The sequence below is a fragment of the Cycloclasticus sp. genome, from assembly GCF_019090545.1.
GTDB classification, from domain to species: Bacteria; Pseudomonadota; Gammaproteobacteria; order Methylococcales; family Cycloclasticaceae; genus Cycloclasticus; species Cycloclasticus pugetii.
This window is the reverse complement of record NZ_JAHRVT010000024.1, coordinates 1-57,671: the sequence shown is the minus strand read 5'-3', so window position 1 is coordinate 57,671 and position 57,671 is coordinate 1. Positions and strand designations below refer to the sequence as shown.

General features: G+C 42.9%; 59 protein-coding genes, 1 other RNA gene and 2 riboswitches (1 of these 62 running past the window's edge). Of the genes, 37 read left to right on the top strand and 23 right to left on the bottom strand.

Annotated elements, in window-relative coordinates:
- On the top strand, window positions 1-82 hold the 3' portion of the coding sequence (locus KUG63_RS04545; protein WP_277642226.1) for a DUF4124 domain-containing protein. It extends 869 nt beyond the left edge of the window; 82 of the gene's 951 nt are visible here — the last part of the coding sequence; the start codon falls outside the window, past its left edge; its stop codon occupies window positions 80-82.
- Here the strand turns inward: KUG63_RS04545 and argB are convergent.
- From argB to coaBC, 4 genes are read right to left on the bottom strand one after another with little or no spacing between them, the layout of a single operon-like run.
- Window positions 79-972: an acetylglutamate kinase gene (argB, locus tag KUG63_RS04540; RefSeq protein WP_015006713.1), complete on the bottom strand. Its 894-nt coding sequence runs from the start codon at window positions 970-972 to the stop codon at window positions 79-81. The two genes, KUG63_RS04545 and argB, sit on opposite strands and share 4 nt — an antisense overlap.
- Window positions 973-1,010: 38 nt before the next feature.
- On the bottom strand, window positions 1,011-3,392 hold the full coding sequence (locus KUG63_RS04535; RefSeq protein ID WP_020932062.1) for a phosphomannomutase/phosphoglucomutase: 2,382 nt from the start codon (window positions 3,390-3,392) through the stop codon (window positions 1,011-1,013).
- Between the two features lie 4 nt (window positions 3,393-3,396).
- Window positions 3,397-3,852, bottom strand: a complete 456-nt coding sequence (gene dut, locus KUG63_RS04530; protein WP_020932061.1) for a dUTP diphosphatase — start codon at window positions 3,850-3,852, stop codon at window positions 3,397-3,399.
- Entirely contained in the window at window positions 3,833-5,077 is a 1,245-nt protein-coding gene (gene coaBC / locus KUG63_RS04525; RefSeq protein ID WP_287554227.1) for a bifunctional phosphopantothenoylcysteine decarboxylase/phosphopantothenate--cysteine ligase CoaBC, read from the bottom strand. The genes dut and coaBC overlap by 20 nt, the downstream gene beginning before the upstream one ends.
- A gap of 60 nt (window positions 5,078-5,137) precedes the next feature.
- Here coaBC and radC point away from each other — a divergent pair, with 60 nt between their 5' ends.
- From radC to rpmG, 3 genes are all read left to right on the top strand, one after another.
- A complete protein-coding gene (gene radC / locus KUG63_RS04520; RefSeq protein ID WP_020932059.1) occupies window positions 5,138-5,812 on the top strand; it encodes a RadC family protein in 675 nt (224 codons plus the stop codon).
- Window positions 5,813-5,916: 104 nt separating this feature from the next.
- Window positions 5,917-6,153: a 50S ribosomal protein L28 gene (gene rpmB, locus KUG63_RS04515; protein WP_015006718.1), complete on the top strand. Its 237-nt coding sequence runs from the start codon at window positions 5,917-5,919 to the stop codon at window positions 6,151-6,153.
- 10 nt (window positions 6,154-6,163) lie between these two features.
- Complete coding sequence (rpmG, locus tag KUG63_RS04510) at window positions 6,164-6,319, top strand: 50S ribosomal protein L33 (protein ID WP_015006719.1); 156 nt, start codon at window positions 6,164-6,166, stop codon at window positions 6,317-6,319.
- Between the two features lie 69 nt (window positions 6,320-6,388).
- Here rpmG and KUG63_RS04505 read toward each other — a convergent pair whose 3' ends face one another.
- Both KUG63_RS04505 and KUG63_RS04500 read right to left on the bottom strand, forming a co-directional pair.
- A complete protein-coding gene (locus KUG63_RS04505; protein ID WP_015006720.1) occupies window positions 6,389-6,781 on the bottom strand; it encodes a Rieske (2Fe-2S) protein in 393 nt (130 codons plus the stop codon).
- Entirely contained in the window at window positions 6,772-11,286 is a 4,515-nt protein-coding gene (locus KUG63_RS04500; protein WP_287554216.1) for a cyclic nucleotide-binding domain-containing protein, read from the bottom strand. Before KUG63_RS04500 ends, KUG63_RS04505 begins: the two co-directional genes overlap by 10 nt.
- A 211-nt stretch (window positions 11,287-11,497) precedes the next feature.
- Between KUG63_RS04500 and KUG63_RS04495 the strand changes: the two genes are divergently transcribed.
- The 7 genes from KUG63_RS04495 to KUG63_RS04465 all read left to right on the top strand — a co-directional run bounded on the left by KUG63_RS04495 (window position 11,498) and on the right by KUG63_RS04465 (window position 18,010).
- Window positions 11,498-11,917, top strand: coding sequence for a DUF6524 family protein (locus KUG63_RS04495; RefSeq protein WP_020932057.1), 420 nt, complete (start codon window positions 11,498-11,500; stop codon window positions 11,915-11,917).
- 11 nt (window positions 11,918-11,928) lie between these two features.
- Window positions 11,929-13,302 carry a DegQ family serine endoprotease gene (locus KUG63_RS04490; RefSeq protein ID WP_041932870.1) on the top strand — a complete coding sequence of 458 codons (1,374 nt, stop codon included), beginning with the start codon at window positions 11,929-11,931 and terminating at the stop codon, window positions 13,300-13,302.
- Window positions 13,303-13,307: 5 nt separating this feature from the next.
- Window positions 13,308-13,832 carry a molybdenum cofactor biosynthesis protein B gene (gene moaB, locus KUG63_RS04485; RefSeq protein ID WP_015006724.1) on the top strand — a complete coding sequence of 175 codons (525 nt, stop codon included), beginning with the start codon at window positions 13,308-13,310 and terminating at the stop codon, window positions 13,830-13,832.
- 6 nt (window positions 13,833-13,838) lie between these two features.
- Window positions 13,839-14,213, top strand: a complete 375-nt coding sequence (locus KUG63_RS04480) for a DUF423 domain-containing protein (RefSeq protein WP_016390511.1) — start codon at window positions 13,839-13,841, stop codon at window positions 14,211-14,213.
- Window positions 14,214-14,217: 4 nt separating this feature from the next.
- On the top strand, window positions 14,218-16,854 hold the full coding sequence (pepN, locus tag KUG63_RS04475) for an aminopeptidase N (protein ID WP_287554213.1): 2,637 nt from the start codon (window positions 14,218-14,220) through the stop codon (window positions 16,852-16,854).
- 39 nt (window positions 16,855-16,893) lie between these two features.
- On the top strand, window positions 16,894-17,409 hold the full coding sequence (locus KUG63_RS04470; protein ID WP_015006727.1) for a methylated-DNA--[protein]-cysteine S-methyltransferase: 516 nt from the start codon (window positions 16,894-16,896) through the stop codon (window positions 17,407-17,409).
- Window positions 17,410-17,536: 127 nt separating this feature from the next.
- The gene (locus tag KUG63_RS04465) at window positions 17,537-18,010 is read left to right on the top strand and encodes a DUF1456 family protein (RefSeq protein ID WP_015006728.1); all 474 of its coding nucleotides are present in this window, start codon (window positions 17,537-17,539) and stop codon (window positions 18,008-18,010) included.
- 4 nt (window positions 18,011-18,014) lie between these two features.
- On the opposite strand, the gene KUG63_RS04460 is transcribed toward KUG63_RS04465, so the two are convergent.
- The 3 genes from KUG63_RS04460 to KUG63_RS04450 are packed head-to-tail and all read right to left on the bottom strand — an operon-like array spanning window position 18,015 to window position 19,614.
- Entirely contained in the window at window positions 18,015-18,596 is a 582-nt protein-coding gene (locus KUG63_RS04460) for a CoA pyrophosphatase (RefSeq protein WP_287554211.1), read from the bottom strand.
- A gap of 21 nt (window positions 18,597-18,617) precedes the next feature.
- The gene (locus tag KUG63_RS04455) at window positions 18,618-19,175 is read right to left on the bottom strand and encodes an NUDIX hydrolase (protein ID WP_015006730.1); all 558 of its coding nucleotides are present in this window, start codon (window positions 19,173-19,175) and stop codon (window positions 18,618-18,620) included.
- Entirely contained in the window at window positions 19,168-19,614 is a 447-nt protein-coding gene (locus KUG63_RS04450; protein WP_015006731.1) for a sigma D regulator, read from the bottom strand. The genes KUG63_RS04455 and KUG63_RS04450 overlap by 8 nt, the downstream gene beginning before the upstream one ends.
- A 244-nt stretch (window positions 19,615-19,858) precedes the next feature.
- Between KUG63_RS04450 and KUG63_RS04445 the strand changes: the two genes are divergently transcribed.
- The gene (locus tag KUG63_RS04445) at window positions 19,859-21,013 is read left to right on the top strand and encodes a GNAT family N-acetyltransferase (RefSeq protein WP_287554208.1); all 1,155 of its coding nucleotides are present in this window, start codon (window positions 19,859-19,861) and stop codon (window positions 21,011-21,013) included.
- A gap of 198 nt (window positions 21,014-21,211) precedes the next feature.
- On the opposite strand, the gene KUG63_RS04440 is transcribed toward KUG63_RS04445, so the two are convergent.
- Entirely contained in the window at window positions 21,212-21,622 is a 411-nt protein-coding gene (locus KUG63_RS04440; RefSeq protein WP_020162620.1) for a hypothetical protein, read from the bottom strand.
- A gap of 196 nt (window positions 21,623-21,818) precedes the next feature.
- Between KUG63_RS04440 and KUG63_RS04435 the strand changes: the two genes are divergently transcribed.
- Both KUG63_RS04435 and KUG63_RS04430 read left to right on the top strand, forming a co-directional pair.
- Window positions 21,819-22,889 (top strand): efflux RND transporter periplasmic adaptor subunit, encoded by a 1,071-nt coding sequence (locus KUG63_RS04435; RefSeq protein WP_016390509.1) that lies wholly within the window; start codon window positions 21,819-21,821, stop codon window positions 22,887-22,889.
- Between the two features lie 8 nt (window positions 22,890-22,897).
- Entirely contained in the window at window positions 22,898-25,942 is a 3,045-nt protein-coding gene (locus KUG63_RS04430) for an efflux RND transporter permease subunit (RefSeq protein WP_287554204.1), read from the top strand.
- Here the strand turns inward: KUG63_RS04430 and KUG63_RS04425 are convergent.
- On the bottom strand, window positions 25,939-26,637 hold the full coding sequence (locus tag KUG63_RS04425) for a DUF3379 family protein (RefSeq protein ID WP_277642218.1): 699 nt from the start codon (window positions 26,635-26,637) through the stop codon (window positions 25,939-25,941). The genes KUG63_RS04430 and KUG63_RS04425 overlap by 4 nt on opposite strands.
- Window positions 26,634-27,143: a sigma-70 family RNA polymerase sigma factor gene (locus tag KUG63_RS04420; RefSeq protein WP_015006737.1), complete on the bottom strand. Its 510-nt coding sequence runs from the start codon at window positions 27,141-27,143 to the stop codon at window positions 26,634-26,636. Before KUG63_RS04420 ends, KUG63_RS04425 begins: the two co-directional genes overlap by 4 nt.
- Window positions 27,144-27,770: 627 nt before the next feature.
- On the opposite strand from KUG63_RS04420, the gene KUG63_RS04415 reads away from it, so the two are divergent.
- From KUG63_RS04415 to KUG63_RS04335, 17 genes are all read left to right on the top strand, one after another.
- A complete protein-coding gene (locus KUG63_RS04415; protein ID WP_287554201.1) occupies window positions 27,771-29,972 on the top strand; it encodes a primosomal protein N' in 2,202 nt (733 codons plus the stop codon).
- Window positions 29,973-30,079: 107 nt separating this feature from the next.
- Window positions 30,080-31,837, top strand: coding sequence for an arginine--tRNA ligase (argS, locus tag KUG63_RS04410; protein ID WP_287554200.1), 1,758 nt, complete (start codon window positions 30,080-30,082; stop codon window positions 31,835-31,837).
- The gene (locus tag KUG63_RS04405) at window positions 31,837-32,415 is read left to right on the top strand and encodes an SPOR domain-containing protein (protein WP_016390505.1); all 579 of its coding nucleotides are present in this window, start codon (window positions 31,837-31,839) and stop codon (window positions 32,413-32,415) included. Before argS ends, KUG63_RS04405 begins: the two co-directional genes overlap by 1 nt.
- 39 nt (window positions 32,416-32,454) lie before the next feature.
- Window positions 32,455-33,537 carry an endonuclease/exonuclease/phosphatase family protein gene (locus KUG63_RS04400; protein WP_041230538.1) on the top strand — a complete coding sequence of 361 codons (1,083 nt, stop codon included), beginning with the start codon at window positions 32,455-32,457 and terminating at the stop codon, window positions 33,535-33,537.
- Between the two features lie 109 nt (window positions 33,538-33,646).
- Window positions 33,647-35,851, top strand: coding sequence for a bifunctional 23S rRNA (guanine(2069)-N(7))-methyltransferase RlmK/23S rRNA (guanine(2445)-N(2))-methyltransferase RlmL (rlmKL, locus tag KUG63_RS04395; RefSeq protein WP_020932047.1), 2,205 nt, complete (start codon window positions 33,647-33,649; stop codon window positions 35,849-35,851).
- 270 nt (window positions 35,852-36,121) lie between these two features.
- Window positions 36,122-36,415, top strand: coding sequence for a putative quinol monooxygenase (locus tag KUG63_RS04390; RefSeq protein ID WP_073023150.1), 294 nt, complete (start codon window positions 36,122-36,124; stop codon window positions 36,413-36,415).
- Window positions 36,416-36,546: 131 nt separating this feature from the next.
- Window positions 36,547-36,972: a potassium channel family protein gene (locus KUG63_RS04385; RefSeq protein WP_015006744.1), complete on the top strand. Its 426-nt coding sequence runs from the start codon at window positions 36,547-36,549 to the stop codon at window positions 36,970-36,972.
- Window positions 36,973-37,119: 147 nt separating this feature from the next.
- Complete coding sequence (locus tag KUG63_RS04380) at window positions 37,120-37,962, top strand: S1 RNA-binding domain-containing protein (protein WP_015006745.1); 843 nt, start codon at window positions 37,120-37,122, stop codon at window positions 37,960-37,962.
- A gap of 21 nt (window positions 37,963-37,983) precedes the next feature.
- Window positions 37,984-38,205, top strand: coding sequence for a DUF3622 domain-containing protein (locus KUG63_RS04375; RefSeq protein ID WP_015006746.1), 222 nt, complete (start codon window positions 37,984-37,986; stop codon window positions 38,203-38,205).
- A gap of 23 nt (window positions 38,206-38,228) precedes the next feature.
- A complete protein-coding gene (locus tag KUG63_RS04370; protein ID WP_015006747.1) occupies window positions 38,229-38,957 on the top strand; it encodes an ABC transporter permease in 729 nt (242 codons plus the stop codon).
- A gap of 5 nt (window positions 38,958-38,962) precedes the next feature.
- A complete protein-coding gene (arfB, locus tag KUG63_RS04365) occupies window positions 38,963-39,376 on the top strand; it encodes an alternative ribosome rescue aminoacyl-tRNA hydrolase ArfB (protein ID WP_015006748.1) in 414 nt (137 codons plus the stop codon).
- A 110-nt stretch (window positions 39,377-39,486) separates the two neighbouring features.
- Complete coding sequence (locus tag KUG63_RS04360) at window positions 39,487-39,825, top strand: zinc ribbon domain-containing protein YjdM (RefSeq protein WP_015006749.1); 339 nt, start codon at window positions 39,487-39,489, stop codon at window positions 39,823-39,825.
- Between the two features lie 83 nt (window positions 39,826-39,908).
- Window positions 39,909-40,196, top strand: coding sequence for a DUF2607 family protein (locus tag KUG63_RS04355; RefSeq protein ID WP_020932042.1), 288 nt, complete (start codon window positions 39,909-39,911; stop codon window positions 40,194-40,196).
- A gap of 68 nt (window positions 40,197-40,264) precedes the next feature.
- Window positions 40,265-41,647 (top strand): hypothetical protein, encoded by a 1,383-nt coding sequence (locus KUG63_RS04350; protein ID WP_287554192.1) that lies wholly within the window; start codon window positions 40,265-40,267, stop codon window positions 41,645-41,647.
- 57 nt (window positions 41,648-41,704) lie between these two features.
- Entirely contained in the window at window positions 41,705-42,604 is a 900-nt protein-coding gene (locus tag KUG63_RS04345) for a metal ABC transporter substrate-binding protein (protein WP_015006751.1), read from the top strand.
- Complete coding sequence (locus tag KUG63_RS04340) at window positions 42,601-43,353, top strand: metal ABC transporter permease (protein ID WP_015006752.1); 753 nt, start codon at window positions 42,601-42,603, stop codon at window positions 43,351-43,353. Before KUG63_RS04345 ends, KUG63_RS04340 begins: the two co-directional genes overlap by 4 nt.
- Window positions 43,354-43,650: 297 nt before the next feature.
- Window positions 43,651-43,887, top strand: a complete 237-nt coding sequence (locus KUG63_RS04335) for a hypothetical protein (protein WP_015006753.1) — start codon at window positions 43,651-43,653, stop codon at window positions 43,885-43,887.
- A gap of 166 nt (window positions 43,888-44,053) precedes the next feature.
- Here the strand turns inward: KUG63_RS04335 and KUG63_RS04330 are convergent, their stop codons facing one another.
- The 6 genes from KUG63_RS04330 to gcvT form a co-directional block, all read right to left on the bottom strand.
- Window positions 44,054-45,049 (bottom strand): carbohydrate kinase family protein, encoded by a 996-nt coding sequence (locus KUG63_RS04330; RefSeq protein ID WP_015006754.1) that lies wholly within the window; start codon window positions 45,047-45,049, stop codon window positions 44,054-44,056.
- Window positions 45,046-46,500 carry an aminomethyl-transferring glycine dehydrogenase subunit GcvPB gene (gcvPB, locus tag KUG63_RS04325; RefSeq protein ID WP_020932037.1) on the bottom strand — a complete coding sequence of 485 codons (1,455 nt, stop codon included), beginning with the start codon at window positions 46,498-46,500 and terminating at the stop codon, window positions 45,046-45,048. Before gcvPB ends, KUG63_RS04330 begins: the two co-directional genes overlap by 4 nt.
- Window positions 46,501-46,516: 16 nt before the next feature.
- A complete protein-coding gene (gene tpx, locus KUG63_RS04320) occupies window positions 46,517-47,014 on the bottom strand; it encodes a thiol peroxidase (RefSeq protein WP_015006756.1) in 498 nt (165 codons plus the stop codon).
- Window positions 47,015-47,025: 11 nt separating this feature from the next.
- Window positions 47,026-48,390: an aminomethyl-transferring glycine dehydrogenase subunit GcvPA gene (gene gcvPA, locus KUG63_RS04315; protein ID WP_287554188.1), complete on the bottom strand. Its 1,365-nt coding sequence runs from the start codon at window positions 48,388-48,390 to the stop codon at window positions 47,026-47,028.
- Window positions 48,391-48,394: 4 nt separating this feature from the next.
- Window positions 48,395-48,784, bottom strand: a complete 390-nt coding sequence (gene gcvH, locus KUG63_RS04310) for a glycine cleavage system protein GcvH (protein WP_016390493.1) — start codon at window positions 48,782-48,784, stop codon at window positions 48,395-48,397.
- A 65-nt stretch (window positions 48,785-48,849) separates the two neighbouring features.
- A complete protein-coding gene (gene gcvT, locus KUG63_RS04305; RefSeq protein ID WP_015006759.1) occupies window positions 48,850-49,941 on the bottom strand; it encodes a glycine cleavage system aminomethyltransferase GcvT in 1,092 nt (363 codons plus the stop codon).
- A gap of 43 nt (window positions 49,942-49,984) precedes the next feature.
- A riboswitch (glycine riboswitch) is annotated at window positions 49,985-50,086 on the bottom strand.
- A 17-nt stretch (window positions 50,087-50,103) separates the two neighbouring features.
- Window positions 50,104-50,192: riboswitch (glycine riboswitch) on the bottom strand.
- 150 nt (window positions 50,193-50,342) lie between these two features.
- Between gcvT and KUG63_RS04300 the strand changes: the two genes are divergently transcribed.
- Window positions 50,343-50,579 carry a TIGR02647 family protein gene (locus tag KUG63_RS04300; protein WP_016390492.1) on the top strand — a complete coding sequence of 79 codons (237 nt, stop codon included), beginning with the start codon at window positions 50,343-50,345 and terminating at the stop codon, window positions 50,577-50,579.
- A 2-nt stretch (window positions 50,580-50,581) separates the two neighbouring features.
- Here KUG63_RS04300 and KUG63_RS04295 read toward each other — a convergent pair whose 3' ends face one another.
- Genes KUG63_RS04295 through KUG63_RS04280 form a run of 4 tightly spaced genes read right to left on the bottom strand, consistent with a single transcriptional unit; the run spans window position 50,582 to window position 54,861 of the window.
- Entirely contained in the window at window positions 50,582-51,763 is a 1,182-nt protein-coding gene (locus KUG63_RS04295) for a UbiH/UbiF/VisC/COQ6 family ubiquinone biosynthesis hydroxylase (RefSeq protein WP_287554185.1), read from the bottom strand.
- On the bottom strand, window positions 51,763-52,962 hold the full coding sequence (ubiH, locus tag KUG63_RS04290) for a 2-octaprenyl-6-methoxyphenyl hydroxylase (protein ID WP_287554184.1): 1,200 nt from the start codon (window positions 52,960-52,962) through the stop codon (window positions 51,763-51,765). The genes KUG63_RS04295 and ubiH overlap by 1 nt, the downstream gene beginning before the upstream one ends.
- Window positions 52,952-54,277 (bottom strand): Xaa-Pro aminopeptidase, encoded by a 1,326-nt coding sequence (pepP, locus tag KUG63_RS04285; protein ID WP_277642205.1) that lies wholly within the window; start codon window positions 54,275-54,277, stop codon window positions 52,952-52,954. The genes ubiH and pepP overlap by 11 nt, the downstream gene beginning before the upstream one ends.
- Before the next feature lie 20 nt (window positions 54,278-54,297).
- Window positions 54,298-54,861 (bottom strand): UPF0149 family protein, encoded by a 564-nt coding sequence (locus KUG63_RS04280; protein ID WP_015006764.1) that lies wholly within the window; start codon window positions 54,859-54,861, stop codon window positions 54,298-54,300.
- A 123-nt stretch (window positions 54,862-54,984) separates the two neighbouring features.
- Between KUG63_RS04280 and KUG63_RS04275 the strand changes: the two genes are divergently transcribed.
- From KUG63_RS04275 to rpiA, 5 genes are all read left to right on the top strand, one after another.
- A complete protein-coding gene (locus KUG63_RS04275) occupies window positions 54,985-55,203 on the top strand; it encodes a TIGR02449 family protein (protein WP_015006765.1) in 219 nt (72 codons plus the stop codon).
- A 2-nt stretch (window positions 55,204-55,205) separates the two neighbouring features.
- Window positions 55,206-55,508: a cell division protein ZapA gene (locus KUG63_RS04270; RefSeq protein ID WP_015006766.1), complete on the top strand. Its 303-nt coding sequence runs from the start codon at window positions 55,206-55,208 to the stop codon at window positions 55,506-55,508.
- Window positions 55,509-55,725: 217 nt separating this feature from the next.
- A non-coding RNA gene (ssrS, locus tag KUG63_RS04265) (6S RNA) lies at window positions 55,726-55,905 on the top strand.
- 8 nt (window positions 55,906-55,913) lie between these two features.
- Window positions 55,914-56,537: a 5-formyltetrahydrofolate cyclo-ligase gene (locus KUG63_RS04260; RefSeq protein ID WP_287554181.1), complete on the top strand. Its 624-nt coding sequence runs from the start codon at window positions 55,914-55,916 to the stop codon at window positions 56,535-56,537.
- An 87-nt stretch (window positions 56,538-56,624) separates the two neighbouring features.
- Complete coding sequence (gene rpiA, locus KUG63_RS04255) at window positions 56,625-57,281, top strand: ribose-5-phosphate isomerase RpiA (protein ID WP_020932027.1); 657 nt, start codon at window positions 56,625-56,627, stop codon at window positions 57,279-57,281.
- Window positions 57,282-57,360: 79 nt separating this feature from the next.
- On the opposite strand, the gene KUG63_RS04250 is transcribed toward rpiA, so the two are convergent.
- A partial coding sequence (locus tag KUG63_RS04250) for a tryptophan 7-halogenase (RefSeq protein ID WP_287554179.1) occupies window positions 57,361-57,671 on the bottom strand: 311 nt, incomplete at its 5' end.

The following is a 57,671-nucleotide window of genomic DNA, read 5'->3' as shown; positions in this document are numbered from 1 at the left end:
TAATTCAAAAGGCGGAAAAGCTACCTGTAAAAGCGAACAAACTGCCCAGCTCATCGAGCAATTTAATCAGCTAACACCTTAACTTCTAACCAGTAAAGTACCCATACCTTTATCAGTTAATAGCTCTAGCAAAACAACATGTGGAACACGCCCATCAATAATGTGGGCGCTGTTCACACCACCATTCAGCGCATCCATCGCACATCGAATTTTTGGTAGCATGCCACCAAAAATGGTGCCATCGTCTATCAACTTATTTACCTCATCAATAGACAAGCCTGTTAATAATTCACCTTCCTTACTTAGCAAGCCTGATGTATTGGTCAACAACAACAGCTTTTCTGCAGATAAAATTTCGGCCATTTTCCCCGCAACAAGATCCGCATTTATATTGTAAGAAGCCCCATCCTTACCCACGCCAATAGGCGCAATAACAGGAATAAAATCACCTTGAACCAGCATATCAACAACTGCAGAGTCAATGCTATCAACATGACCAACATGTCCCATATCTATCAGCTCTGAAGCCTCTTCTGTTGCTGCTTCTTTACTAGAAATTTTCTTCGCTCGTATTAAGTCACCATCTTTACCTGTTAGGCCAACAGCTGAGCCTCCATGCTGATTGATAAGACTTACAATTTCTTTATTAACTAAACCGCCAAGCACCATCTCAACAACATCCATCGTGTCACTATCTGTCACGCGAATACCATCTACGAATTGGCTTTTCATACCCAATTTTTCGAGATGACGACCAATCTGTGGTCCACCACCATGAACAACAACCGGGTTTAAACCCACCTGCTTTAGCAACACAATATCTCGTGCAAAACCACTTTTTAAGTCTTCGTCCACCATGGCGTTTCCGCCATATTTGATGACAATGGTTTTACCCGAGAATTTTTGAATATACGGAAGCGCCTCACTTAAAACATGCGCTGTCTGAATTGGATCAATTTTATTATTTTCCATCATGCCTCATCTACAAATCATATTGATAAATAGTACGGTTAAAAAGGTAACGCTATGTCCGCATTAATTTTCAACATTTGTTCTCTAAATACATCTTTTATACGCTCTAACGACACCTCATTATCCGCTTCAAAGCGCAATACTAACGAAGGCGTTGTATTCGATGCTCTGACCAGCCCCCAACCATCTTTAAATTCAACACGGATACCATCAATGGTAATAACCTTAGCTTCGTCAAAGGTTGCCTGAGACTGCAATTTTTCAACAAAACTGAAGTTTTCACCTTCTGCCAAACTAATATTTAATTCGGGGGTGCTCACACTGTCAGGTAGTTCTGCAAAAATCTCGGCTGTTGACCTAAACTCTGCTGTCACAATTTCTAATAGTCGTGCGGCGGTATATAAAGCATCATCAAAACCAAACCAACGCTCTTTGAAAAAGATATGCCCGCTCATCTCACCTGCAAGCTCTGCTTTAGTCTCTTTCATTTTAGCTTTAATCAGTGAATGCCCTGTTTGCGACATAATGGGCTTCCCGCCATGTTTGGCAATTACTTTGGCAAGGTTCCGTGTACATTTCACATCATAAATAATGTCCGCGCCTGCTTGTCTAGATAGCACATCAACCGCGTACAACATCATTTGCCTATCCGGCCAGATAATATTGCCATCCGAGTCAACCACGCCTAAACGATCGCCATCGCCATCAAAAGCTAAACCCAGCTCCGCCTCTTCCTCACGCACCTTGTCGATCAGCGTTTGTAAATTCTCTGGCTTGCTCGGGTCGGGATGATGGTTTGGGAAATTACCATCAATCTCACAATACAACGGAATCACTTCACAGCCTAACGTCGACAGTAGCATTGGGGCAGCCTCTCCAGCCACTCCATTACCGCAATCGACCACTACTTTCATCATTCTGCCTAAACGAACATCGCCAGTAATAGCACCAATATATTCAGGTAACATCATTTGCTCTTGGTAAGCGCCTTCACCAGTTTCCAAGTTATCTTGCTGAATGCGTTGATATAACTGCTGAATCGCCTCGCCTGACAAAGTATTACCCGCAATAACAATTTTCAAACCATTATAATTTGCTGGGTTGTGGCTTCCCGTTATCATTACCCCTGATTGGGTGTCCAGTTGATGAGTTGCAAAATACAAGACGGGGGTTGGTACTTGACCAACATCTATCACGTTGCACCCCGCAGTTTGTATGCCTTTGGATAATGACTCACTTAACTTTAGACTATGTAATCGGCCGTCTCGAGCGATCACTATTGTCTTTTGGCCTGCACTTAACGCCTCGCTAGCAATAGCACGCCCAATAGATAAAACACCGTCCTCAGTCAATGTTTCGTCAACAACGCCTCGAATATCATAAGCCCTAAAAATAGACTGTGCTAAACCCGTTTCCATCACGACCTCAATTGCCTCATCTTTCTCCATGGTTTGGCTATGTGATAAATCACCACCATCACCAATTTTCTCATTTATACTATCTGAAATTTTTTTACGAGCTAACGCCTCACCCTCATCTAGGTAAGCATACTCGTCTTCAACACCTAAAGACTCAGCAGGGCTCTTCTTTATTCTTGCCTTAATTGAATGAAACACTCCCTTATACTTACTTTTGTTCTTTATAGCTGCCACTAAGAAGGCCAGTGCTAACATGCAAATCACTATTGTAAAAAGGTATGCAAACAGCTCATTTTTATCAATATAGGGTGCCAACGCATTCTTTTTGACAACTATTCGCCAAGGCGTACCTTTTATGACTATATTTCTAACTTCCACACCCATGTGATGTAATGATTCGCCACCATCAGCAAGCTTCAAAGCACCTTGTTTAAGAGTTAGAAACCCACCTTTTTCATTGGCTATAGCAGATTTAAATGTATCCTGAATAGCCGATACCGGAAATGCGGCCAACACAACAGCTCGTAACTGCTCACCTTCTAGCACAGGGACTGCCATTGCAATATGCTGGTGATCTGTCCCCATCATATAGACTTCAGGCATTTGAGCTTTCTGAGATGCTTCAACTTTTCTAATCAAGTCTAACCAAGCATACCCCAAAGGTGGCTTGCTCATCGTATCAATCTGCATAAGACCTGGCCGAACAAGTCGCAACGACACCAAATCATCTATCTTCTGTACATACTCATTCACCCAGTTTATTGCTACCGACTCGCCCTTACCCAAACTAGCCAGTAACTCAGGCTTCTTCGCCGTTCCCTCTATAGATTGACGCCACACACCCACTTTTGACGACAAAATGCTACTCACCTTTTGAGTACGTTCTATTAATTGATCAACTTTCTCAATATTTTGCTGTTCAATTTGATTTAGATAAACGTAGTACCCTCCACCCGCAATGGTAACGAGAAGCATCAAAACAAGTACTGTTTTATAGATCATCTATTTACCCTTTCCCAGTGTGACCAAAACCACCTTCACCACGATGGCTGTTATCAAAATGATCTACTTGCTCAAACTCAACTTGTTCCACAGGCACAAAAACCAATTGTGCAATCCGATCCCCAACCTCAATATTAAAGGCCGTATCACCACGGTTCCAACATGAAACAAATAACTGCCCTTGATAATCAGAGTCAATTAAACCAACTAAATTACCCAATACTATGCCATGTTTATGCCCCAAACCTGATCTAGGCAAGATGACTGCCGCCAAATTAGCATCGCTGATATGAATAGCCATTCCGGTTGGAATTAACGTTGTTTGCCCAGGCTTCAGCAATAATGATTTATCCGAACATGCACGTAAATCCAACCCCGCAGAACCACTTGTCGCATATTCTGGCAAAGGAATTGATTGACCTAAACGATCATCCAGTAATTTAAGTTGTATTTTTTTCATGATACCTTTTTGCTATTAATGTCACTAATTCACGAGCCAATTCAGACTTAGGCATGTAGCCGAGCTCTTGCTCACCACCTTTCCAGTAGACCGATAAGGCATTATTTTCACTGTTAAAACCAACGTTTTTCCGGCCTATCCAATTTGCCGCAATCATATCCAATGATTTTTTTTCTAACTTGTCTTTAGCATACGCTTCTAAATTATCCGTTTCTGCCGCAAAACCAACACAAAACGTTGCACTGCCTTGTGTTGCGACACTGGTCAAAATGTCTATTGTTTTAACCAGAATTAGCTGCATCTGAGATGCGTTTTTCTTTATCTTATTCTCGGCAATTTCAACTGGGGTGTAATCCACAACTGCAGCTGAGGCAATAAAGATATCGGCTTGTGCCGACCTTGAAAGCACAGCATCCGCCATCTCGCGCGCACTCACCACATCAATTCGTTCCACACCAGACGGTGTTGGCATATATACAGGCCCCGCCACTAACGTCACGTGCGCACCCGCCTCTACACAAGCTTGCGCCAATGCAAAGCCCATTTTTCCAGAACTGTGATTACTGATATAGCGAACAGGGTCAATGTTTTCTCTTGTTGGCCCTGCGTTTAATAAAACATTTAACCCTGCCAACTCGCCTGTTTGAAAATGTTCGACAACGGCTTGCGCCAAATCTTCCGGTTCGAGCATTCGCCCTAAGCCAACCTCACCACAGGCTTGCACGCCTTCGCCTGGCCCTAAAATAACCACGCCTTGAGACTCAAGCTGACGGATATTGTTTTGTGTATTTTGATCATCAAACATCGCACGATTCATTGCTGGCGCTAACATCACTGGTTTTTCTGTTGCCAGCAAAAGCGTTGTCAACAAATCATTCGCCATACCGGATGCTAAGCGAGCAATAAAGTCTGCGCTGGCTGGGGCCACTAAAATCACATCAGCCCAACGAGCCAGGTTAATATGCCCCATACCTGCTTCTTCTTCGACATCCATCAATTGAGTATGCACCGGCAAGCCTGACAGCGCCTGAAACGTTAACGGGGTAATAAATTCTGTTGCCGCTGGGGTCATCACAACACGCACCTCAGCACCCATATTTTGACATTGGCGCAAAATTTCGGCGGCCTTATAAGCGGCTATTCCGCCCGTCACGCCCAATAACACACGCCGATACTGTAATTCATTCACAATATTTTCTGCATCTTTATGTAAGTAATACCCCATTATGTCACACAACACGATATATTCTATGATCCAAGCCACTATCATTATCAAGGATTGATTATGTCTATTACTGACTGGCCTGAATTGGAAAGGCCCCGTGAAAAATTATTAAGTCGAGGCGCCGCCTCACTGTCCGATGCAGAACTTCTCGCCATTTTCTTACGTACAGGCACTCAAGGCTTGACCGCTGTAGACGTATCTCGCCGCCTTCTCAAGCAATTTGGCTCATTAAACTCGCTGATGCACGCATCGCAACCTGAGTTTTGTCAGGGGCATGGGTTGGGTAAGGCTAAATATGCACAATTGCAAGCCGTGCTAGAAATGGCACGTCGATATTTACACGAAAATATCCGCCATAAAAACGCGCTCAACACCCCCGATGACACCAAACAGTTCTTAAAAAGCAAACTAGCTCATCAGCAAAGAGAGGTATTTGCTTGTCTCTATTTGGACACCAAGCACCACGTTCTTGCCTTTGAAGAATTATTCTTTGGCACTATTGATGGTGCTAGTGTACACCCACGAGAAGTTGTTAAAGGCGCACTTGCTAACAATGCCGCAGCAGTAATTTTTGCTCACAACCACCCATCAGGGAATCCAACACCCAGTCAAGCCGATATACAGATTACCCACCAATTAATCGAGGCATTAAAGTTAATCGATATTCGCGTTTTAGACCATTTAATCATCGGCAGCGGCGATGCCTCCTCACTCACTGAACTAGGCCATATCTAAGAATAGAAACGAATTTTTTCTTTACTCAATTATCATATTCTGGTATAAATTCGCACCGTTTCGCAGTAAGTTGCCAATCAATTAATTTTAATAGAGGTTTTATCATGTCTAAAGTATGCCAAGTCACTGGCAAGCGCCCTATGTCGGGAAACAATGTTTCTCACGCGAAAAACAGAACTCGTCGTCGCTTTGAGCCGAATCTTCATCACCACCGTTTTTGGGTAGAAAGCGAAAATCGTTTTGTTCGCTTACGCGTTTCAGCAAATGGCATGCGTACAATTGACAAAAATGGCATCGACGCTATTTTGGCCGACATTCGCTCACGTGGCGAAAAAGTTTAAGGACTGAAAAATGAGAGATAAAATTAAATTAGTTTCAAGCGCTAAAACAGGCCATTACTACACAACAACAAAAAACAAACGTAATATGCCAGAAAAAATGGAAATCAAAAAGTTTGATCCAACCATTAGACAGCATGTTATGTATAAGGAAGCTAAAATAAAATAAGTCTGAACCAATCAGCACTTAGCTTTCTGCACAGGCCATAGTCTGCGCAAAAATACCTTAAAAAGCCCGTCAAATTGACGGGCTTTTTTCGAGATCAAGTAATGCAATATAAGACATTCCGTCTTTTTCAATAAAGCTCAATGCCTTTAACCACTTCCCGTTACATGGCCCAGCAAAACACTCGCCATCTTGTGTTTTAAACATCGCCCCATGAATAGAGCATTGAATATATAAACCAGTTCGACTTAAAAACTGGTCTGGCATCCAGTTCAATGGCGCCCCTGTATGGGGACAGTTATTCTTATACGCTCTCAGCGTCATGTCTTGCTCGCGCACAAAAAAACCACTGCAAGCACCTTTATCACCCAAGTCGACTTCAAATGCTCTGGAACTTAGGCTTGCTAGCGTTTCAACTTCAACCGCAGCCACATATTCAACACCATCTTTTTGTATTATTTCCACCAGCCCTTTTTCTTTTCTTTTTGTGTTTTCTCAGGAAGCACTTCTTGGTTTGCTAACGTTTGCATCGTCAAGATCTTTTTCTTCAGCGCCAAATTCATTTTTTCACTATTTTCTACTTTTAGCTGCATTGCTTGGATATCTTTTTCTGTTTGCTCCCGAACTAAATCTAGCTCTGACTGAAGTGCTTTAAGAGCATTTTTCTCTTCTTCACTGGGTTCTTCTACTACATCGCTAGAGGATGTCTCTAGTTTTATCTCAAGATCCAGCAACATAGTTGACGCCTCATCTAACTGTTTTTCCAACTCTTTTATTCGTTTTTCTGCTGGACCACTCTCGACCGCACTAGACGCATTTCTTTCCATCTTTTCAAGTTGATGCTTCAACTCATTATTGTTGTTATTAATATCCGCCAGCTTCTCTTGCAGGGCCGCTTTTTCGTGCTTATCGGTCTCAAGTGAGCTCATCAGCTGATCTAACCTTTTTAATGTTTCTTTCTCTGCATTTTGCGCCGTTAATAGTTGCTCAGTTAACTGAGCAGTTTTTTCATCTGCATCATTATGCGCTTTGATCAACTGTTCTTTTTCCACTTTAAGGCTTTTTAGCGATTGCTCCAGCTCAGCCATTTTTTGCTGTGATACGTTAACAACCTTATCACCCGACAATTTAAGTTGCTCTAACTCTGATAAGGCGACGCGCATTTCTTCTTTTTCACTAACCTTGGAAGATAAGTTTGTTTCCGCTTTTTGTAGAGCAATACGCTCTTTTTGGAGGTCATTTTCTGTCTGCTGAAGCTGGTTTTCTAACGCCTTTAACCGCTCTTCAAACATCCGTTCTTTATCTTGCTGTTTTGACACTTGTAGAGCTAAAGCATTGTTCAGTTCCTCACAACGCTGCTCAGCGCTATCCGCTAAAGTGCTCATCGCTTTATGCGCCTTTTTAGACGTCAACAACTCTTCTTCCAGTTCTTTTTTTAGCGATACAAACTCATCCATCTCAGTTTGTTTTAACTCAACCGTTCGTGTTAATTCCACAGACTCATTGCGCGCTTTTTCTAGCTGCACCAATAATTCTCGTTGATCACCCGTAGCACTCGATAAAACTGCTTCTGCATCAAATAGTTTCTGTTGCAACTCTTCTTTCTCAGCTTGTACTGACATCAACTGCCCTTCGCTAAGCTCCTGCTGCTGTTTGACTTTTTTTAGCTCTGTGTCCAATTTGTCAAGTTGTTGAACATGAGCTTCATCGAGCTGTCGCGTCTGTTCGAGCAATGACTCTTCTAATGCTTTCAACTGGCCTTTGAGCTGCTCTAACGAGTCTGCTAATTTAGCATTCTTAGCATCCTTTTCTTGGATGATCATTTTCGTTTCTTGACGCTCTTGAGACAGCTCTGCGGTGACTTTTTGTTGCTCAATCAACAGACTATCAAGCTGAGATTTAGTGACTAATGACGCTTGCTCTGCAGCTTCTTTTTCTGACGCTAATTTATTAAGTTCCTGCGCGCTTTCAGCCTCAGCTCTTTGCAGCATTTCCAACTCGGCTTCAAGCATATCGGCCTTTTGTTGTAACTGCCTAACATCACCCTCTTTTTCCTTAGTCAACGAATTAAACTCTACGTTTCTTTCTTGAAGTTTTGATTCGGCCTGCTGTAGCAACTTCGTTAAACGTAATACTTCAGCTTCTCCGCCTTCACGCAGCTCTTCAAGCTTTTCTTGCGATTCATCTAACTGTTTGCTTAATTGTTGCTGCTCACCCTGCCTCTGCGCCAACTGTTTTTCCAAGGCTATTAGGCTTTTTTGGATAGCTTCCTTTTCACTCACTTCGCGATTCAGTTGCTGCTCAACATCTTGTTGCGTTGTTAGTGCTACTTTGGCATCATTTTGCGCCTCGGCAAGGCGCTTCTTCAACTCACTCTCTAACGACTCTTTGCCTGAGCTTATTTCACTCAGAGAGCTTTCTAGGGCAATCACCTGCTGACGTAGCTTTATCGCTTCTTTTTCAAACTTTTCTGTTCGAGCCTCTGATTCATTAAGCGACTCAGCCAACGCCTTTTCTGCTTGCGATTTTTGTTGTTTAAGACTGTCAACCTCTGTTAAGTAGTTATCTTCGTTACTCTTTAGCTCATCGGTCAATTCTCGCAATTCATTTAACTGTTCAGCTAAAACTGTTTTTTCAGCCAACACATTCGATAAATGACTGTCCGACTGTGCTAGCTTTTCTTCTAAAGCAGCTTCCTCAGCATTCATTGCAACAGACTGTTCACGCCATTCAGCCAACAGCGTATCTTTTTCTAACACAGCGGACTCTAGGTCCTCTCGTTCTTGACTAAACGCCTCAAGTTTTTTCTCTGCCGTTTCTAATACCTTCGTCAAAGCCTCAAGTTTAGTTGTCTTTTCATGCAGGGTTTGGTCGTACCCCCTGCTTTTCTCTTTCAACGATTCACAGGTTTCCGCCAAGACGCCTAACGCCTCTGTTTGCTTTTCTAACGATGTATCTTTTTCTTCTATTTGTTGTGTTAACGCGTTTATATCGCTTTCAAGCTCTTGGCGACGCGCATCAGCCTCTGCTTTATTTTTTTCTATCGCATCGTTTTGCTTTTCTTTTAACTGCTCTAGTTCATGCCTAGTCTGCGAAAGTTGGTTCTCTAATTGTGTTTGCAACTGGCCCGAGCTCTTTATAGTCGAACGCATTTCAGACAATTGGGAATTTAGCTGCTGAATTTGATTATCTTTCTCTAAGTTAGCCGCTTCCTTATCACTAATCCGCTGTTTATTTTCTTCTTCCAGTTTAGTTTGAGATTTAAGTAACGCGCCCATTTCGCGCTCAGTCGCCTCTACTTTTTCTTCCAAGGCCTTTTTTTGGTTTCTTAATTCGATGGCTTCTTGTTTTGCCATCGCCAACGTTTCCTTAAACGTTGTTGTCGTTTCTGCCTCTCGAGTATTAATATCACTGATCGTTCGTTTAAGCTCATCGAGCTCCTTATCCTTCGCCTTAATGTCTTCGCCTAACAGGCTAAGCGATTCACGAGAACTCTCCATCGCTTGCTGCGCCTTATCCAGCGCTAGGGCTTTATCTTCCAGTTCTTTTGAAAGCTGCAAACCTGCTTCTTTTTCAGCAAGCAGCGCCTGGCTCATTTCCACCTCGCGGTCACCATGACCATTGCGCAGCGCTAGCAGCTCGTCTGACACACGCTTTGATGATAATTGCAGCTCAGCGACTAGGGCTGCTTGTTGCTCATATTGTTGCTGTAAGCCCCTACGTTCTAACTCAAGCTTATTGGACCTTTCATTTGATTGCGCGCATAATTTTTCAAGCTCTGCTACTTTACGTTGCGCCTCTTCTAACTGCTTAGCATTCAAACTGTCAGCATTACTAACCGTCGCACCTTGATTCTCATTTGATGTTGTCGCAACGGCTGATAACGGCACCTCTTTTAAGGACAATTCTGGCGCCTTTTTCTTGCTCTTACTGGTAGACCTGCTAGCGATTCCTCCTTTCAAAATCAGCGCATTAAAACCAAACTTCAATAGTAGAAATGCTGCGGCCTCACTGGTTCGACCATTGGAGCAGACCAATACTTGTAATTGATCGTGACGCAATTCAGCGATTTTCATTCGTAACGAAAAGAAGGGGATATTTACACTGCCGTCAATATGATCATCAACATATTCATCGACCCCTCTTACATCTAACCAATTAGCACCCGCACTGACTTTTTCCTGCCCTTCTTGAAAGTTTACATATTGTAATACTGGCTCTTTAACCAACTTGATGAAGTTAGCTTTTGATAGGCGAAGCATTTGCCCCTTGCCTTTCATTTGAACCGTTACATTCCTTGGGTTGCCTGATAGCAGCGCATCTTCGCCAAAAGCATCACAGCTATGTAACTCACCCAACTTGATTAACCGCGCACCTTCAGAAGGCTGACGTATCAATTCACAACTACCTGTTTTAATGATGTAATAAAAATCCGCCTCATCCCCTTGTTTAACAACAACCTCACCCGGTTCAAAAGCGACCTCTTCCATCTGCATCATTACTTTTTGTAAATTTGATGCGGGCAACCGTTGAAAGACCGGCGATTGCAACATCGTTGTCATCCAATCGCCACTATGGTCTTCAACGTCATCTACCAAATAGGTTTGCCCATTATCTTCGGGGTTATCCATATCCAGCATATAAGTAGGAACTCGCACAATCCTCGCTTTAGACTTCGTCACTGCTCGAACTTTACGGGGCAATTGGTGGGCGATTGCAAAACGCGCCACTTCCGAACCTGTTACGATGGTTTCCATTTCCATCTCACCGGCAAATAAGCTAATCATTCCGCTGATCAAATAGATAAACTCTTTAGCATCATCCCCTTGCTCAAATAACACCGTTCCCTTATCGCACTCTTCAATAAGACATTCATTGCAAATAGTCGAAAAGTGGCCGCTTGGTAAGGTGTTTAAAGGAATAAATTTCCTTAAAATATGTTGGTTATCTTGATGTGGTCTCACGCTCATTTAATTCGGTTTGATCAATTAATTATCTATATATACAACACAGTGTAGTGCATGCAATAAAAATGGTCTGATTTCAGCCATAGAAATTAGTGTTTTCCAATTACGTCACACTTGCTACGCTTTTTTCAAAACGCTTTTAAAGCGTTCGTAAAGAAGTTAGCATTTTCAGTTAGAATACGTCTCATCAAGGTGACTCATTAAGGATAATACATTGAAAACAAATCAGTTCTCGGCCACTAATTTTTTCATTCGTTTAGCCATTGCAACAGTACTCGTCTTTGCAAGCTACAACCCCGCTGGCTTATCTTATTACCATTGGGTCGTCACAAAAACACCCGATATAACACCCCTTATGGCACTTGCCGGGCTGATTTTAATAATTGGTTGGGTCATTTATATACGCGCCACTTTACGCTCCCTTGGTGCTATCGGCATTGCCTTGGCAATTGCTTTTTTTGGCACCATATTCTGGATGATTGTTGATTGGGGGCTTGTGCCAGCTGATAACATCGATGCGATCACTTATATTATTCAATGTATTTTATGTTTTATTATGACAACAGGTATGTCTTGGTCACACATACGTCGTCGTATGAGCGGACAAGTTGACGCCGACGATGTAGATCAATAGCATAGAGGTTTATGATGTTAAGACTTAAACAATTTGTACTGATCGGTTTATTAGTCCTTGCTACGAGTTTACCTACGCACGCTGCACTGCCTGCTTTTATAGGCGAAAAACCACTGCCTAGCTTAGCGCCCGTTTTAGAAAAAGTAACGCCTGCTGTTGTTAATATTGCCACTAGAAGTATGGTTCAACAGCACGAAAACCCTCTATTACAAGACCCTTTCTTTCGACGTTTTTTCCAGCTCCCCAACACACCAAGAAAGCGTTCCACGCAAAGCTTAGGTTCAGGCGTCATCGTCGATGCAAATAAAGGACTTATCATTACTAATCATCACGTTATTGATAAAGCCGACAAAATAACGGTGACTTTGCGCGATGGCCGCTCATTTAACGCCAACGTGGTCGGCAGCGACCCTGATTCTGACGTTGCGGTTATTCAAATTAAGGCCGATCGGCTCACCGATTTACACATCGCCAACTCTGACCTTTTACGGGTTGGCGACTTTGTTATTGCCATTGGCAACCCGTTTGGCCTTGGGCAAACCGTCACTTCAGGTATTGTTAGTGCGCTTGGCCGCTCTGGCCTTGGGATTGAAGGTTATGAGGATTTTATTCAAACAGATGCGTCTATTAATCCTGGTAATTCTGGTGGCGCGTTAATTAACTTGAAAGGTGAACTGGTGGGGATTAACACCGCCATCCTGGCACCGAGCGGCGGCAATGTTGGTATTGGTTTTGCGATCCCTAGTAATATGGCCGTTAGCCTAAAAGACCAATTGGTTAAGTTTGGTAAAGTCAAACGTGGGCAGTTAGGTATTAGTGTTCAAGACTTAACCCCTGAACTGGCGAAAGCATTTAGTCTTAGGGTCAAACATGGCGTTATTATTAGCCAAGTTGCTGCCAACTCCCCGGCAGAAAAAGCCCGCTTACGCCCCGGCGATATTGTGTTAAGCATAAATGGCAAACCGATAAAAAATAGTGCCAGTTTACGTAACAGCCTAGGACTGCTAACTATTGGCGACAATGCCAAACTACAAATTTTACGTAACGGCAAGCAACTACCTGTCTCTATCACCATCGCTCAACATGAAGTGGTTTCTATCGATGGGGCGCGTATTCATAATCAATTGGTCGGGGTAACACTGTCTAACTTATCTGATGGTGACCAACTGTACAACATCAAACACGGCGTCAAAATTGCCGACGTCGCAACCAACTCTATTGCTTGGCTAAACGGTTTACGTAAAGGTGATATCATTAGCCAAGTAAACCGCATTCCCGTTCGTAACATCCTTGAACTAACCAATGCCATCAAACAACGTAGATCCAACTCGCTACTACTGAATATTCAACGCGGTAATAGTGCCTTCTTTTTACTTATTCGGTAGCCAAAATGCCCACAAATTCTCGTCAATTTATTCCACTTAATATCGCCATTATGGTGGTCTCAGACTCGCGTACAGAAGAAACCGACACTTCTGGAAAAACACTGGTTGATCGACTCGTCGATGCAGGCCACCAGTGTGCAGAAAAAGTTATTGTTATTGATGATATCTACCAAATTCGCGCAAAAATATCCGCTTGGATTGCCGACCCAGCTATTAATGCCATCATCACCACTGGCGGCACTGGCGTCACTGGCCGTGATGGCACGCCTGAAGCTGTAAAACCTTTACTAGATAAAGAATTGACAGGCTTTGGTGAAGTTTTTCGCACACTTTCATACGATGAAATAGGTACCTCAACCATGCAATCAAGAGCCATTGCTGGCGTTGCTAATGGACATTATATTTTTTGCGTACCCGGCTCATCAGGTGCTTGTAGAACCGCATGGGACAAATTAATTAGTGCACAGCTTGATTACCGCACACGACCCTGCAATCTGGTTGAAGTAATGCCACGTTTACTAGAAAAGTAACACCTTATGAAAACCTTACCGTTTATCACCTTAGGGGCCTTCTTTGCTTTCTTGGCCGTAGTAATAGGAGCCTTTGGAGCACATGCTGTTAAAGGCAGCTTATCGCCTCATTATTTAGCCGTTTACCACACCGCTTCGGATTATCAAATGTGGCATGCCATCGGCCTGATTCTCATCGGCGTGTTACACCAAAACAATCCATCTAATTTATTACGCATAGCGGGTTGGTTTATGCTTGCCGGGATGCTAATTTTTTCTGGCAGCCTATACATCCTCAGCTTAACAGGCATCACCATTCTCGGCGCAATCACACCCATTGGTGGCATTGCCTTGCTCATCGCATGGTTACTGTTTGCCTACCACTCCTTTAAATCAAAATAACCTTATGTCTACTTCCGAACAAAAAACTATTTACTTAAAAGACTATACCGTTCCTGAGTTCCTAATTAGCAAAACTGAGCTTCATTTTGACTTATCGGCTGACAAAACCCATGTCAATTCTCGCCTCAATATTTACCGTAACCCTGATTGTAAAAAAACTAACCCTGATTTGGTATTAATGGGTGAAGAGCTAACGCTTATTGACCTTAAAGTTGATGGTGAAAGACTTCACCCTGAACACTATACACTCGATGATAAAACACTCACTATTCACAACCCTAGTGCTCGTTTTGTTTTAGAAATCAGCAATCACATCAACCCAAGCACCAATACAGCGCTTAGTGGTTTATATAAATCAAACACCATGCTCTGTACCCAGTGCGAGGCCGAGGGCTTTAGACGTATTACCTGGTTTTTAGATAGGCCAGACGTCATGTCTATCTTTAGCGTCACGATGGTGGCCGACAAAGATGAATACCCCGTTTTATTATCCAACGGCAACCGCACTGGTAGCCCAAACATTGCCCTAGCAGATAATAAACACGCTGCCCGTTGGCATGACCCTTTCCCCAAACCTAGCTATTTATTTGCGCTTGTCGCTGGAGATTTAGCTTGCTTAAAAGACTCTTTTACAACCTGTTCGGGGCGAGAGGTTGCGTTAGAAGTGTACGTCGAAGAGCATGATTTAGATAAGACGTCACATGCCATGCAGTCTTTAAAAAATGCCATGCGTTGGGATGAACAAGCCTTTGGTCGCGAATACGACCTTGATATCTATATGATTGTTGCTGTGAGCCATTTCAATATGGGGGCAATGGAAAATAAGGGCCTCAATATTTTCAACACAAAATATGTTTTGGCCAGTGAAAAAACCGCTACTGATGCCGACTTTGAAAATGTCGAAGCTGTCATTGGCCACGAATACTTCCATAACTGGTCTGGCAATCGCGTTACCTGTAGAGATTGGTTTCAACTGAGTTTAAAAGAAGGCTTTACTGTTTTTCGCGATCAACAGTTTACCGCCCATCAAACTTCTGAAGCGGTAAAACGTATTAAAGATGTCAATATGCTTCGCACACATCAATTTGCTGAAGATGCGGGGCCATTGTCACACCCTATTCGCCCCAGCTCCTTCGTTGAGATCAATAATTTTTACACCCTTACTATCTATGAAAAAGGTGCTGAAGTTGTGCGAATGCTTCATACATTGTTAGGTGAAACCGGCTTTAGAAAAGGCTGTGACTTATATTTCGAACGTTATGATGGACAAGCTGTCACCACCGAAGACTTTGTCACTGCCTTAGAAGATGCGAATAACGCCAACTTTGAGCAATTTAAACAGTGGTATAGTCAAGCAGGCACGCCGACGGTTACAGTAACAACAAGCTATAACCAAAACGAAAAAACCTACACCGTAAGTTTCGAACAACACAATAACTCCCCCTCAACTCAAGCCAATAAAGAGCCTCTAGTCATCCCCATTCGACTGGGTTTACTCGATGACAACGGCAAAGAACTTAACCTGCATGGCGAGCAAACATCAACGGTTCTTGAGTTAACTAAAGCGGAGCAATCATTTACTTTTACTGATATTAATACAGAGCCCACCCCCTCTATACTCCGTGGATTTTCAGCACCGATAAAACTGCAACAAACACTTAGCATTGAACAGAAAATCCATTTATTTCAACATGATAAAGATGCCTTTAATCGCTGGGAAGCAGGACAAAACTGCCTAAGCTATTTTATTTTTAAAACCATTGATGCGATACAGAACCATCATAAGGTACCGCCCTTACCCGATGAACTGGTGGGTACATTCCGTGCCATTTTGCAACAGCCTTTAGCAGATCTAGCTTATCAATCATTATTATTAAGCCTTCCAAGCAAAGCTTACCTGGCCGAACAAATGAGCACTATTGATATTGATGCCTTATACCAAGCACACCGCATTGTTAAGCAAACCTTAGCCTCATCTCTACAAGACCTATGGCTAGCACACTATCACGCTAATCATCACGTAGGCGCTGGCACCGATTCACAAAGTATTGCTCAACGGTCATTTAAAAACCTTTGTCTCGATTATTTAATGGCGTTAGAAACCGATGAGGTTCGTTCAATGTGTATTCAACAATTTGAAACGGCTCGGAACATGACCGATCAAATTGCTGCGCTAGCCGAATTAAGCCACCTCGATACCCCACTCAATGTGAGTTATTTTGATGCTTTTTATCAACAGTGGAAAAATGAAGATCTGGTCATCGACAAATGGTTCGCCTTGCAAGCTTGTTCAGAAAAAACCGACGCATTACACAGCGTAAAAAAGTTAACTCAGCACCCAGACTTCGACATGAAAACACCCAATCGAGTTCGGAGTGTGATTGGCGCTTTTGCCACAGCCAACCCTTTGCACTTTAACGCAATAGACGGCTCTGGGTATGAATTTGTAGCCGATAACATTCTTCTGCTGGACAGCATTAATCCTCAAGTGGCGGCTCGATTAGCTAATTCACTAAGCCACTGGAAAAAATTTGATAGTACGCGACAACAATTGATTAAGGCGCAACTATCGCGCATACAAGCTCATACACCACTGTCAAAAGATGTGTCTGAAATTGTTTCTCGTAGCCTAACCGCTTAATTCACTGGGCTATCGCTACAAAGGACTAAATCCCATAGCATGCGATCGCTAAATGAAATCCACATCCAATCATACGATAGCCCACTAGGTGAACTACTGATTGGCTCCTTTGAGAATCAACTATGCCTATGTGATTGGCAACAGCGGCAAAAACGGGCGAGCATTGACAGACGTCTACAAACGCGCCTAAACGCGCATTATGTCAACAAAAAAACAGCTATCATCGACACGGCCTTTAAGCAACTCAATCGCTACTTTCGACAAGAATTAACACAATTCGACTTACCCATTTTAATGGTAGGCACTGATTTCCAACAACGCGTATGGCGTAGCCTACAAACCATCCCATACGCTTCAACTACTTCTTACCAAACAATCGCTAGCACTATTCATAATAAAACGGCTGTTCGTGCTGTTGCTAATGCCATAGGCGCTAATGCTGTCAGTTTAATCATTCCTTGTCACCGAATCATTGGCAGCCATGGCAGCCTGACCGGTTATGCGGGAGGCTTAGCGGCCAAAAAACAGTTATTGGCCTTAGAACAAAATCAATAAAGCTTCGTCACTGTAAAACACCTATTATTCGGTTTACTTTTTCAGCGCATACAAAAAATGAACTACAGGCGCCCACGAAGCTGTAAAATACTCTCACCAACCAGACCAAACCATTCTAGGAACCTTTGTGACCAATAACGATATCTTACGCCGCCTTCGCTACACCTTCGATTTCAATGATGCAAAAATGATCGATATTTTTAAACAGGCAGATCACGAGGTGACACGCGAGCAAATAAGCAACTGGTTAAAAAAAGATGACGACGAAGCTTATGTAAGCTGTGGAGACACCTCATTTTCAATATTTTTAAATGGGTTGATTATCGACCGACGAGGAAAACAGGATAGGCCCACACCTGAGCCCGATAAAAAAATCACTAATAATATCGTGTTACGTAAACTTAAAATCGCCTTCGACATGAAAAATGAAGACGTTTTAGCGCTGTTATCAAACAATGGCGTTTCCATTAGTAAACATGAGCTAAGCGCATTTTTTCGTCGCACAGACCATAAACATTATCGTCCTTGTAAAGACCAAGTCCTACGAAATTTCTTGCAAGGCTTACAAAACAAGTACCGGCCCAGCTCAGCCAAAAACTAGTAAATTAGGTGTTTTTCGCCACCCTTAAACGGTCAGCAAATGCATACAGCATAGCGGCTGTTGCACCCCAGATTTGAAAGCCGTCGTACATCAACTCCCAATACATCCTATTTTGACCCTTCCAGACAACTTCTTTTCTTTCATAACAAGACTGGTCTGCCAAGATTGATAGTGGCACCTCAAACACATCAGCCACTTCAAACTCATCAATATTGAGAGTAAACGAAGGTTCCACAAAACCCACAATGGGAACGACTTTAAAATTAGTTACCGTTAAAAAGGGCTCGATAATTCCGGCCACTTCTATTAAGTCCTGTTGAATCCCCACTTCTTCCTCGGTTTCTCGTAACGCCGTATGTAGTGGCGAAAGATCAATGCTGTCAGCACGTCCTCCAGGAAAACTAACCTGTCCAGCATGATTATTAAGATGTTCGGTACGCTTAGTTAGCAAAACTTGCCATTGATCACGTTCAACCAAAGGAATCAGAACAGCTGCATTACGTAAACCATCTTTACGCTGTTGCTGCGACCAACCTTGAAGGCTGCTTGCCGGCTCTAGGCATTGAATAATCTGTTCTCGTTTCATTTCACACCCATGGCTAAGTGGTTAACGAGATAACGGCCTTGTAATATCTGCAGACCTAAACTTAAAACAACCGGACTGTCTATCCTGAAAATAAAACTCTAGCGATTTACGCATGGTTTCAAAAGCCAGCTCATCCCAAGGAATTTCATGCTCCGCAAATAAACGCACCTCTAAACTTTCTTCACCACTTGAAAACTCTGGCTTTAATAATACTGAACGATACATCACATACACTTGGTCAATGTGTGGCAAGTTAAAAACCGCGTATAGCTCTTCAGTTTGGACAACCGCCTCGGCTTCTTCCAAAGTTTCTCGTACAGCCGCCTGCTCGGTCGTTTCACCCAGCTCCATAAAACCTGCTGGCAATGTCCAGAATCCTTTTCTAGGATCAATAGCGCGCTTACATAACAAAATTTTATCTTCCCAAACAGGAATACAGCCGGCAATAATTCGTGGGTTTTGATAATGCACAAGGTCGCAGGCGTCACAAACATCCCGAATCTGGTTATCCCCCTCGGGCGTTTTTGACTCCGTCTTATTACCACATTCAGGGCAATACTTTATCTGTGGTCTAGGCAAGCATTTCGCCTATTAATTGATCTTCTAACTCAATTCGGTTTGCCAGATTTTCACCGACTGAGGATAAGTCGCTAGCCAATTCATTTAAAATCATTGCTGGCGTTAACGTCTGGTACTTGTCATTAAAGTCTAAAACAGTTTCAGTAGCTTTAGAGATACTTGGGTAGATGCGCTCAGCGGCGGCCAGTACAGACTTGCGTCTTTCATTACCCGCTAAAATACGTTGATACACGCCAAAATGTCCTAATGAAATATAATCAACCGTCAACTGACAAAAATCTTGAAGCAGCTCCTCGATTGGTTTTTGGCCTTTATGTTCCTCAATGCCCGATACTGCACAGTAAGAAGACCAGACTTGTTTTCGTTCTTCGAGTAACTCACGGATCAAACCACTTGTTTGGGTTCGTTCCTTCTTTTGAGCCATACTTTCGTTAGACATATCCCTATCCATCATGTTTTTTTTGTAAAGAATACTCTATGCCATTGTTTACTTTTCGACAATATATAATTCCAGTATTTAGCGTTACCAATTTATTCTTTAAAAACCCTATCTGAACTGCTCAGCGTCAGCGTTTTAGTGGCTTGTTATGGCCAATGGTTCTCATAATAGCTAGCCATAACAGCGTTAGAAACGACTACAATGGCATGCGCCTTAATCATTATTTTTCGTTAACCTTAACACTATGAATATTAAATTTCTCTCTAGCATATCTAAGGTATCAGACACACACTGGAACAGTGTATTTGAAACTGATTATCCGTTTATTCAACATGCTTTTTTATCCGCACTTGAACAAAGCGGCTGTACCCAAGCTTCTACCGGCTGGACCCCTCATCATATAATTGTCACCGATAGAGATGACATTATCGCTGCCATGCCTTGTTACCTTAAGACCCACTCGTACGGCGAATACGTTTTTGATTGGGCTTGGGCCAATGCCTATCAGCAACACCAATTACACTATTACCCTAAATTATTATCAGCCATCCCTTTCACACCATCCACAGGCCCTCGTTTAGCTTTTCACAATCGCATTCAACTGACACAAGAAAAACAGACCATCATTAAAAATATCCGACAGGCTGCTCTCGATTCAGTTTCTTCAGTGGGGTTATCGAGTTGGCATGTGCTTTTCCCTGACACCGAAATGTCTTCCTTACTGGAGGACTCCGAGTATAAACAACGCAGTGGTATTCAATACCATTGGTTCAACCATCACTACACGTCTTTCGACGATTTCCTACAAACATTCAAATCACGTAAACGCAAAACATTACGTAAAGAACGGCTGTCAATTACTCAACAAGGTATTGAAATGACGGTGGTCGATGGTTGTGATATTAGCAAACAATTAATGGCTGAATTTTATCGTTTTTATCATTTCACATACTTAAAGCGTAGCGGGCAACAAGGCTATTTAAATTTAGAATTTTTTAACTTATTACTGTCAACCATGGCTGAGAACTTGGTGATGTTTTGCGCCCAAAAAGACAATAGGCTCATTGGTGCTGCACTGTGTTTTAAAGATCATCAAACACTGTATGGTCGCTATTGGGGCTGTGAGCAAGAATATGAGTTTTTACATTTCGAAGCTTGTTATTACCAAGGCATTGAATACTGTATTAATCATAAACTCATGCGCTTTGACCCGGGCGCTCAAGGCGAACATAAAATCTCACGTGGTTTCAAGCCCGTCAAAACCTTGTCAAACCACATGATATTACATGCCGAATTTCGTCAAGCCATTGAACAGTTTATTGACGATGAAAAAATACAGGTTAACGCACAGATAGACCACCTCACTAGTTTCCTACCTTTTAAATCGGCGTCGTTATAAACAAAACATCAAGCATTATCAATGAAATACGCGCTTTTAAAGAAGGGCTTAAACGTTTATTACCAACCAACACTAACCTTCAAGACAAACTTGAAGGCACAAATACTGCCAACTACTTATAAATTGTGAAGATAACGAAAACCTTCACGAAAAAATAAACATTCGAGCAGATCTGACAAGCCAACATTACAAAAAAGCTTAATCTATTCTAAAATCCGGCATATCGCTGTCTAAAAACCACTGTTTTGACTCCTCATCGAACCACCAAACTTGAGTATGTTTTACTTGATAGACACGCCCTGTTTCATTTTGAATATAACCAAATAATGCCTGCGCTATGATGGTGTCATCCTCCGCGTTGGGCACAGAACCTATCAAATCATAAGAAGTCACCGTAATTTTATTAAGCCCATCAATTGGAGCTAATTTACGCGCTGGGTTTCTATAACGAATAACACTTGCCGCCGTTTCATACGACTTCCAGCGTAACGCTTTCATAAACAGTTTTTGTTTAGCATCTAGGTGCTCTAACTTTTTTTGCTCTGTTATATGCGCGCAAGCCGACAGCATCAGTATTAGGCCAACACAAACCCATTTTATATTTTTCATTCAACGCCTTACTCTATATCTAACGTCTGTCTATTATGCCTAAATTGTCCTTTTCCTGTTGCAGTCTTAGTCTATTTTTAACGGATAAACAATGTTTTTACATTAAAGAATGCTAATATTCTGTTTGAGAAGCCTTCTTTGACGGCGTATACTTAGGCCGCTAGCAATCAATTCAAGCATCATTACGGAGACCCCCTTGAGTAAAAAAATACTTTTACTAGCCATTATTATTATCGTGATATTTGGTGGCTTATTCGGTTCGAAATTCCTTCAAATCAACAAAGCAATGTCATCCCGCAAAGCACCACCGCCGCCTACAGTAACAACGGTCGAGGTGATTAAAGAACAGTGGGAAAACACCTTGTCATCTGTCGGCACCATTAACCCTGTACGAGGCATTGTTTTAAGCAATGAAATTGCAGGCATCATTTCCGTTCTGCACGTAGACTCAGGCGCCACTGTGAAAAAAGGCGATTTGATTCTCGAGCTTGATACCTCAACAGATAGAGCAAACCTTGATGGTTTAGTCGCAGCTGAAAAGCTTGCGACAATAAAATTTAAACGCCAGGTCACTTTGTTAAAAAACAAAGCAACCTCCCTATCTAGTCATGATGAGGCCCGTGCCGAATTAGACATCGCAAAAGCAGCCGTTATTTCGCAACAAAGCATTATTAACAAAAAGAAAATACGTGCTCCATTCTCTGGTGAAATAGGTATTCGACTTGTCAGCCTTGGACAATACTTAGACAAAGGCGCTCAAATTGCCCAACTCGTGTCCTTATCGCCCATCATCGCCGATTTTTCATTTCCTGAACGCCACTTTGCACAACTTAAAACAGGGCAATTGGTAAAGGTTAAGGTTCAAGCTTACCCCGACGAAGTCTTTACAGGTAATATCCAAGCGATAAACCCAAGCCTACATCAAGAAACCCGTTCTATTGGCGTTAGAGCCACTATCGACAATCCCAATGAAAAACTTAGAGCAGGGATGTTTGCTGAAGTAACCGCTATTACCTCAAAAGCCAGTCCCGTTTTAACATTGCCTGAAACCGCTGTTTTATTTAATACCTATGGTGAGAGCGTTTATGTCGTAAAACAACAGGACGGCCAACATAGTGTTGAGCTACGTAATATTGAAACCGGCGCCCATCAAGAAGGCCGCGTTGAAATAGTTAAAGGACTCCAACTAAACGATATAGTCGTTAATGAGGGTCACGTAAAACTCAGAAACGGTCAGGTAGTTACCCTTTCCAATAACCAACAATAGGCATTGCTTTGAACTTTACCAGCATCTTCGTTAAGCGACCTGTATTAGCCAGCGTTGTTAGTTTAATTATTTTGGTGTTGGGCTTGCGCTCAATAGCTTCACTAGAAATACGTGAGTACCCAGAAACCAAAGATACCGTCATCTCTATTACTACGTCTTACCCTGGCGCTAGTAGTGAGCTTATAAAAGGTTTTATTACCACTCCCTTACAGCAGGCCATTGCCCAAGCTGAGGGAATAGACTACCTTTTTTCTTCCAGCACACAAGGTCTCTCATCCATTGAGGCTCATATGCGCCTCAATTATGACGCTAATGCCGCAATAGCAGAAATACAAGCCAAGGTGGCTAGTCAAAGTAGTGTATTACCTCAAGAAGCACTAGACCCTATCATCACCTCCAAAACAGGGTCTACCACTTCGCTGATTTATATCGCTTTTGTTAGTGACACCATGAAAGATATTCAAATCGCCGATTATCTATTGCGTGTCGTTCAACCACGATTACAATCCATTGAAGGTGTTGGCCAAGCAAGCCTCTTAGGCAATAGCACATACGCAATGCGTATTTGGCTAAAGCCAAAAAGGATGGCTGCTTTAGGTGTGAGCGCTGAAGATGTCTCTGCCGCCTTACGCAGAAACAACTACCTTTCCAGTGTTGGTAAAACAAAAGGCACACTGGTCAGTGTTGAGATGGGCGCTACAACCGATGTCGCTAAAGAAGAAGATTTCTTAACACTGGTCGTTGGCAAACAAAACGACACCCTAATTCGTTTATCTGATATAGCCGATGTTGAACTTGGCGCCGAAGGTTACGAAAGCGAAAACCTCTACAGTGGAAAGCCTGCTGTTTTTATGACGGTAGATCAATCGCCCGACGCAAACCCGCTTGATGTAGCTAAACGGGTTAACCTTGCCATGGTAGACATTAATAATAACTTGCCCGAGGGACTTGTGTCTCACATGCCCTATGATGCGAGTAAATTTATCAGCGACTCCATCAACGAGGTAGGAAGAACCTTACTTGAAGCCATCAGCATTGTTATTGTTGTTATTTTCCTATCGCTAGGCACCATGCGTGCTGCGTTTATACCGGCAGTCACCGTTCCTTTATCACTCATTGGTGCAACTTTCATTATGCTAGCGTTTGGTTTTTCATTAAACCTACTGACCTTGCTGGCGATGATCTTAGCAATTGGCTTAGTGGTGGATGATGCTATCGTCATGGTTGAAAATATTCACCGCCATATCGACATGGGAAAACCACGTATTCAAGCAGCCATAGATGCCGCAAAAGAACTCAGCTTGCCTATCATCGCAATGACAACTACCCTTATTGCCGTCTATTTCCCTATAGGCTTTATGGGTGGATTAGTTGGTACATTGTTTACTGAATTTGCTTTTTCTTTAGCTGCTGCTGTCCTTATTTCTGGCATTGTTGCGCTAACACTCGCTCCTATGCTGAGTGCTCGCATTCTAAAAAGCTCTGAAAGTGCCGGCCGATTTGAAAAGTACGCTGAACACTTTTTTGAAAAATTAGCCAGTGGCTACAAAAAAACTGTTTCGCCTTTATTATCAACCCCTTCTATTCCCGTTATATTTGGTTTGGTTGTGTTATTAAGCCTTTACCCGATGTACCTGTTATCAAAATCAGAATTAGCTCCCATTGAAGACAAGAATTTGCTTATCGCGATGGGTACGGCACCGCAGACATCTACTCTTGACTTTTTACAACAACAAGGCAAAAAGCTATCAGATATTTTTGAAGCCATGCCTGAGTATGATCATAGCTTCATCTTGCTGGGGCTAGGGAATGATACGACTAAATTACTTGGCGGCCTAAAAATGGGCCATCAATCCACCCGCGAACGTACTCAGATGGAGATACAGCCCGAGCTCCAACAAAAAGTGGCCTCGCTTACAGGTGTGAGAACAGCTGTTGTACAGCCACCAGGTCTTCCAGGCGCAGGCGGTGGATTGCCTGTACAGTTTGTTGTTATTTCTGACGCTGATTATAGTCAAATTAGTGATGTAACAGGTGAGCTGATTGGTAAAGCTATGCAAAGCGGCAACTTTATTTTCTTACAAAAAAGCATAGAATTTGACAGACCTAAGTACAATTTGATGGTTGATAAAGACCGTGCGGCAGATTTAGGGATCAGCATGGAAGAAATAGGCCGTAACTTATCGGTTTATTTTAGTGAAGGTTATGTGAATCGCTTTAGCATGCAAGAGCGAAGCTATAAAGTGATTCCGCAAGTAGCCGATATTAGTCGCTCAGATATTGAAAAACTTGATAACATTTACCTAAAAACCTCATCAGGCAAGAAGGTTCCTATCAGTTCAATCGTCACCGTATCAACGCAAGTTGAACCGGCTAAACGCACACAGTTTCAACAACTTAACAGTATAACTATTGAGGGCTTATTACGCCCAGGTGTGACCATGGGAGATGGCTTAGCTTATCTTGAAGAAGAAGCTCAAAAATCTTTCCCTAGAGGCTTTAAGTGGGACCACACGGGTAGTTCACGACAATACAAACAGCAAGGTAGCGCGCTTGTTCTAACTTTCTTTATGTCATTGTTAATTATCTACTTAGTACTAGCCGCCCAATTTGAAAGTTGGCGTGACCCGCTTATTATTTTAGTGTCGGTGCCTTTATCGTTGGCCAGTGCAATGGCTTTTATTATGCTAGGGGTCGCAACGATGAATATCTATACTCAAGTTGGGCTTATTACCTTAATTGGGCTGGTCGCTAAAAATGGTATCTTAATTGTTGAGTTTGCCAATCAATTACAAATTACGGAAAAGCTTTCTATTCGAAATGCCGTTGAGGAGGCAGCTACAGTACGTTTAAGGCCGATCCTAATGACAACTGCATCGATGATTGTTGCGATGGTTCCGCTGCTACTTGCATCAGGCCCTGGTGCGGTTAGTCGGTTTGACATTGGGTTAGTTATTGCTACTGGCTTAGGTATAGGCACTATATTTACACTTTATATTCTGCCTGCTTTTTACTTGATTTTTGCTAGGGATCACTCAAAAGGCAATGATTAGAGCCATTCTACTGCGTTGCTGGCAAATTCCTCGTCTGGTATATCAGTCGCTGTACCAGCTAAGACGGCCATCGAGCCATTTTTCAATGGCTTAACCCAGCCATGTAAACCGGCATAATGGAAAGGTAGGGTTTTATCTAGACTGATGTCTGGCATATAAATAATCGTTATGGCTTGCTGATGGTATTGATACACCATGTGCAAGCCATAACTATCTCCAATAGGGCACTTTTTTGCAAAGCTAATATTTTTAGCTAACCTCACCCGTATACCAAACTCTTTACTCAACTTTATGAGCTCTTGCTCATTAAGCGGGTAAGCCACTTGCGTTGAAGATGCCCCATCGTGTGAAAAGTGTTCGTAAACTAACTGATCTATTGGCAACACTGACTCTTCGTTTTGCGTTGGTATAAACGTTACCAAGCCTACCGCTAATAGTAACGATGCCGCAAAGGCAATAGGCTTCATTTTAGTCGCACTCCAAAAAGGTGCCTTATACACATAGTCTCTTATCGAATGCTTTAAACTGCTTGGAACACCTTGGTTAACAACCTCTTTTAGTTGCTGCTCAAACAAGTTTTCTTGCGCTGCAAATATTTGACACTGCTCACAGGATGCTAGGTGCTCTTTGGCCTCTGCCCCAACCTCATTTGCTGCGACCGTATATTCAAATTTAAAATCATCACATTTCATCATTCACCTGCCCGGCCCGCTTCGGGCCTTAAAACACTTCTTAACTTCTGTTTTGCCCTAAACAAACGGGTCATGGTCGCACTTTTAGAAATATGACAAACCGAGGCGATTTCTTCACAGCTTAATCCAACAATTACCTGCAACAACAGCGGCTCTTTATATTCATTCGCAAGCTCATTCAATGCCTGCTTAAGAGCAAACGCGTCAGGACTCGTATCATTGTCTACATCCCTCAAACTCAACATATCTATATCGAAATCAACTATCTCCGGCCGGAAGCGTGCATATTGACGGGCATGTTCATTTCGCAAGATCGTCATCAGCCACGCCTTACTGGATAAACTATCACGTAATTTATCCAATGACTTCCAAGCACGCATACAGGTCTCTTGAAGCAAATCTTCAGCCATGTTTTTATCGTGACATAGCCAAAGCGCGTAACGAAAAAGTTCATCACTATATGCCAACACTAAGCGCTCATATTCCAGTTTTTTACGTTTCTGTTGCAATATTAGACCTCGATAGCACCGGCTATCTTTCAAGTTAAAAAATGATGCCACACCCAGCAGAAAATTCTTCCTGATTAACTATTATCATCTTTGACAACCTTATTATGGTACACCTACACCAATAACACAACGAATGGTCAATCTCACGCTATGGCTAATAATTAACACATTAAGCTGAACAAAAAGATAGTGATAAACATTGATAGTCTAAACAAATAACAGGAATATAAAGACATTCACGGCAACACTTAACTTGACCTTCTTATTTGTAATAATTTAGCTGAAAGGCGCCTTAAGCCCTATACACAAAGACTTCTTATTCACAAGCTAAAAACACTAGATTAGTCGCCATAAACATATTGCGACGCAATGATTAAAATAACCCTTGCATTATATAACTTGTTGTTTTTTATAGATATGTTAACAATGGTTTATTTTGTTACAATTTGATGTCAGCCCTTTTTGCATGGGCTTTGAGAGCTATTATAAATAGATAATCCACATAGTTATCCACAGAAAATGTGGATAAAATAAAAACCATAGTTAACTCATTAAGTTAGCGATTTATTGTAGATTTTTTTAATCTTTTCAGGCTAACTGATACAAAACAAATAACGCTTTTACTTGATGTCTGATTTTTACCTCAATATTGCTGTCGACACCCCCCTGCACCGTATTTTTGACTATCTCCCGATAAAAAATTCGGCTCGCTCTGATTACCAAATCGGCCAGCGTGTTTTTGTTTCCTTTGGCCGATTAAAAAAAATTGGCGTTATTCTTAACATTTCTTCGTCAACCGAACTTAGCCGAAAACAACTCAAACCCATCTCCCAATTAATTGATAGACAGCCTCTAATATCGCTTGATGACTTAAAACTATATAAATGGGCTGCTAACTACTATCATCACCCTATCGGCGAGGTGCTTGCTCAGGCCTTCCCAAAACAGCTTCGAGCCGGATTAACACCCACTATAGAGCTCACCACGCGATACACATTATCCAAACATGGCCTGACACTCGATGAAAATTCCTTAAAACGCTCCCCAAGGCAGCTAGGCTTATGGCATCAACTAAAAAACGCCGATGCACCTGTTGATCGTGATTTCTTTTCCACACTTGACTGGAACTGGCGCTCGCCCCTTAAAAGCATGATCGAGAAAGGCTGGGTCACTGCCTCACAAGAACACAACACAGCCACACACTCTCCGACCACACCTTTATTTGACCCAAACCCGGCCCAACAAACTGCCATCGACTCAATTGCTAAGGCACTCGAAGGCTTTCAAGTATTTTTATTAGATGGCGTCACCGGTAGTGGAAAAACAGAAGTTTATCTTCGACTTATTCAGCACGTCATTAGTGCTGAAAAACAGGTGTTAATTTTATTGCCTGAAATCACCCTAACACCTCAATTAGCTCAGCGATTTAGGCAACGCCTAACAGCACAGATGGTCATTTCACATTCCGGCCTTAACGACACTCAACGAGCTCAGGCCTGGCTTAGATTAAAAGAAGGCCTTGCCAATATATTGCTGGGCACCCGCTCGGCAGTATTCACGCCGATGCGTACGCCCGGCCTGATCATTATGGACGAGGAGCATGACACATCATTCAAACAGCAAGAAGGCTTTCGCTATTCCGCTCGAGATATTGCTGTTATGCGTGCAAGAGACTACAACATCCCTATCGTATTAGGTACTGCAACACCCTCGCTCGAAAGTCTATACAACGTACAACAAGGTCGTTTCAAACAATTAGTGTTGCCCGAGCGTACCGCAGGTGCCTCACACCCTGATATTCGTTTATTAGACTGCCGAAACCAAACGTTAGACAATCATTTAAGCCAATCGCTTTTAAAAGCGATTGGCAAAACACTTGAGCGGAACGAACAAGTCATACTCTTTGTGAATCGCCGAGGCTTTGCTCCCGTATTAATGTGTCATAGCTGTGGTTGGGTTGCACAGTGTCGTCGTTGCGACTCTCGTCTAGTCATTCATAAAAATGCCAATTTACTTCGATGCCATCATTGCGGAGTTGAACATGCCATTCCGAATACCTGTCCATCGTGTCAACAAACAGAATTATTTCCATTAGGGCTTGGGACTGAGCGCGTTGAAGAAACATTGAGCTCGCACTTTCCTGACACCCCTGTGAGTCGAATTGACCGCGATAGCACACGACAAAAAAATGCCATGCAGTCAGTCATCGACAAAGTACATGAAGGCGGCGCTCAAATTTTAGTCGGCACGCAAATGCTTGCTAAAGGACACCACTTCCCAAATGTGACCTTAGTAGGCATTGTTGATATTGATGCGGGGCTGTTTAGTTGTGATTTCAGAGCCAGCGAACGTATGGCCCAGCTTATTACCCAAGTCGCTGGCCGTGCAGGACGCGAAGAAAAACTCGGCCGGGTACTCATTCAAACCCACCACCCCGAGCACCCCTTATTAAACACCTTAATCACGCACGGCTACACGCGTTTTGCAAAAGATGCACTGGATGAAAGGCAGCAAGCCCAATTGCCCCCCTACCATTATCAAGCTCTATTACGAGTGAACGCCATCAATGAACAAGCGGTTCTAAACTTCCTAAACGATGCTAAGGAGTTGATCTCTACGATTCAAGCACCACTGATTCAAATTCTAGGCCCCGTTCCAGCCCCCATGCTAAAAAGGGCGGGACGGTTTCGCTATCAATTATTAATTGAATCGGCCCAGCGAAAACCCCGCCATCAATTTTTACAGCAGCTTTTACCGAAACTTGAAAAACTCAAATCCTCGCGTAAGGTACGTTGGTCCATTGATGTTGATCCCATTGACTTGTTTTAACAGCGTTTAGACTTGCAAGTTTTACCCCACAAGCGATAATACGCAATGACAACGGTGTTCAACACCGAACAGCTATTCAGCGCATCAATCAACGATCTAAATTTACTATGAAAACACGTTTGGCCTCTTTGCTTCAGCAAGCCATTTTATCGCTACAAACTCAAGGCGAATTGCCTGAAGAGTTAACGCCTACTATCAAAATTGAGCACACACGTGACCCATCTCATGGTGATTACGCCAGTAACGTTGCAATGATGTTGGCAAAGCCTGCAAAAAAGAATCCTCGCCAAATAGCCCAAGCTATTATCAATAGCTTGCCAGAAGACAGCGACGTATTAAGTGTTGATATAGCCGGCCCAGGCTTTATTAATTTTTTCATCAACCCGCTTAGCCAACACGCCGTCATCAAACAGATTCTTGAACAAGGTTCTCGCTTTGGCACCTCCAATATTGCCAAAGGTAAAAAGGTGCAAGTTGAATTCGTTTCAGCGAACCCAACCGGCCCCCTTCACGTAGGGCACGGAAGAGGTGCGGCCTACGGTGCAACCGTTGCTAATCTACTGACAGCCATTGGTTACGATGTCCATCGCGAGTATTACGTTAATGATGCTGGCCGCCAAATGGACATCCTAGCTACCAGCGTATGGCTACGATATTTAGAACTTTGTGGTGAAAGCATCCCGTTTCCAAGTAACGGTTACAAAGGTGGCTATATTGCTGACATTGCAACGCTGATTAAACAGTCACATGGCCCAACCTTTAACATGCCTGTCAGTGATGTGTTTCTTGATATCCCGGCCGATGAGCCTGATGGCGGCGACAAGGAAAAACATATTGACGGCCTTATTGCGCGCGCTAAAGAGTCCTTAGGGGATAAAAACTACCGCATTATTTTTGACGCCGCATTAACATCCATTCTCGGCGATATTCGTCAAGACCTTGAAGACTTTGGCGTTCATTACGACGATTGGTTTTCAGAACGCTCACTTATGGACAAAGGAGCCATTGATCGAGCCATTGAAAAGCTTAAAGCTTCTGGCTATATGTACCAAAAAGAAGGTGCTTGGTGGTTTAAATCAACCGAGTTTGGCGATGAAAAAGACCGTGTTGTTATTCGCGATAATGGCTTAACCACGTACTTTGCCTCCGATATAGCCTATCATTTACACACCCTCGAACGTGGTTACGATATCATCGATGTCTGGGGCTCTGACCATCACGGCTATGTGCCACGTGTTAAGGCCGCTTTGCAAGCAATGGGCGCAGACCCCGAGCGTATGAAAGTCTTGCTGGTCCAGTTTGCCGTTTTGTATAAAGGTGGCGAAAAAATGCAAATGTCGACCCGTTCTGGTCAATTTGTAACACTTAGGGAGTTACGCGATGAAATCGGCGCTGATGCTGCACGCTATTTTTACGTCATGCGTAAAGCCGAGCAGCACATGGATTTTGACCTTGATTTGGCTACCTCGCAGTCCAATGAAAACCCCTTATATTACGTTCAATATGCTCATGCGCGTGTTTGTAGTGTGATGCGATTACTGACAGAAAAAGGCCTCAACTATAGTGCACAGGAGGGTTTAAAGCATTTAGATCAATTAGCGCAAACGCACGAAACCAACCTGATTGATACCTTAAACCGTTACCCAGAAAAACTGACGCAAGCCGCTCAGCAATACGAACCACATCAACTTAACCATTATTTACGTGAACTTTCTACGCAGTTTCACAGTTATTACAATTCACACAAATTCATTGTTGATGATGTAGCACTGATGCAAGCTCGCCTAGTTCTTATTAATGCAACAAAGCAAGTCCTAGCCAATGGTTTACAGCTACTGGGCGTTAATGCACCGGAGTCCATGTAGTGCCTAGAGATTACAAAAACCGAATTAACAGCAATAACACGCGCAAAAAAAAACGCCCTATTCCCGGTTATTGGTGGCTAATTACTGGCCTATTAATTGGCGGTTTTGCGATGTTTTTATCTGACTTGGAAGAAGCGCCAAATAAACCCGTTACTGATGTGAAGCGACCTGTTAACCAACAAGACGTACGTGATGTAAAAAAGCCCATCGCAACAACTGCAAAACCCATCGACAGCACTAAACCACGTTTTGATTTTTATCAAATATTGCCCGACATGGAAATTGTTATTCCTGAGCATGAAATTGAAGAAAGGCGTCGGTTAGAAGGCACTGGAAAAAGCAAACCCGGCACCTTTATTATTCAAATAGGTTCTTTTAAAAAAGCTCAGCAGGCTGATACTCTTCGCGCCCGCTTAGCATTGTTAGGTATTGAGTCGACCGTACAAACAGTAAACCAAAGCGGTAGCATTTGGCACCGAGTTAAATCGGGCCCGTACACTTCCTTTAGAATGGTCGATAAAATTCAAAATCGCTTGCACCGCAACAATATAGACAGTATCGCTATCAAACTAAAATAACGTGTAAATCAATAGACCAGATGCAAGTACATTCATAACATGGATATAACAAAGGTCTTTTATCGACTGTTATTTTCCCTCAGCCTCTGTCTTTTAGGGCTGTTTGCCTTAGTGTGGTTTAGCACATACCACCCACCAGCTCTTCAACAAGAAGCGGTATACTGCGGCGAAAACACACCGCGTTTAACGGCGGGCCAAACCCTTAAGCTGTATAACCAAAATGTTCAATTTATGGCGGGGAAAAACTATGTTTTTTTCTATGACCTGCCTAATAATACCGGTCCCGACGAACGCCCTTCTAGCGACGACATCACAAAAACCCTGAAGGGTTTAGCCAACCTAATTACACAGCAAAATCCGGACATTATCCTCTTACAAGAAGTCGATGAAGGTGCTCAGCGAACAGATCATGCCGATCAATTAGCCCAATTACTTGAGTTGCTTCCCAGCGATTATGCCTGTCATACCAGTAGCTTTTATTGGCAAGCCCGTTATCTCCCTCACCCACGTATCATGGGCGCTGTGGGCACCAAGTTGAGTATTATTTCAAAATACAAAATAACCACGGCTACACGCACTCAGCTCAGCCTTATCCCACAAGACCCCATCACGCAATTATTTAACCTTAAGCGTGCCTTACAGGAAGTTCACCTGCCCATAGAGGGTGCAGATAAACTGGTGCTTTTGAACACTCACTTATCCGCCTTTTCCAAAGGCTCCGACACCCTTGAACGGCAAGTAACACAAATTAATCAACAATTACATTCGCTTAACCAGACTCAAACGCCTTGGGTTCTTGCTGGCGATTTTAATTTACTGCCGCCTAATGCCTATCCATTACTCGCACAAGAACAACGTCGCAATTACGATCAACAATCTGCAATAGAAACCTTGTACCAACAACATTTAGCGGTACCCAGCCTTGCAAACACGCAATCCGAGCAACGCAAAGCATGGTTCACCTATGCCCCCAATAGTTCATCAAGCCGAGACCCTGACCGGACAATCGATTATTATTTCTACAGCCCAAATTTATCTGTACAAAATGCGTTTGTAGAACAAGCTCAGTCACTCACTTTATCTGACCACATGCCAGTAATTGCTTCCTTTACCTTGCCGTAAAAACGATTAAAATGCGCATAGCGCTTAAGTTTTTACCGCTAAGGACCCAGCCTTCTTAGTTCGTTGCAAATCAAGCACCACTAGCCGACCCACCTTAAAAAGGATATCCATGCCACAACTCAATAACTATTTCGCGACAACCGCCAAAGGCATGGAGCTGATCTTAGCCGACGAACTGGAACAAATCGGCGCCTTGCAAGTAAAACCAGCTGCCGGTGGAGTTTATTTTGAGGGTGAATTGGAAATGGCTTTACGCGTTTGCCTATGGTCTCGCCTTGCTAATCGCGTCTTAGTGCCCTTGGCTCGATATGCAGCACAAACACCTGAGCAATTGTATGCCGGTGCCTTAAAAATAGATTGGTCCAAGCACTTCGATGTCTACAACACTTTTGCCATTGACGCTTCTATTAGACGTTCAAAAATTAACCACTCGAGATATGCCGAGCAAGTGATCAAAGATGCTATTGTCGACCAATTTAAAGAAGCAACAGACGAGCGGCCAAACGTCCAGCGTGAGCAACCAGACATTCGCATTAACGCATATATCAATGAAGATAAAGTAACGCTTAGCTTAGACTTATCTGGCGACAGCTTACATCGTCGTCATTATCGTACTGAGTCTGTAGAAGCGCCATTAAAAGAGAACCTTGCCGCGGCTATTTTAATTCGCGCAGGCTGGCCAAAGATAGCCGCCGAAGGCGGTGCTTTATACGACCCCATGTGTGGATCAGGCACTTTTTTAACAGAAGCCGCCATGATGGCCGGCGACATTGCACCTGGCTTGCTGCGTGAGTATTTTGGCTTTCAAGCATGGAAACACTTTAACCCCATAATATGGCAACGACTGATAAAAGAAGCCGAATATCGCCGAGAAAAAGGCCTACATAACATCCCACCCATCACCGGCTCTGATATCAGCATCAAACACGCTGGCATTGCTAAAGCCAATATTAAAGCGGCTCATCTTACTGACGTTATTAAGGCCACCAGCTTACCGCTTACAAAAGTAGCCCCCGATCCGTCATGGAAACCTGGCTTGTTTATCGTTAACCCACCGTATGGTGAGCGACTCGGCGACATTAAACAACTCAAACCCTTATATCAAGAAATTGGCAGCATCCTAAAGGCCCGCTTTAACGGCTGGCACGCCTCTGTGTTTACCGGTAATGTTGAACTTGCATTTAATGTTTCATTAAAGTCACATAAGTCGTACCAACTATTTAACGGCGCTATCGCTTGTAAAGTCTTTAACTTTTCGGTGACCCCAGAACGGCACTTTGAAGGACAGCATGCCAGTCAGCAACAACACATTGGCGACAATTTAAAAAAAGCCTTACTACCGACACCCGGTGATTGGAGCGACGGCGCTACCATGCTGGCAAACCGCCTGCGCAAAAACATTAAAAAACTCTCCCCTTGGGTGAAGAAAAACAACATCCATTGTTACCGCTTGTACGATGCAGACTTACCCGAGTACGCATTGGCCATTGATGTTTACCAAGGCGAAAAAAAGTGGGTACATGTACAAGAGTATGAAGCCCCAAAAACCATTGATGAGGCTAAATCTATTCTACGTCTTCGTGATGCCTTAGCCGTTATGCCAGAGGTATTAAACATCCCTCCCCAGCAATTATCACTGAAAATTCGCCGTCGCCAAAAAGGTCGCACACAATACGAAAAACAAGGTACCGATGGTGGTTTCCATGAAGTCAGCGAAGGGCAGGCAAAGTTTCTCGTCAACTTCAAAGATTACCTCGATACAGGTTTATTCTTAGACCATCGCCCGATACGTTTTTGGATTGGCGAACACGCCGGCGGTAAACAGTTTTTAAACTTATTTGCCTACACAGGCGCGGCAACTGTACATGCGGCACTGGGCGGTGCCACCACGTCTACAACTGTAGATATGTCAAAAACCTATTTAGATTGGGCAAAAAATAATTTTGAGCTAAACCATTTAAACTTAGACAAGCACCAGCTTATTCGAGCTAACTGCATGGAATGGCTTGATACTGCCGTAGAAGAGCAAAAAAAGTACGAGCTTATCTTCATTGACCCACCCACTTTTTCCAACTCAAAACGGATGGACAATGTGTTTGATATTCAACGTGATCATGTTGAATTAATTAATAAAGCGGCAAAGTTACTAAGCAAAAAAGGCACAATGATCTTTTCAACTAACTTTCGAAAGTTTAAATTAAACGAAGCCTCGCTCACCCACTTGGCTGTTCAAAATATTAGTCAAAAAACAATATCAAAAGACTTTGAACGAAATCCAAAAATACATTATTGCTGGTCACTAACACACCGTTAACCCGTTTTAAATATTCAAAAACGTACACGATAAAACAGCTTGCTTACTCATTTTACTGTTAGGCCAGTTTATTAGTCGCTGGTTTTGGCCTGATTCTCGGTTTATAAGGCCTACTCCCAAATATCGAGTTTTTCGTTCTTCACAACGCTTTATTCCCTTATGTAACGGTGAATAAAGCCCAGTCTCAGGGTATTTCCTCATTCTTGCGGGCTTTAGTTTATAGGCATATACTGGATAGTCCTACGGGCAAACCATGTAAAAGGTATCGCTATGACAGTTGATGTTATTTTAGATTTACAAGTTAACCCTGAAAACCGAGAAGAGCTATTAAGCGTTTTTATGTCGATCCTACCCGACACACGTGCCTTCAAAGGCTGCCAAAGTGTTTCGGTAACCAGTGATGAGGACGATAGACACCATATTGTTTTACTTGAAAAGTGGGACCAACGCAGTGACTACGAAAGCTATATGGCCTGGCGGACGGGGCGTGGCGATATTGATAAACTCGCCAATTTATTATCATCACCGCCTACTACCCACTACTTGACCACTGTCCCAATCTAACCCCACTCGACCTAGTGGCGGAATACCCTTAAGGCCGATAAATCGTTCATACGTATGAACACGATAATTTTCTGCCCGCCAGTATACAATCAACCAATAACCATTACGTTTAGCCCCTATTCCTCAAATCAATGTTTCATATATTTTTTTTAAATTCGCTCGTTGTCGCCATTGCTGTGATCATCCATTACGAATTTTTATACCGTGTTTCTCGATATATCCCAAAAATGAAATTAAAGCATCGACTGAGAATACTGTTTGGCGTTTTTACTGCGCTTATTGCGCATGCGGTAGAGGTTTGGGTCTTTGCCTTTGCGTTTTACTTTATGCATCATGCTGAAGGCTGGGGGCATTTAGAAGGCAATTTTGATGGTAGTTTGCTTGATTGCACGTATTTATCTTTCACCACCTTTACAACCTTAGGCTTTGGGGATATTCAACCCATCGGTGATTTGCGCCATTTAACCGGCTTAGAGTCATTAACCGGGCTGGTATTAATCACCTGGACGGCCTCATTCTTATATTATGAAATGCAACGTTATTGGGATAATCGATGACGCAGCAATGTTAACCTTCGGTCACGCCGCTCTTTGGCAAACACAGCGTCAATAAAGCGTCTTGATGCAAGGAAGCCATCTGTTTTAATCATTTAAACTGTCAACGACCTGTATAATTGCCAGCACACCGAATATTAGGAGTAGACCATGGTTACGCTAGGAAAAACACATCAATTAGAAGTCATCAAGTCGCTCGACTTCGGCTTTTATTTAGATGCTAAAGAATTAGGTGAAGTTCTCCTGCCAAACAAGCAGGCTCCAAGTGATTTAACCGTTGGTTCGTTGATTTATGTTTTTTTATACCTCGACTCAGAAGACCGCCCGATTGCCACCACAAAAAAGCCCAAAGCTCAGGTTGGTGAATTTGCCTACCTAACAGTCGTGGCACGTACACATGTGGGTGCTTTTTTGGACTGGGGGTTAGAAAAAGATGTTCTTGTACCATTTGCTGAACAACATCGACCAATGGATGTTGGCAAATCCTATTTAGTCTACTTATACCTCGACAAGAATGATGGGCGCATTGTCGCTTCATCAAAAATAGACAAGTTCATCGATGATGAAGCACCTCATGACTTTACCCCACAACAGCAAGTTGACCTTATCATTGCGAACAGCACCGACTTAGGCTTTAAAGCCATCATTAACCATTCACATTGGGGGGTTTTATACAAAAATGATGTCTTCCAAAAATTAAGTTTCGGGCAATCAAAAAAAGGGTTTATTAAACGTATTCGACCCGACGGTAAAATAGACTTAAGCCTCCAAGGCGGCAAAGAAACACGCGATAAATACAGTAAAATTATTCTTAATTATTTAAAAAAGAACCATAACTTTGCACCGGTTCACGATAAATCCAGCCCAGAAATCATCTCTGACACCTTCGGGATGAGCAAGGGTGCGTTCAAAAAAGCCATTGGTGGTTTATATAAGCAGCGCATTATCAATATCGAAAAAGATGGCATACGCTTGCTAGAAACAGATTCTTAAACTCAAGACAAACTTATACTTATGAGCATTACTAAAAAGTACACTTTTCAAACTTCCGCAGAAAAAGATAGCTGGAGAGCCGACATCATTCGTCGCGCCAGTTCAAAAAACACGGTTATTTCTAAAACCCAAACGGGGTTTAAATCAGAAGCTGAAGCCGTCCAATGGGCAGAAAAAGAACTCGCCTTGTTTTTAAAAAAGCAAAGCGCTCGAAACAAGCGCCAAGCAGATAAACGCACCTAACTAATACAGTTAACAGCGATTAGATGGGACACGATATTCAAAATATTCCTCTGTTAAATCTAGCGCTATCTTTTATCCCTGTTCTTTTCGCCTTGGCTATTTTGTTTAAATGGTCATTAGAGTCAAGCAACGCACTTTATGCCCTAGCACGCATGTTGGTTCAGTTGCTTTTAGTCGGCTACCTGTTGAGCTACATTTTTAACGCTGATAATGCTGCCATTGTTATCACTGTTCTAGCTATTATGGTCTTTGCCTCCAGCTGGATTGCTCTAGGCACGATCCCGATAAAGCGTAACCTATTGTATAAACAAGCCTTTCTCTCCATTATTGTTGGTGGTGGTTTTACCCTGCTGGTTATCACTCAAGGTGTACTTAATTTAAAACCATGGTATTTGCCTCAAATCATCATTCCATTAGCTGGAATGATTTTCGCCAATGCGATGAATAGCGTTAGTTTAGCCGCTGAGCGTATCCATGCAGAAATAGATCGCCATGTCTCTTACTTGGAGGCGCGGCGTATTGCACTTCATGCCTCACTGATCCCGGTTATAAACTCGCTATTTGCGGTTGGCCTAGTCTCTTTGCCGGGCATGATGACCGGGCAGATACTATCTGGGGTATCACCACTGATTGCTGTGCGTTATCAAATTATGGTGATGTGTATGATTTTCGCCTCTTCGGTACTCTCGGCTGCCTTTTTCCTTGTTTTGGCTAAACCAATATTTAGCACCCGTTTTACTAAACCGCAATAAAGTTCATGTTAGTCATCACCCCTCATATCACCCTTGCTGATGATGAAATTAAGCTTACAGCTATCCGCGCGCAAGGAGCTGGGGGGCAAAATGTAAATAAACTCTCATCGGCCATTCATTTACGTTTCGACATTAACGCATCCTCCCTGCCTGAGCTTTTTAAACAACGATTATTAAGTCGACAAGATCACCGTATTAATAATATGGGTATTATCATCATTAAGGCTCAGCAATACCGCACCCAAGAAAAAAATCGTGCCGATGCGCTAGAACGCCTAAAACAGATCATAAAAAGCGTAACGGTTAGTCAAAAAGCTAGGCGAGCAACCTCGCCTAGCAAAAATGCTAAGAAAAAACGGACTGATAATAAAACTCAACGCGGCCAATTAAAAAAGCTACGTGGCAAACTAACCGAATAACCTAAAATCATTAATCGCTAAACACCCCCTTAGTCCTTTTAACTGGCCAATAAGACAGGTAAAAACTTATAATGGTATTTCCCCCATTAGCTCACACAAAAGGATCTAACATGAGTGCTTTACCTAATTGCCCCCAATGCAACTCAGAATACACCTATGAAGACGGGACTGTGTATATCTGCCCTGAGTGTGCTCATGAGTGGTCCGCCAATTCAAGCGAAACCGACACTGACAAATTAGTCATAAAAGACTCAAACGGTAACCTTTTACAAGATGGTGATAGCATCACTGTTATCAAAGACTTAAAGGTTAAAGGCTCTTCATCTGTTGTAAAAGTCGGCACTAAGGTAAAAAATATTCGCTTAGTTGAAGGCGACCATGACATTGACTGTAAAATCACTGGTATTGGCCCAATGAAGCTGAAATCTATATTTGTAAAAAAAGCATAGCCGTTATATATTGCCTAGTTGTTTAGAATGACTCTAAAATCAGCTGTCGGTATTAACCTTCAGCACATATTCCATTTCAATAAATGAAAAAACGGCAACAAGTCTTAATACCTATTGCACTGATAAGCATGATGCTTATCAGTCAAATGGCTGCGCTTGCCCATTCTGTAGAGCATTCCTTTCACAAAGCCAGCCATTCGTGCACGGTATTTGTCCAGTGTGAAAAGTCTAGCAATGGACTCGTTTCGGCTATTCGACTCCCCGCTGTTCCACTATTGTCTAAAACACATGTTGATGGCATTCCCACTCAGCAAGTTCCTCTACTAAAAACAGCTTATTTCGCTCGCGCACCTCCCTTTACTTTCTTGTAAACCACATTTTAACGTTACGCGATGGACTGACCTTGCGTGACTACCTTTTTGTTACAGGAGAGTTACTTATGCGTAAAGCATTTACTATGGCTGCAATAATCGCCAGTTTAATTATTTCTACCCCGGCACTTTCTAACACTGAAATTGCCTTATTAAAACAACAGCTAGACACCCTTAAAAAGAACTATGAACAACGCATTGAGGCCCTTGAGTCTAGATTAATAGAAACCGAAAAAAGAACGCAATATGTCGAACTTAAAACACAGGAAGCAGCAGTTAAACCGAAACAGAGCAGCTTCCTGACCCAAAATTCTTTCAATCCAGCCATTAGCCTTATTCTCGATGGTCGTTTTGCCGACATGAGCAATGACCCCGATGATTACGCATTGCCCGGCTTCATGCTCGGTGGCGAATCTGGCCTAGGTAGCCAAGGGTTTGCAGTGGGCGAAAGCGAACTGGTCATGAGCGCTAATATTGACAACACGTTTTATGGCAAAGCCACTCTTGGCTTTCATAATGATGACGGTAGCACCGAAGTAGACCTAGAAGAAGCCTATATACAGACATTAGGTTTAGGGAATGGCCTAACTATCAAGGCCGGTCGTTTCTTTTCTGCCATGGGGTATCTGAATGAACACCATGTTCACACTTGGGATTTTGCCGATGCGCCGTTAATTTATCGCGGCTTATTTGGCGACCAACTTAGGGATGATGGTATTCAACTAAGTTATATAGCACCGACCGATACTTTTTTACAGTTAGGCGCAGAAATTATGAGTGGTAGCCAATTCCCATCCGCTGGCGAGCAAAGTGGTATTGGCGCAGCAACAGTATTTGCTAACATCGGTGGTGATATCGGCATCGAACACAGTTGGCAATTGGGTTTAAGTCATTGGCAAGCTAATAACATAGAAGGTCGTACAGGTGGTGGCCATGCCCATGGTGAAGAAGATAGCGCTGAAGAAACCCCATCTTTTGATGGCGATAGCAAAATAAACGCTGTTGATTTTGTCTACAAATGGGCGCCCAATGGTAACCCTAAAAACCAACATGTTAAGGTACAGTTTGAATATTTTGACCGTAAAGAAAACGGCACCATTAGCATGCTAAACAGTGGCCCACCTCTAGAAGAAACCAGCTTCGACGGCCATCAAAAAGGCTGGTACGCACAAACTATTTATCAATTTAAACCTCGGTGGCGAGCAGGGCTTCGTTATGACCAGTTAGAAAGTGATAACACTGGCTTCGATGACGATGTGTTAATGGAAGCAGGCTTAGATAGCGACGGTTTTAAACCTAAACGTATGAGTGCAATGATCGAGTGGTTACCGAGTGAATTTTCTCGGATACGGCTGCAATTTAACCGTGATAAATCCTACCAGGAATCAGATGATCAGATTTTCTTACAATACACTACTAGCCTAGGCAGTCACGGCGCTCATCAATATTAAAAACAAATCGCACAGGCCTTTTGTGCCTGTGCGACATTCATTCGTTTGGAGACAATTATGTTACATCCATGGAAAAAAAAATTTATTTTATTACTCACTCTGCTCAGCCCATTTTACGCCCACGCTGAACTCAATATATTTGCATGTGAACCTGAATGGGCAGCGCTAACTAAAGCTCTCGGTGGTGATAAAGTACACGTCAACAGCGCTACAACTGCGATGCAAGACCCTCATCATATACAAGCACGCCCTAGCCTGATTGCCAGAATGCGCCGCGCCGACCTGTTAGTTTGCACAGGTGCAGACCTCGAAACAGGCTGGCTTCCTTTATTACTACGTAAATCTGCTAACCCTAATGTGCAGGTCGGTCAAACAGGCTATTTTATGGCTGCTGACTACGTTAGCCTGATGGACAAACCAACCGTGCTTGATCGTAGTCTCGGTGATATTCATGCTGCCGGAAACCCTCACTTTCACCTAGATCCTAAACGCATCGCTCAAGTCTCCGTGGCCTTAGCTGACAGGCTAGCAATGATTGATCCCTCTCATCAAGCATATTACCAACACAACCTAGCAACCTTTACTCAGCAATGGCAACAGGCAATGCAGCAATGGGAACAGCGAAGCAAACCATTACGCGATAAACCTATCGTTGTAAGCCATAATAATTGGGTCTATCTATCAAGCTGGTTAGGTTTAAAGCAAGTAGCAACTCTAGAGCCAAAACCCGGTATTCCAGCAAGTAGCACTCACCTTGCTAAGGTACTAAGCACATTGAAAAAAGAACCTGCTCAGATGTTACTTTATGCTAGTTACCAAAGTGATAAATCGGCACGTTGGCTAAGCAGTAAAACGGCGCTCCCCGCCATTGCTTTACCCCTCAGCCCTGATAATAATGAAACTCTAATTAATTGGTTTGATCGACTCCTCAGTCAATTATTAAATGTTACATCATGAACATTGAAGGACTTCAACTTTCGATTATTGGGCCGGCATTTATTGTCGGCCTACTGGTCCTCGCAACGCATGTCCCCCTTGGGCAAGAAGTTCTAAAACGCGGCATTATTTTTATTGATCTAGCTATTGCACAAATGGCTGGTTTAGGGGTTATCGTAGCCTGGCATTTTGGCTGGGAAGCACATGGCTGGGAGGTTCAAGTCGCCGCTTTATCTGCTTCTTTAATCGGCGCATTAGGCTTAAGCTGGGCCGAAAAGCACTGGGGAAAACACCAAGAAGCCCTTATTGGCATTAGTTTTATCTTAGCCGCTACCGCTAGTATTTTGCTGCTTGCTAATAACCCACATGGCGGTGATTCACTGAAAGACTTACTGGTCGGTCAAATATTATGGACCACTAGTGATCAACTTTTACCTACGGCCTTGGTAACCTGCTTAATTGTCTGGCTATTATTTAACTTTCGAAACCGCTTAGGTAATCTTGTTTTTTACATTTTATTTGCGTTAGCGGTTACCAACTCTGTTCAACTGATCGGGGTGTATCTAGTGTTTGCGAGCTTAATTATTCCTGCACTGGGTAGCCTGGGGCATAAAAAACCACTCTTAATTGGTTTTCTCATTGGTGCCACCGGTTATGGGTTTGGCTTAATTGGCTCATCATTATTTGATTTACCCAGCGGTGCTGTTATCGTCTGGAGCATTGCAATAACTGCCTTATTATTCAAATTTATTGTCAAACCAGCTTCATAGCAGCTTAATTAACAATTAAGCGCTCATTAAAGACCTAAAAGGTAACTGTTCTTCAGTCAGCTCTTAACTTTAACTTTCAACGGAGGCTCTAGTATTTAAAGAGCCTCCATTTCTATCAGCACAGCCGATTAACCGCCATTTAAGGCTGTGAAAACTACTGGCTAGGCTAGCCTCAGCAAGCTGTTTTCATAAGCTAACTAGAGACCCAGCACGCCAATAAAATTTATATTCTTGTGTTGACATAAAAGATATAGCATGAGATATTGTGCACCGCATCATTTAACAAAGGAACAGATTATGACAACCATAGATGAACTAGAAACCAAGTCTAAAGAGGCCATTACACACGCAACCGAGCTAAACGAAACGCTTGTTGAAGGTGCCTCTAAAGCAACAAAAGAAACAGGTATTTTCTATAAACGAATTATTGAAGGCAAACCAACAGACCTTTATCACATTACTAACGCTTTTAAGAAAATAATGGCAAACAACATTGAAGCAACTCAGCAATTTTTTAACTCATTTAAAAAATAAATGACCGCTTCGCTGTAACAATAGCTAATATGAGTCGTGTATTTCGCGACTCATGTTAGCCAATACTGTTAACCAGCCGTTGATAACGGCTTGGTTAGCTTTAGGGCTTAATGTCGTCATTGCACGACGATATAGGTCGTCCTACACCCCTTTTATAACAACTTCTTTAAAATGAGCCGCCAAACTGTTCTGCATACTGCATTTTGAGCTCATCTAGCGTCACAACATGGTTTTGCGTACCCGCATGGGCTATTTTAATCGCCCCCATTAGCCCCGCAATACGCCCTGTTACTTCCCAATCCAAGCCATTCATCAAGCCGTATAGCAAGCCACCGCGATAAGCATCACCACACCCTGTGGGGTCGACCAATGCTGTTGCTTTTGCAGGCGGAATATCGATACGCTCCGTCTTGGTATAAACCAACGACCCTTCTGCGCCTTTAGTAATAATTAATGCCTCTACTTGCTCAGCTATTTCATGTGGTGAAAGGCCCGTCTTTTCTTGCAACATCGCCGCTTCATAATCATTTAAAGTCACCCATGTTGCTTGTTCAATAAACGTTTTTAATTCATCGCTATCAAACATTGGCATACCTTGACCCGGGTCAAAAACAAATGGAATACCCGCTTCAACAAATTGCTTAGCATGTTCAATCATCCCTGCTTTACCATCCGGGGAGACTATTCCAATGCTTATATTCGCATCGCTAGGCACCTTGTTAAGCTCGGAGCGTCCCATTGCGCCAGGGTGAAAAGCAGTAATTTGGTTATCATCCATATCACTGGTGATATAAGCTTGACCGGTAAAGTCATCTTCCAGCACTTTTAGATAGTCTTGCTTTACGCCTGTTTTAAGCATCCATTGCGCATAAGAAGCGAAATCTTTACCCACTGTTGCCATGGGCAATGCGTTTTCACCCAACAAATGTAAATTATAAGCAATATTGCCTGCACAACCACCAAACTCACGGCGTAACTCAGGTACAAAAAAGGATACATTCAACATATGTACTTTATCGGGCAATATATGGTGTTGAAATTTATCAGGAAACACCATAATCGTATCAAATGCCATTGAGCCACAAATTAATGCTGATTGAGGCTTAGCGTTCATGTCAGCACCCGCTTCGGCATTTATATCCTTTGACTCTACAGCACTCATTGGTTTAACTCCTGCCATACTACATCCAACTGTTTAACCGCTTTGACATCATCTAAGCGTCTTACAGGTAGACTATAAGGCGCATTTTTTAAGCTTTCTGGCTGCATTTTTGCCTCATCTAAAATTTTCGCCATCGTGTCGACAAATTCATCGAGCGTTTCTTTAGCTTCAGTTTCTGTTGGCTCAATTAACAAACACTCAGGTATTAACAATGGGAAGTAGGTTGTTGGCGCATGGAAGTCATAATCCAAGAGACGTTTCGCCACATCCATCGCCGTTACATCAAGTTCTTTTGCTTGTTTTTTAAGCGTTAGAATAAATTCGTGTGTAGCACGCCGCTCAGGGTATGCAGCGTCATAACCTGCCGACATTAAACGTTTCAATAAATAGTTTGCATTCAAGGTCGCAAAGTCTGCAACACGTGACATCCCCTCTCTACCGAGCATTTTTGCATAGATATAAGCTCGTAACAAAACACCCGCATTACCTGCAAAAGCAGACAAGCGACCAATCGTCTTAGGGCAATCTTGTTCATCTAATAACACGTACTGCCCTTCTTTCTTACCAACAATTGGTACTGGCAAGTACGGTTTCAAGCGCTTGCTGACGCCTACTGGCCCTGCCCCTGGCCCACCACCACCATGTGGTGTAGAGAACGTTTTGTGCAAGTTCATATGAATCACATCAAAACCCATATCACCGGGGCGTACTTTACCCAAAATGGCATTCAAGTTAGCCCCATCGTAATACAACAACCCCCCGGCATCATGCACAATGCCAGCGATCTCTTTTATTTTACGATCAAAGACACCTAACGTACTTGGATTTGTCAGCATAATGCCCGCAGTTTGCGGGCCAATCGCCTCTTTTAGCGCCTCAATATCAACATCACCATTCTTTCCAGTGGGGATTTCTCGCACTTTATAACCACACATAACAGCCGATGCTGGGTTAGTACCATGTGCCGCATCAGGGACTAAGATTTCACAACGCGCCGTATCGTTACGCTCATCGTGATAGGCTTTAATCATCGCCACACCCGCGAACTCACCTTGAGCACCGGCCGCAGGAGACAAAGAGACTGCCTGCATCCCTGTAACCTCTTTTAACATGCCTTGTAGTTCATACATGCACGATAAAAACCCCTGACCGTGCAAGCTAGGCCCAAGTGGGTGCCGCCCAGTAAATTCAGGTAAACTCGCTAGCGTATTGCAGGCACGTGGGTTGTATTTCATCGTACAAGAACCCAACGGGTAAAAATGCGTATCTATCGAGAAGTTTTTCTGAGATAAGCGCGTAAAATGACGCACCACCTGCATTTCTGAAACCTCAGGTAAATTTGGCTTGGAGGTTCTTAAGGCGTCTGCAGGCAATGAAGCCAAAGCTTCATTATCTTGCGGCAACTGAGCGTTTGACGCCCGCCCACTGTGCGATTGCTCGAATATCAGCATGTCAAATTTATCTCTTTTATAGTGCGGCTAATGCTGTCTCGTAATCCGGCTCATCGGCAATTTCAGCCACCAATTCTGACGTTTTTACATTATTGTTTTCATCTAAACTAATTAACGCTCTCGCTGTAATACCTTTCAGCGGTCCATCACCAATCAGCACACCATAATCTTTTGCGAAGTTACGATCGCGCATCATTGACAAGGTAACGACATTTTCTAAGCCCTCGTCGCCACAAAAGCGCGACATTGCAAATGGTAAATCCGCCGATACAACAAGAATCACTGTATTAGGGTGGCTCTTAGCGTATTCATTCAATTTTTTGGTTGATAGCTGACAAGTTGGTGTGTCCAAGCTTGGCACAATGCTAATTATTTTCTTTTTACCGGCATAATCTGCGAGCGATACATCGGCCAACTCTTTAGTTGTTAGGCTGAAGTCTGGCGCGTTTGAACCCACTGCAGGAACATCGCCGTTTGTATGAATCTCATTACTTTGTAGTGTAATTGTTGCCATGGTTATTTCTCCTATCCGTTTAATAATGTATCGAGCGTCGTTGCAAATTGCTCAATGTCGTTTTCTGTGCGTGTTTCAGTAGCACAAACCATCAAGGCATTACCTAATTCAGGGTAATGCGCAGACACTTCAAAACCAGCCAAAATATGGTGCTCTCGCGCCAACGTATCAATTAATTGTTTAACGTCCATGTCCAACTGAAGAACGCACTCATGAAAGTTGGGAGCATTAAACACTGTTTTCACACCCTTTATAGCTTGCAAGCGATTGCGTAAAAGTTGGGTGTTTTTATGTGAATTGAGTGCTACTTTTTTAAGTCCCTCTGGACCAAGCAAGGACATATAAATAGTTGCCGCTGTTACCAATAACCCTTGGTTTGTACAAATATTTGATGTCGCTTTTGAACGCCTAATATGCTGCTCGCGGGCCTGCAACGTTAAGGTGAACCCTTCTTTACCATCTAGATCTGTTGTCCGACCAATAATTCGACCAGGCATTTGTCTAACATGCTTTTGTTTACAGCACATAAAGCCAAAATACGGCCCGCCTGACGCTAACGGAACACCCAGTGGCTGGCCTTCCCCACAAACAATATCAACACCTGTTTGCCCCCACTCACCTGGTGGTTTTAACAATGCCATGGCTACTGGGTTAACCACAGCGATTGACAGCATTTTATTCTCAGCTGCCCATGCAGTTAAAGCATCTACGTTTTCTATCACACCAAAAAAGTTAGGCTGGGGAATCACCAAGGCAGAAAAATCTTCGCCTGAAAACGAGTCGAGCGCATTTAAATCAGTTTGGCCCGTTTCTGAATCATACGGCACGGCCACCAGCTCAATATCTTGATTGTTGACAATCGCCTCTGTTACTGAACGATAAACAGGGTTCGTCGTCACCGGCATTAATATTTTCCGTGATTTAGACTTTTTATTCGCACGCACCGCCATTAGAACAGCCTCAGCGAGTGCCGAAGCACCGTCATACAGCGATGCATTTGATACATCCATGCCCATTAAACTAGCCATCATCGACTGAAATTCATACAACAACTGTAAGGTTCCTTGCGAAGCTTCGGCTTGATAGGGTGTATACGCACTATAAAACTCACCGCGCGTGGTTATTTCCCAAACAGCAGCAGGTATATGGTGTTCGTAAGCACCGGCACCTAAGAAGCATAGTGGTAAGCCATCTTGTGCCGCACGGTCTCGAAGTAGACGAGTCACTTCCATCTCGTTCATACCTTGTGGGATTTTCTCTAAATCACCACACCGTAAATCTGCCGGGATTTCATCAAACAAGTCTTCAATACTATCCGCGCCAATGACCGATAGCATTTGTTCGATATCTTGCTCTGAATGGGGAATAAAGGGCATATTATTACTCGTCGTCGATTAAGTTTTCGTAGCCTTCAGCAGCCAATAAATCATCCAGCTCACTGGCATCAGTTGGTTTTACGACAAAAATCCAACCCTCGTCATATGGTGACTCATTAATTGCTTCTGGACTATCTTCTAATGCGTCATTAACCGCTACAATTTCCCCTGTTACGGGGCTATAGATATCTGACGCCGCCTTTACCGACTCAACAACACTGCACTCATCGCCTTTACCAACAGCTTGACCAGCCTCAGGTAACTCAACAAAAACTAAATCTCCCAATAGTTCTTGCGCATGATCGGTTATCCCAACGCGAATATTACCATCGGCTTCCAGTAATGCCCATTCATGAGAATCCGCATATTTTCTATCATCAGGTGTATTTGACATGTTTTTTCCTCTCTTTGTCCCCAAGGGCACTTATTTCGTTTAAGCGATCATTTCGCTTGATGTTGTTATAACGTTACCTGTACGTCCCCATGACGAACAAAACAAGGGCTGACTACCCTTGCCGTTTTAAGTTTGCCACGAATATCAATTTTACATGTTTCAGCAATATTTGCTGGTACACGTGCCAGCGCAATAGAACGTTCCATTGTCGGCGAATACCCGCCACTGGTTATTTCGCCAGTAGAGCCATCTTGCAAGACGACTTTTTGATGCCCTCTGAGAATGCCTTTATCTTCTAGCAGCAGACCTACAAACTGATCGCTGACACCGTTAGCGTTTATCGTCTCAAGCGCTGAACGGCCAATAAAGTGACGGTTTTCAGGTTGAAAGGCTACCGTCCATGCTAAGCCAGACTCTAGAGGATGTTTGCTTTCATCCATATCTTGACCGTATAAATTCATACCTGCTTCCAGCCTTAACGTATCTCTTGCGCCCAAACCACACGGTTTAACACCCACTTCGATTAACTGTTTCCAAAAACCTTCTGCTTTCTCTTCGGGCAGTATAATCTCAAAGCCATCCTCTCCGGTGTAGCCGGTTCTGCCAATAAACCACTCACCATACCAACAGGCACTAAATGGTTTAATTTCAGCTGCCGACAGCCCTAACCGCTCCGGTAATAATGGGCAAACTTTTTGACGAGCCTTTGGACCTTGTACTGCAATCATTGCCAATTGAGGCCGCTCTGTCACGGTCACTTCAAATGTGTCGGCTTGCTTTTCAATCCACGCTAAATCTTTCTCTCGCGTTGAAGCATTAACCACTAGACGATAATTATTATCGTCTAAAAAATAAACAATAAGGTCATCAATAATGCCCGCTGCTTCATTCAGCATGCAACTATATAAAGCTTTTCCCTGTCGAGCTAGCTTCGCCACATCATTCGCTAACAGGTATTGTAAAAAAGCTTTCGCTTGCGCGCCATTAATATCAATAACAGTCATATGCGACACATCAAACATGCCAACCGATTGTCTGACCACATGGTGTTCATCTATTTGCGAACCATAATTTACTGGCATATCCCAGCCACCAAAATCCACCATTCGGGCACCCAGTTCACGGTGCGCATCATTTAAAATTGTCTTTTTAGTCATCTAATTTCTCCGCACAAAAAAAGGGCGGCACGCGGAAACCACATGCCGCCCCTCTGTCCAAAACCTGAAAGTTTAAGAGCTTTTGCCCTCTTGCCTCTTCGGTGGGCTAAACGTATCCGCCTAACCTCTCTCCAGAGTCAACTGATTACCGGCAAGCCGGTAAATTCTCTTATGGTCCATTTGCCTGAGCGATTCCGAGCGAATTGCGCCTTCGGCGTCGGTGTTATACCGATCTCTCCCAAAAGAGGTTAATTGATAATCCATTGTACCCTGCTAAAGTCACTATTTCCATCAACAAAAATTTTCAAGCCATCGGATCTTTTTGCCCACACTGAAAAATAGTGTTACTGTTTCACCCACATTAAAAAGAATGTATGCGGTCCAACTTAGGGGGATTAATAATGAAATTCAACCAAGAACTCATTGATGAACTTAACATCCTTATACAGTACGATCTTAGCAATACCGAGCAGGGCATAAAAATACATCACGACGCTAGCCCAGCAACTATTGATGCCGCCGCTCGCTTGTTCGATAAAGGGTTAATCGACAAAAAAGATGGCGGATATTTAACGTCTATTGGCAGAAAGGCGGCCGAACACACACTGTCTATTTCGGGCCTACTGACAACTGATTGAACTTAAACCCCCATAGCATATTTGCAAATTTGGTTTTTCAATAACGCCGACTGGTTAATCAAACCCATACCCGAACTTCTAGTCAGCTTAATAAGTGATTGATCTGCAGCGAAAAGCCGTTTAAAGCCATCCATAATGCCCATCATTAACAAATTGTCGCCCTTACGCTGACGCTCATAACGTCGCAATACCTGCTCACTGGCTATATCGCGTTTTGCTATATGTGCTTTTAACACCACATCGGCTAATACCGTAGCATCTTTGAGCCCCAAATTTGCGCCTTGCCCTGCAAGCGGATGAATGGTGTGAATCGCATCACCAATCAAAACCATTCTCTGCTGACAATATTGCGATGAAAACTGTAACGCTAATGGAAATGCTCCGCGTTGGCTTACCAACTCAAGCTTACCAAGCTGCTGCTCAGACGCCTCTACTAACGCTCTACAAAAATCCGAGTCCGACAAGGCTAAGTAACCTTCTGTTGTTTCCACCGACGATGTCCAAACAATAGAGATCAAACCATCTCGTAAAGGCAATAAAGCTAAAGGACCTTCTGGCAAGAACCGCTGCCAAGCAGTATTTTGGTGTGGTTTTTCCGGTTTAATTGTCGCCACCAGCGCTTTTTGCTGATAACTCCAACCATAGTGCTCTATTCCACTTAGTTGCCGTATTTTAGAATTTGATCCATCAGCGCCCACCAATAGCTGGGCGTTGATCTGGGTATTCTTTGACAACTGAATCGACACACCATCTTCATTAGTCTCAAAACTCATCAATTGCGTTAATTTAAAAACATCGCAGCTTTTTAACTGCTGTAGTTTTTTCCATAACGCTAAGACAGTAATGCGATTTTCCACCACCGCACCCATCTGCATTTCACCAGCCTCGGCCGAATCGATGGCTAACTCACCACTACCGAAATGATCCCACACATACATTTTTTCAATTGGTTGCTCACCCAATTGAACAATCTCGTCCCAAACCCCTAATGATTTAAACACGTTAATCGAGGCAAGGGTGAGTGCAGAAACACGTAAATCATAACTCTCCTGAGGCCATTCAGCAGATGGATCACCAGCATCCACCAGGGCAACCGAGATGCCTTTTTCAGCCAACAAACAAGCCATTGTTGCTCCCGTTATGCCGCCACCAATAATCGCTACTTGGTATTTTTTTTCGCTCATTAACTGACCTTTAACCTTGCGATTGGAGCGCCTAAGCCCATAGCCTGTCGCGCAAACTCGTTCTTCAACAAGGGGATGTTGTCCAACATTAACAAACCACTATTTCGCATCACACTCAGCGCCGCGTTATCTGTTGAAAATAATTTAATCACACTGTCGGTAAACCCTGTTATTAATGCTTGGTCTGTTTTGCGATGTCGCGCATAGACTTCAAGCACATCATCAAGCTCCTCATCTTGCTGCGCTGAGATGATCACCCCTGCTAACATGGCTGCATCACGCAGGCCAAGATTAAACCCTTGCCCCGCCACTGGATGAAGTTGGTGTGCAGCATTACCAATCAACACTACTCGATTTGAAATATTCTGCGGGACATGCGACAGACTCAATGGAAACATTTGGCAGCTTCCCGCTAGCGACAACTCCCCTAACCACTGCCCAAAGCGTAATTGCAACCTCTGCAGAAAAGCGTCCTCTGATAGGTTTTTCACCTGTTCGGCTATACTAGACGGCATTGTCCAAACTAACGAATAAAGCCCATCAAAATGCGGCAACATCGCAATTGGACCTTCGCTAGTAAACCGCTCATAAGCAACGTCATTTTCATCTGACTCAACATGTATTAAGCCCGTGATCGCTTGCTGATCGTAAGGATATTCTTTTAATTCAAAAGGGCCTAGTTGACGAACTTTTGACAGCCCGCCATCCGCACCAACTAATAGTTTGCAAGACAGTGTTTGCTCTTTCCCATTAACACTAACAATCACCTCTACACCGTTGTCATTAACCGTATAATCACTTAGCGTTGCCGGCGATAAAACATCAACCGTGGTAGCTGCCAACCTGGTCGAAACAACCGACTCAATGCACCTAGCCTCTACCACATACCCCAGCGCCTCAACCTGCTGGTTTTGTGCTGACAGTCTCGTTTTACCAAAACGTCCTTTATCGGAAACATGTATATGCCGTATTGGCATCGCTTCATCACTCAGCTCTTGCCAACTATTTAGCTGTTCAAGAATTCCCCTACTACCCCAAGACAAGGCTATTGCTCTTTTCCCTACACTATCGGCTTGTTTTTCATCGATGGTCTTTGCCTCTACAATAGCAACACGGCGCGATGTCTGGCTCAGCGCCAAACCTAGACATGCACCGACCATCCCACTGCCAATAATAATAAGATCGTAATCAGTCGTCATTAACCTTGCTCATCAGCGACTCGATGTCTTTAATTTCTTTAGGCACACTACCAGTCAACACTTCATGCCCTTTTTTAGTGACAAGCACATCATCTTCAATGCGTATCCCAATCCCACGCCACTTTTTATCGACTTCATTAGCATTTGGGTGAATATACAAACCAGGCTCAACGGTCAACACCATGCCGGGCTCCAGCAAGCGCCATTGATCATCTAATTTATAATCCCCAACATCGTGTACATCCATCCCTAACCAATGCCCTGTACGATGCATATAATACGGCTTATAGGCCTCATTTTTAATCAATGTTGACAAGCTTCCTTGCAATAAACCAAGTCTAACCAAACCTTTTGTTAACACCTCAACCGCAGCATCATGCGGGTCGTTCCAATGATTACCGGGCTTAACTTGCTCTATAGCTGCGTACTGGGCATCTAACACTAATTGATAGAGCGCTTTTTGCTCTTCATTAAACACACCATTTACGGGGAAAGTTCGGGTAATGTCAGATGCATATTTTTTCCACTCACAACCCGCATCAATCAACAATAAATCACCATCATTTAATACGGCATTATTATCTATGTAATGCAGAACACATCCATTATGCCCACCACCGACAATCGCTGGGTAGGCTTCTTGCTGTGCGCCATGACTCATAAAACAGTGCTTAAGGTTTGCCTCAACTTGATATTCATACATCCCCGGACGACAAGACTGCATAGCCTTAATATGTGCTTTAACTGATATTTTTGCCGCCTTTTTCATCCATTTAATTTCTTGTGCTGACTTTATAAGCCGCATTTCATGCAAAATATGATCTGACGAAATAAACTCTGCGGGTGCTGATACCCCTGCCCTAGAGCGGCCTCTTACTTGCTGAGACCAATCCATCAATTGTTGGTCAAAATCAGGCTGTGCCCCCATTGGGAAATACAACCGATTTTTATTTTCCAATAAGCCAGGCAAAATATCATCGATATCATCAATCGGAAATGCATCATCTACAGCATAATCACGAACCGCGCCTTCTAAGCCCGCACTCGCCCCTACCCATAAAGCGGTTTTCTCATCATATTCTCGGCAAAATAAAACATACTCGCCTTGTTCCCTACCTGGTACAAACACAATCACCGATTCAGGCTCATCAAAACCGCTTAAATAAAAAAAGTCACTGTTTTGACGAAAATGAAATTCCACATCGCTATTACGTTGCATAATAGATGCGCTGGCGATCACCGCAATATTCCCTTCACCCACCATGCGTAAAAATTGCTGCCTTCTACGGGCAAATTCTTTTTGCTCTTCTATCACAAAGCCTCCTTTATATCTCGCTAGTGAAGCGTTGGTTGTTCCGTTGATGAATCGCTATCTGGTTGCAGTTCTTGCATTAAAATTTGCACGCCCATCCGCACGTATTCTTGTAACTCCATAAACGCTTGTTCATCTGACTCATCTGAGTTGTCGGCATCTAAACGTGAAATCTCCATTAAATCTCTTAATATGCCTCTACAGTCCTCACTCCAATCTTTATCATCACCGACCCCCATATAAGCCACGCCATATAAAAAACCCTGGCACCATTCACTCATGGCAACTGCCCGCACACCAATCCGTTCTTCCTCATCGGGTAGCAACAAGTCAAAAATAAACTCATCGGTTTTGAGCAATTCCAATGTACCTTGAAACAAACCAATTAAGCCTTGCTTATCCTCATTCGTTAAGGCTTTTAGCTGATCTTCCGTATCAAATATTGCACTTATCCAACGATTAAAGTCTGCATCAAATTGCACACATAGCATGCCTGACGCCAAGCCATGTGCTTCAGACACATTCATACCAGCATCATGCTCATCAAAAATTAACTGCAAATCCTCATAATTACCTAAACGTTTCACTGCCCACTCCAAACAATTTATCAATGTGGCTATGCTATCATTACGTGACCGAGGCACCAAAACTTACCGACTATATTACTAACGGTATTGACCTTCTCAGCAATCACACCTACTATTTATCTTGTGAATAAAGAACAAAACCCAGAAATTGACTTGCAACACCTTGAGCAGAAAATTGACGCACTTGTTCAAGTGTGCCAAAACCTGCATGAAGAAAACCAACAACTCAAGAGCCAGCAAGCCGATCTCATTCAACAACGCAGTGCTTTAATGGATAAAACTGAAAAAGCTAAAACGCGTATTGAGTCAATGATTTCTAGGCTTAAATTAATGGAAATATAAGCATGTCAACTTCCACGACTGTCACCTTACACCTACTAGATAAAGAGTACCGAGTCAGCTGCTCTGAAAATGAGCGAGCAGGGCTTGAGTCTTCTGCTCGGTTTTTAGATGAAAAAATGCAAAGCATTAAAAAATCCGGACGAGTAGTAGGCTTAGACCGCATAGCCGTAATGGCTGGCCTCAATATCACACATGATTTTTTAGTTGAAAACCAAAAAAAAAGCGGCGCCTCTTTAAATATTAGTGACAAAATAATCGCCCTTCAAAATAAACTAGACTTTGCCATAGACGCCTTCGGTAAATAGTTTTCCTACTTTAACTTTAATTTGCCCTACTCATTAAATTAGATAGACTTCATACGACATCAACCGCAATCTGTTTAACCTTAGCTGCAAAACGAAGCGGCTTTACACTCTTTAGAAAACATCTTGATCAGCTGTAAAATAATAAAAATATTTTTTATCTCTCTTTAAATATAAAAATATACTGTTAATTTTTTTTCATAGGGTTACACTGTCAGTGCGTTTCCTGCGGTGTTCGAGTTAAGGTGAAATGCCCTTGGACCTAATTACCTACCCGGGAAGACAGATCATTTTGTTGGTGTGCACGCTCTACATAGAGAAGCCTAATGCAAATGTCCGACTCCCACTTGAACCTATCGGTTCAAGGTAGAAACCTGAATACGGCACTGGCGGGAAGCGCCCTATTTTATGACCCAATTAATACCTTCCTTAAGACAATCATTACGACGCAGACGTAACGCTATTTCGACCTCTGATAGAGCCCGATTTGATTACAGCATCAACCAACATTTGTTAAAAACAGGACTTCTTCTTCGCTCCTCAAGTGTTGCGAGTTACCTCGCTAATGATGGTGAACCGACACTCAATTTATTCATACAAGCTTGCTCAAAGACCCGCTGCAAACACTATCTCCCGGCTTTAAATAAGCAAAGACTTAGATTCTCTTCTTATCTATGGGGCGATCCATTGGAAAACAATCGATTCAATATCCCCGAGCCTGCCAAACAGCTCTATTTACCTGCTAAATTATTAACCAGCATACTTATTCCTTTAGTGGGTTTTGACCAGCTAGGCCATCGCATAGGTATGGGTGGCGGCTACTATGACCGTACACTCAATTTTATGTTGAGTCCGGCATGCAAAAAAAAACCGCTCTTAGTGGGTATCGCTTATAGCCTGCAAATGGTTGATACTATTAAGCCTGAAGCCTGGGATGTTCCATTAGATGCCATCGTCACAGAGCTTGGAGTGGTCTGCTTTTCAGCCAAGGCAAAACAACGCCTACTAGGCGACTCATCCCATGCATTATAAAAAATGATGATTAAATAACTTCTAACTACGCTTAGATGCGATATATCATACGAATACTTCTTAACAACTAACGCCAATCTTTTAATCATGCAAGACGACTTAAAAAAACTAGCCGCACAAGCCGCTATCCCGTACGTAAAGAACTGCCGTATTTTAGGCATTGGTACCGGCTCAACGGTCAACCACTTTATTGATTTATTGGCTCCTCTTAAGCATCAATTTGAAGGTGCCGTTTCAAGTTCAGAGGCCAGCACAGAAAGGTTATTGGCTTTAGGCATCCCGGTTCTTGATTTAAATGCCGTGGGCACTTTAGATATTTATGTTGATGGAGCCGATGAAATTAATACGAATTTAGAACTCATAAAAGGTGGCGGTGGTGCCTTGACCCGTGAAAAGATTATTGCCGCCGCCAGCAAACACTTTATTTGTATTGCCGACCATAGCAAGTTAGTCTCACGATTGGGCAAATTTCCGCTGCCTGTAGAAGTCATTCCGATGGCTAGAAGTTATGTGGCTCGAACCATATCAGCACTTGGTGGTCAGCCCGTCTGGCGAGAAAATTTTATTACTGATAACGGCAACGTCATTTTAGATATTCACCGTTTAGATATTTTAGAGCCAATGAAACTGGAAAACACACTCAATAACATTACCGGTGTTGTAACAACAGGCCTATTCGCTAACCGGTCGGCTGATACTGTTTTGCTTGCCAGTGAACAGGGGACCCAAACCTTAACGCTTTAAACCAAAGCCTCCAGAACATTTATTTCAGGCAAAAAAAAGGGGCTAAAAGCCCCCTAGTTTTTATTTTTATTATTATTTTTTATGCAGCTCTTCTAACTACAAAAGAAACTGTCTTTCCCCTCTCCTTGCTCTTAAAATGAATAATACAGTGTTTTTGCAAAAAAGTTACCAATTTACCTGCATCAAGGTGATAAGCATAATTTGCTACATGGGCATATTCAGGGGTTGTATTTTGTTTGGGGGCCAAACCGTTATCACACAGCTGACTCTGAAAGGAAGTCGCATCAGAAAATGAAATGTCAGAGGCTTTGCTTTGCCAATAGGGGACTAAATTAATATCATTGTAACCCTGTGGTAGAACAAAAGGATGGGCGTAACGATCATCATCTT

Bases quoted from the DNA above. Each gene is read 5' to 3' on its own strand.
- ubiH (WP_287554184.1), bottom strand. From the start codon at position 52,962: ATGACGACTGATTACGATCTTATTATTATTGGCAGTGGGATGGTCGGT.
- KUG63_RS04460 (WP_287554211.1), bottom strand. From the start codon at position 18,596: ATGAAACGAGAACAGATTATTCAATGCCTAGAGCCGGCAAGCAGCCTT.
- rpmG (WP_015006719.1), top strand. From the start codon at position 6,164: ATGAGAGATAAAATTAAATTAGTTTCAAGCGCTAAAACAGGCCATTAC.
- KUG63_RS04330 (WP_015006754.1), bottom strand. From the start codon at position 45,049: ATGAGTGCTGTAGAGTCAAAGGATATAAATGCCGAAGCGGGTGCTGAC.
- KUG63_RS04340 (WP_015006752.1), top strand. From the start codon at position 42,601: ATGAACATTGAAGGACTTCAACTTTCGATTATTGGGCCGGCATTTATT.
- pepN (WP_287554213.1), top strand. From the start codon at position 14,218: ATGTCTACTTCCGAACAAAAAACTATTTACTTAAAAGACTATACCGTT.
- tpx (WP_015006756.1), bottom strand. From the start codon at position 47,014: ATGGCAACAATTACACTACAAAGTAATGAGATTCATACAAACGGCGAT.
- rpiA (WP_020932027.1), top strand. From the start codon at position 56,625: ATGCAAGACGACTTAAAAAAACTAGCCGCACAAGCCGCTATCCCGTAC.
- argB (WP_015006713.1), bottom strand. From the start codon at position 972: ATGGAAAATAATAAAATTGATCCAATTCAGACAGCGCATGTTTTAAGT.
- KUG63_RS04295 (WP_287554185.1), bottom strand. From the start codon at position 51,763: ATGAGCGAAAAAAAATACCAAGTAGCGATTATTGGTGGCGGCATAACG.
- KUG63_RS04350 (WP_287554192.1), top strand. From the start codon at position 40,265: ATGCGTAAAGCATTTACTATGGCTGCAATAATCGCCAGTTTAATTATT.
- gcvPA (WP_287554188.1), bottom strand. From the start codon at position 48,390: ATGCCCTTTATTCCCCATTCAGAGCAAGATATCGAACAAATGCTATCG.
- KUG63_RS04300 (WP_016390492.1), top strand. From the start codon at position 50,343: ATGAAATTCAACCAAGAACTCATTGATGAACTTAACATCCTTATACAG.
- dut (WP_020932061.1), bottom strand. From the start codon at position 3,852: ATGAAAAAAATACAACTTAAATTACTGGATGATCGTTTAGGTCAATCA.
- KUG63_RS04450 (WP_015006731.1), bottom strand. From the start codon at position 19,614: ATGTCTAACGAAAGTATGGCTCAAAAGAAGGAACGAACCCAAACAAGT.
- KUG63_RS04390 (WP_073023150.1), top strand. From the start codon at position 36,122: ATGACAGTTGATGTTATTTTAGATTTACAAGTTAACCCTGAAAACCGA.
- KUG63_RS04370 (WP_015006747.1), top strand. From the start codon at position 38,229: ATGGGACACGATATTCAAAATATTCCTCTGTTAAATCTAGCGCTATCT.
- KUG63_RS04260 (WP_287554181.1), top strand. From the start codon at position 55,914: ATGACCCAATTAATACCTTCCTTAAGACAATCATTACGACGCAGACGT.
- coaBC (WP_287554227.1), bottom strand. From the start codon at position 5,077: ATGGGGTATTACTTACATAAAGATGCAGAAAATATTGTGAATGAATTA.
- argS (WP_287554200.1), top strand. From the start codon at position 30,080: ATGAAAACACGTTTGGCCTCTTTGCTTCAGCAAGCCATTTTATCGCTA.
- KUG63_RS04380 (WP_015006745.1), top strand. From the start codon at position 37,120: ATGGTTACGCTAGGAAAAACACATCAATTAGAAGTCATCAAGTCGCTC.
- KUG63_RS04425 (WP_277642218.1), bottom strand. From the start codon at position 26,637: ATGATGAAATGTGATGATTTTAAATTTGAATATACGGTCGCAGCAAAT.
- KUG63_RS04270 (WP_015006766.1), top strand. From the start codon at position 55,206: ATGTCAACTTCCACGACTGTCACCTTACACCTACTAGATAAAGAGTAC.
- gcvH (WP_016390493.1), bottom strand. From the start codon at position 48,784: ATGTCAAATACACCTGATGATAGAAAATATGCGGATTCTCATGAATGG.
- KUG63_RS04335 (WP_015006753.1), top strand. From the start codon at position 43,651: ATGACAACCATAGATGAACTAGAAACCAAGTCTAAAGAGGCCATTACA.
- gcvT (WP_015006759.1), bottom strand. From the start codon at position 49,941: ATGACTAAAAAGACAATTTTAAATGATGCGCACCGTGAACTGGGTGCC.
- KUG63_RS04385 (WP_015006744.1), top strand. From the start codon at position 36,547: ATGTTTCATATATTTTTTTTAAATTCGCTCGTTGTCGCCATTGCTGTG.
- gcvPB (WP_020932037.1), bottom strand. From the start codon at position 46,500: ATGCTGATATTCGAGCAATCGCACAGTGGGCGGGCGTCAAACGCTCAG.
- KUG63_RS04400 (WP_041230538.1), top strand. From the start codon at position 32,455: ATGGATATAACAAAGGTCTTTTATCGACTGTTATTTTCCCTCAGCCTC.
- KUG63_RS04470 (WP_015006727.1), top strand. From the start codon at position 16,894: ATGCGATCGCTAAATGAAATCCACATCCAATCATACGATAGCCCACTA.
- KUG63_RS04445 (WP_287554208.1), top strand. From the start codon at position 19,859: ATGAATATTAAATTTCTCTCTAGCATATCTAAGGTATCAGACACACAC.
- KUG63_RS04345 (WP_015006751.1), top strand. From the start codon at position 41,705: ATGTTACATCCATGGAAAAAAAAATTTATTTTATTACTCACTCTGCTC.
- KUG63_RS04415 (WP_287554201.1), top strand. From the start codon at position 27,771: ATGTCTGATTTTTACCTCAATATTGCTGTCGACACCCCCCTGCACCGT.
- KUG63_RS04355 (WP_020932042.1), top strand. From the start codon at position 39,909: ATGAAAAAACGGCAACAAGTCTTAATACCTATTGCACTGATAAGCATG.
- moaB (WP_015006724.1), top strand. From the start codon at position 13,308: ATGCCCACAAATTCTCGTCAATTTATTCCACTTAATATCGCCATTATG.
- KUG63_RS04480 (WP_016390511.1), top strand. From the start codon at position 13,839: ATGAAAACCTTACCGTTTATCACCTTAGGGGCCTTCTTTGCTTTCTTG.
- rpmB (WP_015006718.1), top strand. From the start codon at position 5,917: ATGTCTAAAGTATGCCAAGTCACTGGCAAGCGCCCTATGTCGGGAAAC.
- KUG63_RS04500 (WP_287554216.1), bottom strand. From the start codon at position 11,286: ATGAGCGTGAGACCACATCAAGATAACCAACATATTTTAAGGAAATTT.
- KUG63_RS04490 (WP_041932870.1), top strand. From the start codon at position 11,929: ATGATGTTAAGACTTAAACAATTTGTACTGATCGGTTTATTAGTCCTT.
- rlmKL (WP_020932047.1), top strand. From the start codon at position 33,647: ATGCCACAACTCAATAACTATTTCGCGACAACCGCCAAAGGCATGGAG.
- KUG63_RS04535 (WP_020932062.1), bottom strand. From the start codon at position 3,392: ATGATCTATAAAACAGTACTTGTTTTGATGCTTCTCGTTACCATTGCG.
- KUG63_RS04375 (WP_015006746.1), top strand. From the start codon at position 37,984: ATGAGCATTACTAAAAAGTACACTTTTCAAACTTCCGCAGAAAAAGAT.
- radC (WP_020932059.1), top strand. From the start codon at position 5,138: ATGTCTATTACTGACTGGCCTGAATTGGAAAGGCCCCGTGAAAAATTA.
- arfB (WP_015006748.1), top strand. From the start codon at position 38,963: ATGTTAGTCATCACCCCTCATATCACCCTTGCTGATGATGAAATTAAG.
- KUG63_RS04440 (WP_020162620.1), bottom strand. From the start codon at position 21,622: ATGAAAAATATAAAATGGGTTTGTGTTGGCCTAATACTGATGCTGTCG.
- KUG63_RS04360 (WP_015006749.1), top strand. From the start codon at position 39,487: ATGAGTGCTTTACCTAATTGCCCCCAATGCAACTCAGAATACACCTAT.